Origin of the sequence: Caulobacter zeae (genome assembly GCF_002858925.1) — a bacterium.
Taxonomy (GTDB): domain Bacteria; phylum Pseudomonadota; class Alphaproteobacteria; order Caulobacterales; family Caulobacteraceae; genus Caulobacter; species Caulobacter zeae.
Window position 1 is genome coordinate 162,918 of sequence record NZ_PJRS01000022.1, and the last position, 56,783, is coordinate 219,700.

The 56,783-nt window shown below is 68.6% G+C and carries 46 protein-coding genes and 1 tRNA gene (1 of these 47 only partly in view); 20 read left to right on the plus strand and 27 right to left on the minus strand.

The genetic code is table 11. From position 1 onward, the window contains the following. Positions 1-45 precede the first annotated feature (45 nt). The 3 genes from SGCZBJ_RS12355 to SGCZBJ_RS12365 all read right to left on the minus strand — a co-directional run bounded on the left by SGCZBJ_RS12355 (position 46) and on the right by SGCZBJ_RS12365 (position 3,931). Positions 46-1,464 carry a purple acid phosphatase family protein gene (locus SGCZBJ_RS12355; RefSeq protein WP_101718298.1) on the minus strand — a complete coding sequence of 473 codons (1,419 nt, stop codon included), beginning with the start codon at positions 1,462-1,464 and terminating at the stop codon, positions 46-48. 89 nt (positions 1,465-1,553) lie between these two features. Continuing rightward, positions 1,554-2,471 carry a site-specific tyrosine recombinase XerD gene (locus SGCZBJ_RS12360; protein WP_101718299.1) on the minus strand — a complete coding sequence of 306 codons (918 nt, stop codon included), beginning with the start codon at positions 2,469-2,471 and terminating at the stop codon, positions 1,554-1,556. Then, positions 2,468-3,931, minus strand: coding sequence for a hypothetical protein (locus SGCZBJ_RS12365; protein WP_101718300.1), 1,464 nt, complete (start codon positions 3,929-3,931; stop codon positions 2,468-2,470). Before SGCZBJ_RS12365 ends, SGCZBJ_RS12360 begins: the two co-directional genes overlap by 4 nt. Before the next feature lie 230 nt (positions 3,932-4,161). On the opposite strand from SGCZBJ_RS12365, the gene SGCZBJ_RS12370 reads away from it, so the two are divergent. The 6 genes from SGCZBJ_RS12370 (at position 4,162) to SGCZBJ_RS12395 (ending at position 11,989) form a co-directional block, all read left to right on the plus strand. Next, a complete protein-coding gene (locus SGCZBJ_RS12370) occupies positions 4,162-6,600 on the plus strand; it encodes a membrane-bound PQQ-dependent dehydrogenase, glucose/quinate/shikimate family (protein WP_101718301.1) in 2,439 nt (812 codons plus the stop codon). Beyond that, a complete protein-coding gene (locus tag SGCZBJ_RS12375) occupies positions 6,597-7,853 on the plus strand; it encodes a carbohydrate porin (protein ID WP_101718302.1) in 1,257 nt (418 codons plus the stop codon). Before SGCZBJ_RS12370 ends, SGCZBJ_RS12375 begins: the two co-directional genes overlap by 4 nt. Positions 7,854-8,147: 294 nt before the next feature. Next, positions 8,148-8,723, plus strand: coding sequence for a shikimate kinase (locus tag SGCZBJ_RS12380; protein ID WP_101718303.1), 576 nt, complete (start codon positions 8,148-8,150; stop codon positions 8,721-8,723). 4 nt (positions 8,724-8,727) lie between these two features. Beyond that, positions 8,728-9,843 carry a 3-dehydroquinate synthase gene (gene aroB, locus SGCZBJ_RS12385; protein ID WP_101718304.1) on the plus strand — a complete coding sequence of 372 codons (1,116 nt, stop codon included), beginning with the start codon at positions 8,728-8,730 and terminating at the stop codon, positions 9,841-9,843. 149 nt (positions 9,844-9,992) lie between these two features. Then, positions 9,993-11,615, plus strand: a complete 1,623-nt coding sequence (locus tag SGCZBJ_RS12390) for a sensor histidine kinase (protein WP_101718305.1) — start codon at positions 9,993-9,995, stop codon at positions 11,613-11,615. 5 nt (positions 11,616-11,620) lie between these two features. Next, the gene (locus SGCZBJ_RS12395; RefSeq protein ID WP_101718306.1) at positions 11,621-11,989 is read left to right on the plus strand and encodes a response regulator; all 369 of its coding nucleotides are present in this window, start codon (positions 11,621-11,623) and stop codon (positions 11,987-11,989) included. A 164-nt stretch (positions 11,990-12,153) separates the two neighbouring features. Here the strand turns inward: SGCZBJ_RS12395 and SGCZBJ_RS12400 are convergent, their stop codons facing one another. Continuing rightward, a complete protein-coding gene (locus tag SGCZBJ_RS12400) occupies positions 12,154-15,156 on the minus strand; it encodes a TonB-dependent receptor plug domain-containing protein (RefSeq protein ID WP_165799308.1) in 3,003 nt (1,000 codons plus the stop codon). Between the two features lie 411 nt (positions 15,157-15,567). Between SGCZBJ_RS12400 and SGCZBJ_RS12405 the strand changes: the two genes are divergently transcribed. Then, positions 15,568-17,586 (plus strand): alpha/beta hydrolase family protein, encoded by a 2,019-nt coding sequence (locus tag SGCZBJ_RS12405; RefSeq protein WP_101718308.1) that lies wholly within the window; start codon positions 15,568-15,570, stop codon positions 17,584-17,586. Between the two features lie 57 nt (positions 17,587-17,643). Here the strand turns inward: SGCZBJ_RS12405 and SGCZBJ_RS12410 are convergent, their stop codons facing one another. Next, positions 17,644-18,216 (minus strand): methylated-DNA--[protein]-cysteine S-methyltransferase, encoded by a 573-nt coding sequence (locus SGCZBJ_RS12410; RefSeq protein ID WP_101718309.1) that lies wholly within the window; start codon positions 18,214-18,216, stop codon positions 17,644-17,646. Positions 18,217-18,295: 79 nt separating this feature from the next. Here SGCZBJ_RS12410 and SGCZBJ_RS12415 point away from each other — a divergent pair, with 79 nt between their 5' ends. Next, positions 18,296-19,951, plus strand: a complete 1,656-nt coding sequence (locus SGCZBJ_RS12415; protein ID WP_101718310.1) for an amidohydrolase — start codon at positions 18,296-18,298, stop codon at positions 19,949-19,951. Between the two features lie 6 nt (positions 19,952-19,957). Here the strand turns inward: SGCZBJ_RS12415 and SGCZBJ_RS12420 are convergent, their stop codons facing one another. The 3 genes from SGCZBJ_RS12420 to SGCZBJ_RS12430 are packed head-to-tail and all read right to left on the minus strand — an operon-like array spanning position 19,958 to position 22,905. Further along, positions 19,958-20,347, minus strand: coding sequence for a type II toxin-antitoxin system VapC family toxin (locus SGCZBJ_RS12420; RefSeq protein ID WP_101718311.1), 390 nt, complete (start codon positions 20,345-20,347; stop codon positions 19,958-19,960). A gap of 3 nt (positions 20,348-20,350) precedes the next feature. Further along, entirely contained in the window at positions 20,351-20,590 is a 240-nt protein-coding gene (locus tag SGCZBJ_RS12425; protein ID WP_101718485.1) for an antitoxin, read from the minus strand. A gap of 59 nt (positions 20,591-20,649) precedes the next feature. Further along, complete coding sequence (locus SGCZBJ_RS12430; RefSeq protein WP_165799309.1) at positions 20,650-22,905, minus strand: ATP-binding protein; 2,256 nt, start codon at positions 22,903-22,905, stop codon at positions 20,650-20,652. Between the two features lie 159 nt (positions 22,906-23,064). Between SGCZBJ_RS12430 and SGCZBJ_RS12435 the strand changes: the two genes are divergently transcribed. The 4 genes from SGCZBJ_RS12435 (at position 23,065) to SGCZBJ_RS12450 (ending at position 28,833) form a co-directional block, all read left to right on the plus strand. Then, entirely contained in the window at positions 23,065-25,629 is a 2,565-nt protein-coding gene (locus SGCZBJ_RS12435) for a helicase-related protein (protein ID WP_101718313.1), read from the plus strand. Beyond that, positions 25,626-25,925: an RNA-binding S4 domain-containing protein gene (locus SGCZBJ_RS12440; protein WP_101718314.1), complete on the plus strand. Its 300-nt coding sequence runs from the start codon at positions 25,626-25,628 to the stop codon at positions 25,923-25,925. The genes SGCZBJ_RS12435 and SGCZBJ_RS12440 overlap by 4 nt, the downstream gene beginning before the upstream one ends. Before the next feature lie 117 nt (positions 25,926-26,042). Further along, positions 26,043-26,882: a hypothetical protein gene (locus SGCZBJ_RS12445; protein WP_133149243.1), complete on the plus strand. Its 840-nt coding sequence runs from the start codon at positions 26,043-26,045 to the stop codon at positions 26,880-26,882. 145 nt (positions 26,883-27,027) lie between these two features. After that, positions 27,028-28,833: an FAD-dependent oxidoreductase gene (locus SGCZBJ_RS12450; RefSeq protein WP_101718316.1), complete on the plus strand. Its 1,806-nt coding sequence runs from the start codon at positions 27,028-27,030 to the stop codon at positions 28,831-28,833. Here SGCZBJ_RS12450 and SGCZBJ_RS12455 read toward each other — a convergent pair. Then, positions 28,830-30,908 carry a putative bifunctional diguanylate cyclase/phosphodiesterase gene (locus SGCZBJ_RS12455; RefSeq protein WP_101718317.1) on the minus strand — a complete coding sequence of 693 codons (2,079 nt, stop codon included), beginning with the start codon at positions 30,906-30,908 and terminating at the stop codon, positions 28,830-28,832. The genes SGCZBJ_RS12450 and SGCZBJ_RS12455 overlap by 4 nt on opposite strands. A 271-nt stretch (positions 30,909-31,179) precedes the next feature. Here SGCZBJ_RS12455 and fdxA point away from each other — a divergent pair, with 271 nt between their 5' ends. Beyond that, entirely contained in the window at positions 31,180-31,521 is a 342-nt protein-coding gene (fdxA, locus tag SGCZBJ_RS12460; RefSeq protein ID WP_058349269.1) for a ferredoxin FdxA, read from the plus strand. A gap of 316 nt (positions 31,522-31,837) precedes the next feature. Continuing rightward, the gene (locus SGCZBJ_RS12465) at positions 31,838-32,344 is read left to right on the plus strand and encodes a CarD family transcriptional regulator (protein ID WP_058349270.1); all 507 of its coding nucleotides are present in this window, start codon (positions 31,838-31,840) and stop codon (positions 32,342-32,344) included. Here SGCZBJ_RS12465 and SGCZBJ_RS12470 read toward each other — a convergent pair. Further along, positions 32,341-33,093 (minus strand): AraC-like ligand-binding domain-containing protein, encoded by a 753-nt coding sequence (locus SGCZBJ_RS12470; RefSeq protein WP_101718318.1) that lies wholly within the window; start codon positions 33,091-33,093, stop codon positions 32,341-32,343. The genes SGCZBJ_RS12465 and SGCZBJ_RS12470 overlap by 4 nt on opposite strands. Positions 33,094-33,246: 153 nt before the next feature. Here SGCZBJ_RS12470 and SGCZBJ_RS12475 point away from each other — a divergent pair, with 153 nt between their 5' ends. Further along, positions 33,247-33,663, plus strand: a complete 417-nt coding sequence (locus SGCZBJ_RS12475) for a DUF1801 domain-containing protein (RefSeq protein WP_101718319.1) — start codon at positions 33,247-33,249, stop codon at positions 33,661-33,663. An 8-nt stretch (positions 33,664-33,671) separates the two neighbouring features. Here SGCZBJ_RS12475 and SGCZBJ_RS12480 read toward each other — a convergent pair whose 3' ends face one another. After that, positions 33,672-34,994 (minus strand): PepSY-associated TM helix domain-containing protein, encoded by a 1,323-nt coding sequence (locus SGCZBJ_RS12480; RefSeq protein WP_101718320.1) that lies wholly within the window; start codon positions 34,992-34,994, stop codon positions 33,672-33,674. An 85-nt stretch (positions 34,995-35,079) separates the two neighbouring features. Further along, positions 35,080-37,185 carry a TonB-dependent siderophore receptor gene (locus tag SGCZBJ_RS12485; protein WP_101718321.1) on the minus strand — a complete coding sequence of 702 codons (2,106 nt, stop codon included), beginning with the start codon at positions 37,183-37,185 and terminating at the stop codon, positions 35,080-35,082. A 224-nt stretch (positions 37,186-37,409) separates the two neighbouring features. Between SGCZBJ_RS12485 and SGCZBJ_RS12490 the strand changes: the two genes are divergently transcribed. Further along, entirely contained in the window at positions 37,410-39,290 is a 1,881-nt protein-coding gene (locus SGCZBJ_RS12490) for a WD40/YVTN/BNR-like repeat-containing protein (RefSeq protein WP_101718322.1), read from the plus strand. After that, positions 39,287-39,673 (plus strand): beta propeller repeat protein, encoded by a 387-nt coding sequence (locus tag SGCZBJ_RS12495; RefSeq protein WP_101718323.1) that lies wholly within the window; start codon positions 39,287-39,289, stop codon positions 39,671-39,673. The genes SGCZBJ_RS12490 and SGCZBJ_RS12495 overlap by 4 nt, the downstream gene beginning before the upstream one ends. Before the next feature lie 10 nt (positions 39,674-39,683). Here the strand turns inward: SGCZBJ_RS12495 and SGCZBJ_RS12500 are convergent, their stop codons facing one another. From SGCZBJ_RS12500 to SGCZBJ_RS12510, 3 genes are all read right to left on the minus strand, one after another. Continuing rightward, the gene (locus SGCZBJ_RS12500) at positions 39,684-40,610 is read right to left on the minus strand and encodes an alpha/beta hydrolase (RefSeq protein ID WP_240621491.1); all 927 of its coding nucleotides are present in this window, start codon (positions 40,608-40,610) and stop codon (positions 39,684-39,686) included. A 67-nt stretch (positions 40,611-40,677) separates the two neighbouring features. Then, positions 40,678-41,037 (minus strand): response regulator, encoded by a 360-nt coding sequence (locus SGCZBJ_RS12505; protein WP_101718324.1) that lies wholly within the window; start codon positions 41,035-41,037, stop codon positions 40,678-40,680. Beyond that, positions 41,034-42,176, minus strand: coding sequence for a sensor histidine kinase (locus SGCZBJ_RS12510; RefSeq protein WP_338065453.1), 1,143 nt, complete (start codon positions 42,174-42,176; stop codon positions 41,034-41,036). Before SGCZBJ_RS12510 ends, SGCZBJ_RS12505 begins: the two co-directional genes overlap by 4 nt. Before the next feature lie 283 nt (positions 42,177-42,459). Here SGCZBJ_RS12510 and SGCZBJ_RS12515 point away from each other — a divergent pair. After that, a tRNA-Arg gene (locus SGCZBJ_RS12515) sits at positions 42,460-42,536 on the plus strand. Between the two features lie 164 nt (positions 42,537-42,700). Here SGCZBJ_RS12515 and SGCZBJ_RS12520 read toward each other — a convergent pair. Then, entirely contained in the window at positions 42,701-43,528 is an 828-nt protein-coding gene (locus tag SGCZBJ_RS12520) for a DNA adenine methylase (protein WP_240621492.1), read from the minus strand. A 207-nt stretch (positions 43,529-43,735) separates the two neighbouring features. Here SGCZBJ_RS12520 and SGCZBJ_RS25390 point away from each other — a divergent pair, with 207 nt between their 5' ends. Together SGCZBJ_RS25390 and SGCZBJ_RS25395 are read left to right on the plus strand one after the other, a co-directional pair. After that, positions 43,736-44,137, plus strand: coding sequence for a hypothetical protein (locus SGCZBJ_RS25390; RefSeq protein WP_133149244.1), 402 nt, complete (start codon positions 43,736-43,738; stop codon positions 44,135-44,137). A gap of 172 nt (positions 44,138-44,309) precedes the next feature. Then, positions 44,310-45,674 carry a hypothetical protein gene (locus tag SGCZBJ_RS25395; protein WP_133149245.1) on the plus strand — a complete coding sequence of 455 codons (1,365 nt, stop codon included), beginning with the start codon at positions 44,310-44,312 and terminating at the stop codon, positions 45,672-45,674. Here SGCZBJ_RS25395 and SGCZBJ_RS12525 read toward each other — a convergent pair. The 11 genes from SGCZBJ_RS12525 to SGCZBJ_RS12575 form a co-directional block, all read right to left on the minus strand. Then, positions 45,671-46,216: a hypothetical protein gene (locus SGCZBJ_RS12525; RefSeq protein WP_133149246.1), complete on the minus strand. Its 546-nt coding sequence runs from the start codon at positions 46,214-46,216 to the stop codon at positions 45,671-45,673. The genes SGCZBJ_RS25395 and SGCZBJ_RS12525 overlap by 4 nt on opposite strands. Then, entirely contained in the window at positions 46,213-46,743 is a 531-nt protein-coding gene (locus tag SGCZBJ_RS12530; RefSeq protein WP_101718328.1) for a transglycosylase SLT domain-containing protein, read from the minus strand. Before SGCZBJ_RS12530 ends, SGCZBJ_RS12525 begins: the two co-directional genes overlap by 4 nt. A 42-nt stretch (positions 46,744-46,785) precedes the next feature. Beyond that, on the minus strand, positions 46,786-47,073 hold the full coding sequence (locus tag SGCZBJ_RS12535) for a hypothetical protein (RefSeq protein WP_101718329.1): 288 nt from the start codon (positions 47,071-47,073) through the stop codon (positions 46,786-46,788). Continuing rightward, positions 47,073-47,420, minus strand: a complete 348-nt coding sequence (locus tag SGCZBJ_RS12540) for a hypothetical protein (RefSeq protein WP_133149247.1) — start codon at positions 47,418-47,420, stop codon at positions 47,073-47,075. Before SGCZBJ_RS12540 ends, SGCZBJ_RS12535 begins: the two co-directional genes overlap by 1 nt. A gap of 220 nt (positions 47,421-47,640) precedes the next feature. After that, the gene (locus SGCZBJ_RS12545; protein ID WP_101718331.1) at positions 47,641-47,964 is read right to left on the minus strand and encodes a hypothetical protein; all 324 of its coding nucleotides are present in this window, start codon (positions 47,962-47,964) and stop codon (positions 47,641-47,643) included. 17 nt (positions 47,965-47,981) lie between these two features. Then, on the minus strand, positions 47,982-52,319 hold the full coding sequence (locus tag SGCZBJ_RS12550) for a phage tail protein (RefSeq protein ID WP_133149248.1): 4,338 nt from the start codon (positions 52,317-52,319) through the stop codon (positions 47,982-47,984). Next, positions 52,301-52,747, minus strand: a complete 447-nt coding sequence (locus SGCZBJ_RS12555) for a DUF6950 family protein (RefSeq protein ID WP_101718333.1) — start codon at positions 52,745-52,747, stop codon at positions 52,301-52,303. The genes SGCZBJ_RS12550 and SGCZBJ_RS12555 overlap by 19 nt, the downstream gene beginning before the upstream one ends. Next, positions 52,744-53,406, minus strand: coding sequence for a hypothetical protein (locus SGCZBJ_RS12560; RefSeq protein ID WP_101718334.1), 663 nt, complete (start codon positions 53,404-53,406; stop codon positions 52,744-52,746). Before SGCZBJ_RS12560 ends, SGCZBJ_RS12555 begins: the two co-directional genes overlap by 4 nt. 5 nt (positions 53,407-53,411) lie before the next feature. Continuing rightward, the gene (locus SGCZBJ_RS12565) at positions 53,412-54,005 is read right to left on the minus strand and encodes a hypothetical protein (RefSeq protein WP_101718335.1); all 594 of its coding nucleotides are present in this window, start codon (positions 54,003-54,005) and stop codon (positions 53,412-53,414) included. Between the two features lie 4 nt (positions 54,006-54,009). Continuing rightward, a complete protein-coding gene (locus tag SGCZBJ_RS12570) occupies positions 54,010-56,493 on the minus strand; it encodes a tape measure protein (protein ID WP_101718336.1) in 2,484 nt (827 codons plus the stop codon). Between the two features lie 3 nt (positions 56,494-56,496). Further along, positions 56,497-56,783: the 3' portion of a hypothetical protein gene (locus tag SGCZBJ_RS12575; protein ID WP_101718337.1), read on the minus strand. The gene runs 133 nt beyond the window's last position; only the last 287 of its 420 coding nucleotides appear in the window; its start codon lies beyond the right edge, outside the window — the gene reads right to left on this strand; its stop codon occupies positions 56,497-56,499.

Genomic DNA, 56,783 nt, shown 5'->3' on the forward strand with positions numbered 1-56,783 from the left:
TTCTTAGAGCGCGTCGGAGGCAAAGTCTAAGCGGTTTCGCCGTCCCTACTTCGCGCGGCCGAGGCAAGGCGCGCCGTCCGGCCCCGTGGCGCCGTTGCAGACCCGCTGGGCCAGCATCGACTCCTTGCTCTCGACCAGGGTCTTGGCGCCGTCCTTGGCGCGCTTCAGCGTGAAGGCGTCGTAGAGCTTGCCGCTGGCGGTGTAGGCGGCGAACCCCAGCTTGTCGGCGTCGACGTCGATCACCTGGTAGAACTCGGTGTCGGCGGCGACCTTGTCGGGCTGGGTCAGGGCGCGGTCGTTCAGGGCGTACATCTTCGAGCCGACCACCGAGACCACATAGACCGGTCCCTGCGGCTGGCCTGCCTTGTGGCGGCGCGCGGCGTCGGCCTTGCCGGCCTCGCTGGTCAGGCGCGCGTAGCAGTGGTCATGGCCCTGAAGCACCAGATCGACCTTGCGGGCCTCGAACACCGGCTTCCAGGCCGCCTTCAGCTTTTCGGTGTCCTGCGGGCGGGCGCAGGTGAAGATCGGCTGGTGGAAGGTGACGACGTTCCACCGGGCCTTGCTGGCCGCCAGGGTCTGGTCAAGCCAGCGGGTCTGGGCCTCCAGCGCGCCGAGATCGAGCGCCGCGGTGCCGTCCAGGATGATGAACCGCACGCCCTGGTAGTCGACGTAGTAGGTCGTCCCCTTCACCGGCTCGGCGCCGTTGTCCGGCAGGGCGAACTGCAACGGCCAGTAGGGGCCGAGCTTGCGGCTCTCGGTCCCGTCGGCCTTGGTCACGTCGACATATTCGTGGTTGCCGGTGGCCGGCAGCTGCGGAACGATCGAGAAGTTGTAGGCACCGGCCGCCGTCCACTCGCCCCACTCGTCGTCGTGGTCGAGGTCGTCGCGCTGGGCCACCAGGTCGCCGGCGTGCAGCACCAGGGCAGGCGCGGCGGTGGACTGGAAGCCCTGGCGGATCACCCGCGAGCCGATCGGCAGGATGCCGTTCTGGGTGTCGCCCAGATAGAGGAAGCGGAACGGACGGAACGTCGCCGCGGCGGTGTGGAACTGAAGCCACTCGCTCCAGCCGTCGGCGCCCTTCACGCGGTAGACATAGGCCGTATCGGGCGACAGGCCGGTCAGCCGCGCCTGATGATAGAGCGCCGGACCGTTGGCGCTGTCGATCGCCTTGCTGGCTCCCGAAAGCGTCCTGGCGTGGAAGGCCAGGCTCGGTCCGTCGATGGCCGGGGCCAGCTGGATCTCGGCGCTCGCCTGGCGCGGATCGGTGCGCCAGGCCACGGCCATCTCGCGCGAGGGGTCCGCGCCGGCGGTCAGCACGATGCGGTCGGGCAGGCCCTTGGGCTTGAACGGCAGACCCGGCGAGCGCGGAACGGGCTGGGCGGCTTCCTGGGCCAGGACCGGCGCCGACGACAGCGCCGCGAGCGCGATCGCCGCCGCGCCGACCAGAAGTTTCCGCAGGCCCATGACTTTCCCTCCGTCGACTGACGACCCCACCGTCGCCGCCCCGCGCTACTGCCCGGGTTCCGTGACAGATTGACGAAGGTCGCCCGCCCCTAACCCTTCTTTCCCAGCGGATGCTTGGTGCGCACCACCTCGGCCAGGTGCTCGCCGGCCACGTGAGTGTAGATTTGGGTGGTGCCGATGTCGGCATGGCCTAGCAGGGTCTGGATCACCCGCAGGTCGGCCCCGCCCTCCAGCAGGTGGGTGGCGAAGGCGTGGCGCAGCACGTGGGGGCTGACCTTGTCGCGATCGATGCCGGCGGCGATGGCGGCGTCTTCCAGGAGTTGCGAGACCCGCCGCGCCGTCAGCCGCCCGCCCTTGCCGCGCGAGGGGAACAGCCACGGACTGTCCTTCTGGCCGTTTGGCAGGAATTGCAGCCTTCCCTCTATATAGGCCTTCACCGCCGCGCGCGCCGCGTCGTTCAGCGGGGCCAGCCGTTCCTTGCCGCCCTTGCCCTTGACCATCAGGAAGGCCGGATCCCGCGCCAGCGCCGACAGCGGCAGGGCCAGCAGTTCGCTGATCCGCAGGCCCGAGGCGTAGAGCAGCTCGATGATGCACGACAGCCGCAGGCCCTGGGCGCCGTCCTTGTCGGAGGCGGCCGCCAGCAGGGCGTCGATCTCGGCCCGCGACAGCACCTTGGGCAGCGGCCGGCCGGCCTTGGGCGCGACCACGCGGCGGGACGGATCGTCGCTCCGCCAGCCCTCGCCCAGGGCGAAGCGATAGAACTGCCGCACGGCCGAGCGGCGCCGCGCCGCCGTGGCCGGCGACAGGCCGCGCGCGCCCAGGTCCTGGAAATAGGCCTCGATGGTCTCGGCCTCGGCCGTATCGAGATCGTCGCTCTTGCCGCTCAAAAAGCCCCGGGCGTCCTCCAGGTCCTTCTCGTAGGCGCGCAGGGTGTTGGCTGCGGCCGCTCGCTCGACGGCCATCATCTCCAGGAAGGCCTCGACCCAGCCCTCTGCCTTTGCGCTCATTTCTTCTTCGGGGTCGGCTTGGCGGCCGGAGGGGCCGGCGGCGCGGGCAGCAGCCCCTCGACGGCCAGGGCCCGGGCGTCGGCGGCAAGGCCCGCACGGTTCAGCGCCGCGACGATGCGGGCGCGATCGGCGGCCGAGGGACCGGCCGTCCCGGCGTCGGCGGCGACCGACAAAGCAAGTACGGCGGCCTCGCCCTTGCGGCCGGCCGCGGCGGCGGTATCGAGCAGCGCCAGCCGCGCGGCCGAGGCGGTCGACTTGCCCGCCTCAAAGCCGGCGAAGGTGGCGCGGTCCTCGGGGCTCAGCGCCCCGCCCAGGGCTTGCAGCACCACGGCGGCCGGCTGGGCCGGAGACTTGGCCCCGCCATTGGCGCCCAGCTCCACCAGCCGGTCCAGCGCCTGGTCGGTCGAACCGCCCGAGGCCGCCGCCAAGGCCGCGTCGAACAGAGCCAGGTCCTGATTGCCGACGCCGGGGATGGCGTCGCCGGTCATCTTGCCCCGGATCGCCTGGGCGGTCTTGACGTCGCCGGCGGTCAGGGCCGCGCGCAGGAAGAGGCCCAGATCGGTGATCGGCGCATCGGCGGCGACCAGGGCCGCGATCAGCGGCGCGGCGGCGCGGGCGGCGGCGGCGAAGTCCGCCCCGGGCTTGGCGCCCTTCAGGAACGCCCAGTCGGAGCCTTGCGCGGCCGCCAGGTCGGCCGCCGGCGGGGCCAGCAGCGGGCGGGTGGCCGGGGTGGCGGTCGCCGAAGCCGCCTGGATGTCCAGCCCCAGCTTCTTCGACAGGGCGTAGTTGATCCCGGTGCGCAGGTTGGCGCCGCCGGTCGGCGCCGCGCCCGACAGCAGCGCCGGCATCAGCCGGGCGTAGTCGGCGTCCTTGCCCTGTTGCTGGGCGAGGTTGAAGGTCAGCTGGGCCTCGGCGGTCTGGCCGGCCCGCGCCTGGCAGAAGGCCCGCAGCCGCAGCCAGTAGCCGGTTCCGCGATCGGCGCTCAGGGCGTCGGCCACGGCGCAGGCGCGATCGTCGTCGCCGGCGATCAGGTTGGCCTCGGCCGCGGCCATGGCCAGGGCGGCGTTCTGGTCCAGGCCCGGCGTGCGGTCCATCACCCGCTTGGCGCCGGCCGCCTCGCCCAAGGCGATCAGGGCCAGGGCCCGCGTCCCGCCCATTTCCGGATCGTCGCCGACGCCCGCCGGGGCCCGCGCGCCGGTGGCCAGCACCCGCCGCGCGAAATCGGCGAAGGCCGGCGACAGCGGCTTGGCGGCCAGCTTGGGTAGGGTCTCGCGCATCAGGCCCGGCGAGGCGTCCTTCCACAGGTCGCCCGGCAGGCCGGTGTCGGCGGCGGGGTTCGAGAACAGGTCGGGCGGCGCCAGCGTGCTGACGGCCACCTCCTGGGCGTGGACGGACGCCGCGGCGGCGAGAACGGAAACGGCGGCGGCGAGCGCCAGCGGGGAACGCGGGGAGAAAGCCATGAGCCCTACTATGGCAAGGAAGCGCGGCAGGCAGAAGACGGTTGGACGGCGATTGCGCGGCGAAAGGGCGTAACCACGGTCGGCCAGAAAAGCTTGCAGGCGGCCGGGTTTGGGTTCACAGCGCCAAGCTGTTGCTTACCTAGCGTGAGCTTGAGCCCGTGGGGGGCTCCATACGTCCATCAGTTCGGACGGGAGTGGTCGAGCCGCGTCGATCATCCACGGGAGACCCCATGCCCTCCACCCTGTCCGACACCCGCAAATCCGTCAGTCCGCTGGCGCGGCTATGGCTGCTGCTACTCGGCGCGGTCATCCTGGCCGCTGGCCTGTTCTTCCTGATCGGCGGCGGCAAGCTGCTGGTTCTGGGCGGCAGCCCCTACTTCGTGCTGGCCGGCCTGGCGCTGGTCGCGGCCGGCGTGCAGATCGGCCGGGCCAAGGCGAGCGGCGCCCTGCTGTTCGGCGCGGTGTTCGCAGCCACGGTGATCTGGGCGCTCTGGGAATCGGGCGTCTCGTTCTGGCCGCTGATCTCGCGCCTTTTGGCCCTGAGCGTCGGCGCGGCCGTGGTGGCCTTCTCCTATCCGCTGATGGCGCGGGCCAGCGGCAGGCCCTCGGCGCTTGTTCCCGCCCTGGCGACCGGCGCGGTGCTGGCCCTGGGCGCGGGCGCCGGCTTCACCGCCATGTTCTTCCCGCATGCCACCGTCGCCTTCGCCGGCGCGGCGCCCGGCCTCGCCCCAGTCGACCCGGCCAAGGCCCAGAAGAACTGGGAAGCCTATGGAAACACCCCCGGCGCCAGCCGCTTCGTGGCGCTGGACCAGATCACCCGCGACAACGTGCAGGGCCTGAAGGTCGCCTGGACCTACCGCACGGGCGACGTGGCGGTCAGCGACGGCAACGGCGCCGAGGACCAGGACACCCCGCTGCAGGTCGGCGACACCGTCTACATCTGCACCCCTCACAACAACGTCATCGCCCTGGACGCCGATACCGGGCGCGAAAAGTGGAAGGCCGTGGTCGACGCCAAAGCCTCGGTCTGGATGCGCTGCCGGGGCCTGGCCTATTTCGACGCCGGCGCGCCGCTGTTGCAACCGACCGTCGCCGGCTCGACGCCCGTCCTCACGGCGGCCATCCCCGAGGGCGCGCCCTGCCGTCGCCGCATCCTGATGAACACCATCAACGCCGTGCTGATGGCCTTCGACGCCGACACCGGCAAGGCCTGCCAGGACTTCGGGACCGCCGGCCGCGTCAACCTGAAGGCCGGCCTTGGCGATGCCCCCGACCCGCAGTACCAGCTGACCGCCGCCCCGACCCTGGCCGGCACGACGATCGTCGTCGGCGGCCGCATCGCCGACAACGTCCAGGTCGACATGCCCGGCGGCGTGGTTCGCGGCTTCGACGTCATCACCGGCGCCCTGCGCTGGGCCTTCGACCCCGGCGATCCGACGATCACCGGCGCACCGCCGGCCGGCAAGACCTATGCCCGCTCGACGCCGAACGTCTGGTCGTCGATGTCGTACGATCCGGCCTCCAACACCGTGTTCATGCCGGTGGGCAGCGCCTCGGTCGACCTCTACGGCAAGACCCGCAGCGCGCTCGACCATCGCTACGGCGCCTCGATGCTGGCGCTGGACGCCACGACGGGCCGCGAGAAGTGGGTGTTCCAGACCGTCCACAACGACCTCTGGGACTTCGACGTGCCGATGCAGCCCAGCCTCATTGACTTCCCCAAGGCCGGCGGCGGAACCACCCCCGCCCTCGTCTTCGGCACCAAGGCCGGCCAGCTCTACGTGCTCGACCGCGCCACAGGCCAGCCGCTGACCAAGGTCGAGAACGTGCCGGTCAAGGCCGCCGACATCCCCGGAGAGCCCTACGCCCTGAGCCAGCCGCGCTCGACCGGCATGCCGCAGATCGGCGCCCAGACACTGAAGGAAGCCGACATGTGGGGCGCCACGCCCTTCGACCAGCTGCTGTGCCGCATCGCCTTCAAGGGCATGCGCTACGAGGGTCTCTACACCGCCCCGGGCACGGACAAGTCGCTGAGCTTCCCGGGCTCGCTGGGCGGCATGAACTGGGGCGGCCTGTCGACCGATCCCACCACCAACACCATCTTCGTCAACGACATGCGCCTTGGCCTGTGGGTGCGGATGATCGCGCAGGACACCAGCAAGGCCGCGGCCGGCGGCGGCGGCGAGGCGGTCAACACCGGCATGGGCGCCGTGCCGCTGAAGGGCACGCCCTATTCGGTCGACAAGAACCGCTTCCTGTCGGTGCTGGGTATCCCCTGCCAGGCCCCGCCCTACGGCACGATGACCGCCGTCGACATGACGACCCAGAAGATCAAGTGGCAGGTCCCGGTCGGCACGGTGCGCGACACCGGTCCGCTGGGGATCAAGATGGGCCTGCCCATGCCGATCGGCCTGCCCACCCTTGGCGGCAGCCTGGCCACGCAGGGCGGCCTCGTCTTCTTCGCCGGCACGCAGGACTACTATCTGCGCGCCTTCGACTCCGCGACGGGCAAGGAAGTGTGGAAGGCCCGCCTGCCGGTGGGCAGCCAGGGCGGCCCGATGAGCTACCGATCGCCCAAGACCGGCAAACAGTACGTGGTGATCACCGCCGGCGGCGCGCGTCAGTCGCCCGACCGCGGCGACTACGTGATCGCCTACGCGCTGAAATGAGCAGGCCGATCGAACGGCTGGGCGCCGCCGCCGGACTGGCGGCGGCCCTGGCCTGCGCCTCGCCCGCCCTCGCCGGCGAACGCACGACCCTAACCGGAGACTGGGGCGGTCTGCGCACCGACCTGGCCGGAGACGGGATCGCCTTCCGCGGCGACTATGTCTCGGAGACCTTCAGCGTGCTGGACGGCGGCCTGCGGCGCGGCGGCGGCTACACCCAGCAGATCCGGGTCGGCGCCGATTTCGACCTCGACAAGCTGGCCGGCTGGTCGGGGGGGATCCTGCACCTGACCTTCAACGACCGACGCGGCAAGGGCGTGTCGTCCGACGTGGTCGGCAACCGCCTGCCGATCCAGGAAGCCTATGGCGGCCAGTATACGCGCCTGACCGAGCTCTCCATCGAGCAGCAGCTGGACGGCGGCCGGCTGGACCTACGGGCCGGCTTCTTCGCCATGGGCAACGACCTGGGCGGCATGGCCATCGGCTGCAACCTGGTCAACGCCGCCTTCTGCGCCCACCCGCTGTCGATGTCGGGCGACAGCGGCTGGTACAACTATCCCAACGCCCGCTGGGGCGTCGCCGCGCGCTACGCCGTGCGGCCAGACCTCTTCGTGCGCACCGGCGTCTACCAGGTGAACCCGGCCCTCAACGACAAGCGAAACGCCTGGCGTCCGTTCGCCTCCGGCTCCACCGGCGTCATGCTGCCGCTGGAGGTCGAGTACGATCGCGGGACCAACGGCGGCCTGCCGGGCCACTACAAGCTCGGCGCCTATTACGACAGCTCGCGCGTCACCCGTCAGGGCGAGACCGGAACGGTGAAGGGCCGCTACGGCGTCTACCTGCTGGCCGACCAGATGGTCTGGCGCGAGGGAAGCGGAAATCGGGGCCTGTCGCTGTTTGGCCAGTTCACCAGCAATCCCAAGGCCTCGGCCCCGATCACCCGCTGGTACGAGGCCGGCCTGGTGAAGACCGGAACCTTCCCCGGCCGCGACGCCGACACCATCGCGCTGGGCCTGATCCACGCCCGGCTCAATCCGCGCCTGCGGCAGGCCTATGCCGACACCGCCGCCTCGCCGGTCGACTACGCAGCTCTGCCGGCCGGCGAGACCGCAATCGAGTTGAGCTATGGCTGGCAGGCCAATCGCTGGCTGACCGTCCGTCCCGACGTGCAGTACGTCATAGACCCTGGCGCCTTCGGCTATCGCGACACCCCAAACGCCCTGGCCGTGGGCGCGCAGGTGAAGGCGCAGTTCTGAGGGGCGAGACCGTTGGGACGCATGTGGATCCAACCGCCCCAACCTCCCGTCATTCCCGCCCTTGTGGCGGGAAACCCTGGCTCCGCTCGCAGGTGCGGCGCAAGCGGACTGCCTGGCAGTCCGCCCCATCCTCCCTTGCGGCCGACAGAGAGGTTCCCGCCACAAGGGCGGGAATGACGGGATTGAAGGAAAGGCCGTGAATGCCCCCTCCCCAAAACTAACGCCCGCCCCAGGAATAACCGCAGTCCCAAGCGTGGCGGCGGGGGCGCGGGTCGTGTATCGGGGGAGCCGACCATGACCGCCGAACTCGCTCCGCCCCGCTATCCAGACCTCCGTGACCGGACCATCGTGCTGGTCGGGCTGATGGGCGTGGGCAAGTCCAGCGTCGGCCGGCGCCTGGCCAACACGCTGGACCTGCCGTTCCGCGACGCCGACAACGAGGTCGAACGCGCCGCCGGCCGCTCGATCCCCGAGATCTTCGCCGAGATGGGCGAAGAGGCCTTCCGCGACGGCGAGCGCCGGGTCATCGCCCGCCTGCTGGACGAGCCGCCGCATGTGCTGGCCACCGGCGGCGGGGCCTTCGTCAACGCCGAGACCCGCGCCCTGATCAAGGACAAGGCCATCGCCGTCTGGCTGAAAGCCGATCTGGAACTGCTGGCCCGCCGCGTCGGCCGCAAGGACGGTCGCCCGCTGCTGAAGAACCGCGACCCGATGGACGTCCTGCGCGAGCAGGCCGTGACCCGCTACCCCGCCTATGGCGAGGCCCACCTGACCGTCGAGACCGGCGACACGCCCCACATGGTGGCCGTCGAAGCCGTCATCGCCGCCCTGCAGGGCCGCCTCGCCGCCGCGTCCGCTACCGGAGAGTAAAACCGTGATCCGCACCGTTCCCGTGGGCCTGGGCGACCGCGCCTATGACGTCGTCATCGGTACGGGCCTGATCGACAAGGCCGGCGAGCACGTCCTGCCGTTCCTGTCCAAGCGCAAGCGCTGCGCCGTGGTCACCGACGCCAATGTCGGCGAACACCATGTGGAGCGCCTGTCGGTGTCGCTGGAAAAGGCCGGCGCCGCGGTCGACGTCATCGTGCTGCCGCCGGGCGAGGAGACCAAGAGCTTCGAGGGCCTGGCCCACCTGTCGGACCAGCTGCTGGCGCTGAACCTGGAGCGCGGCGACATGATCGTGGCCTTCGGCGGCGGCGTGATCGGCGATCTGGCCGGCTTCGCCGCGGCGATCTACAAGCGCGGCGTCGACTTCATCCAGATCCCGACCACCCTGCTTGCCCAGGTCGACAGCTCGGTCGGCGGCAAGACCGCCATCGACACCCCCCGCGGCAAGAACCTGATCGGCGCCTTCCACCAGCCGCGCCTGGTTCTGGCCGACCTCGACGTGCTGGCCACCCTGCCCGCCCGCGAGCTGGCCTGCGGCTATGCCGAGGTCATCAAGTACGGCCTGCTGGGCGACTTCGAGTTCTTCGAGTGGCTGGAGAAAAACGTCCACGCCGTGCTCGAGCGCGACACGCAAGCCCTGGTCCGCGCCGTCGGCCGCAGCGTCGAGATGAAGGCCGAGATCGTCGCCGAGGACGAGAAGGAGGCCGGTCGCCGCGCGCTCCTCAACCTGGGCCACACCTTCGGCCACGCGATCGAGGCCGAGATGGGTTTCGGCGATGCGCTCAAGCACGGCGAGGCCGTGGGCGTGGGCATGGCCCAGGCCTTCCGCTTCTCGGCCTCGCAAGGCCTGTGCTCGGCCCAGGACGCCGTCCGCGCCGTGGCCGCCATCAAGGCCGCCGGCCTGCCGACCACCCTGGCCGACGTCCGCAGCCAGCCCTTCGGCGCCGACGCCCTGATCGCCCACATGGGTCAGGACAAGAAGGCCGAGGGCGGCGCCCTGACCTTCGTGCTGGTGCGCAGGATCGGCGAGGCTTTCGTCGCCAAGGGCGTCGATCCTGCCCCGCTGCGCGCCTTCCTGCTGACCGAGGGCGCGGCGGGCTGAAGCCTGCCGCGAGACGCGCGTTTCTGCTCGTCCGCAATCGCGCTTTCCCAAAGGCCAAGCTTGTTTACGTTCGAGCGGAACCGCTGCGGTTCCGGCGCGTTGAGGACGACGCGCCGGAGTGTCGGCGCAGGGGTCCAGGGGGAGCCTAGGTGACCGTTTTGGAGGCCGACGCAGTGTCAGCGACGGAGGAGGTTGCCAATCTCCGCCGGCGGCTGGCCGAAGCGCAGGCTGCTCACGCCGACGAGGTCCGTCGCAACGAGGCGTTCAGCCGCATCGCCGCGGCCATCGGCGCGCACCAGAGCCTGGGCGAGACCGTCCAGGCGGTGATCGACGGCGGCGTCGAGCTGATCGGCGCCCAGTTCGGAGCCTTCTTCTACAACGTCACCGACGAGGCCGGAGAGAGCTACATGCTCTATGGCCTCGCCGGCGCGCCGCCCGAGGCGTTCGCCAACTTTCCCATGCCGCGCAAGACGGCGATCTTCGCCCCCACCTTCGACGGCGTGGGCGTGGTCCGTTCGGACGACATCCTGGCCGATCCGCGCTATGGCCAGAACGCGCCGCGCCGGGGCATGCCCGAGGGACACCTGCCTGTGCGCAGCTACCTGGCGGCTCCTGTGACCACGGTCGATGACGTGGTGCTGGGCGGCTTGTTCTTCGGCCATCGCGACACCGGGAAGTTCGACGCTCGCGCCGAAACCCTGATCATCGGCCTGGCCGCCCAGGCCGCCGTCGCCATCGAGCGTAGCCGCGCGGGCGAAGCCGGACACCGCGAACTGACTGAGCGTCGCCGCACCGAGGAGCGCCTGAAGTTCGCCCTCGATTCCGGCCGCCTGGGCTCGTGGGAGCTCGATGTCGGAACCCGCGCCTACGACGCTTCGGACATCTGCAAGTCGAACTACGGCCGCACCGCCGACCAGGACTTCGGCTTCGACGACCTCGTCGCCACCATCCACACCAGCGACCGTGAGCGAATGCTGGCGGCCATGGACGAGGCCATCCGCACCGGCGGCGACTACGACATCGAGTACCGCGTGGTGATCCCCAGCGGCGAGACGCGCTGGGTGCACGCCCGCGGCCGCGCGGCCGTGCGCGATGAAACACCGGTGATCGGCGGCGGGGTGCGGCGCATGGCCGGCGTGTCGCTGGACGTCACCGAGCGCAAGCGCGCCGAGGAGCGCCAGCGCCTGCTGCTCAACGAGCTCAATCACCGCGTCAAGAACACCCTGGTCACCGTCCAGTCGATGGCCGCCCAGACCCTGCGCGCCGCCGATGGCCTGGAGGCCTTCCGCGAAGCCTTCGAGGCCCGGCTGATCGCCCTGTCCCAGACCCATAACCTGCTGACCGAGCAGAACTGGGAGAGCGCCAGCCTGCGCGAGATCGTCGACGCCGAACTGGAGGCCTTCGCCGGCCGCGAGCGGCTGGACTTCGATTACGCCCGCGACCTGCGCCTCAACCCTAAGGCCACTGTCGCCATCGGCATGGCCGTGCACGAACTGGCCACCAACGCCGCCAAGTACGGCGCCCTGTCGACGCCCGAGGGACGGGTGACGGTGGCGTGGTCCGTCGAACCGCTCGAAGCCCCTGTCCGCCTGGTCCTGACCTGGACCGAGCGCGACGGCCCGCGCGTAACCCCGCCGAGCCGCCGCGGCTTCGGCGCCCGCCTTCTGGAGAAGGGCCTCGCCGGAGAGTTGTCCGGCGTGGTCCGTCTCGCCTATGATCAATCCGGCCTGGTCTGCGCCATGACGCTGCCCCTCGCCGCCCTGGAGCCGTGAAACAGATGAAGACCCTCGCCGCCCTGAAGGTACTGGTGGTCGAAGACGAAGCCCTCGTCTCGATGCTGGTCGAGGACATGCTCGGCGATCTCGGCTGCGAGGTCGTGGGCCCGGCCGCCGAGATCGAGGAGGCCCTGCGCCTGGCCGGCTCGGCCGAGATCGACGCAGCCCTGCTCGACGTCAACCTGGGCGGACGCCCGATCTTCCCGGTCGCCGACGCCCTGAAGGCGCGCGGCGTGCCCTTCGCCTTCGCCAGCGGCTACGGCGAGGCGGGCCTGACCGAGCCGCACAAGGGCTCGGCGGTGCTGCAGAAGCCGTTCCGCGAGGCCGACCTGCGCCGCGTGCTCGAAGGCCTGGCCGCCCAGGTCGTCTGACGCTGCGGGCTTCGCGCCCGCTCCATCCTCGGATCATCGACAGCCGCTTCGGACGCCCGGGGCGGCTGTTTTCGCTTGGCCGCCCGCCCAGCCAAGCGGCCAAAGAAAAAGGGCGGCGAGGTTGCCCTCGCCGCCCTTCCCAGCCCCCTAGAGGGTTGGTTTTCCTACCACTTCTTGTTGATGTTCACGAACATACGACGGCCGAGGATGTCGTAGGACGAGGCCAGACGCATGTTCGAGAAGCGGCTCGCCGACGACGACGAGTAGAACGGCGGCTGCTCGTCGAACACGTTGTTGATGCCGGCGGTCACGGTGATGTCGTCGAACTTGCGACGGACCGAGACGTCGTGCGTGGCGTTGAACTCGATGTGACGCTTCACGTAGGCGGTCTGGTCACGGTACGTGATGATGTCCGTGCCATAGCCGCTGTAGCTGTCGTCGACGTCCGAGGTCTTGCCGACCATCTGGGTGGCCCAGGTGACGGTCCAATCGCCTTGGTTATACGAGACGCCCGTTCGGCCAGCGAAGTCCGGATAGGCCGTGAAGCCTTGGTTCTTCACCGGATCCGCGCCGTTGCTCAGCTGGGTGTACCAGTCGAGGGTCCAGGTGAACTGGCCCGAAACGGTCAGGGTGCCGTGCGGCAGCTCGTGACGGTACACCGCGCTCAGGTCGAGGGCGTTGTTCCACTGCTTGGCCACGTTCAGGTACGCGTCCGACACGGTCAGCACGGCGCCGAAGGTCGCCGACGAGGTGTCGGTGTTGCGGGTGATCAGGCTGCAGTACGGGCTGGTCGGGAAGTCAGGCGCATCCAGGCACGAGTCCAGGATGTTGGCGGCGCCGTAGCGCTGCACCTGGTTGTTGACCGTCAGCTCCGAGTAGTCGAGCGAGACGTTCAGGTCGATGAAGCTCGGCGAGAAGACGATGCCGATCGACTTGTTGTCCGACTCTTCGGCTTCCAGGTAACCAACGCCGCCCTTGGCGAAGATGGTGTAGGAGCCGGCGCCGCCGTGGGTCGAGTTGCCCGCGATGCCCAGGGCCGCGCAGTTGGCGCGCTGACGGTCGGTCACGCCGGCCGTGGTCGCGTACTGGTAGCAGGGGTCGCTGGTCTGGGCCAGGAAGCTGGACGACGAACCGAGGTACAGTTCGTACAGCGCCGGAGCGCGGAACGAGGTGCCCTTGTTGGCGCGCAGGGCCCAGGTGGAGTTGATGTTCCACTTCAGGCCGGCCTTGTAGGTGCTGCTCGAGCCGTACGACTTGTAGTCCGAGTAGCGCGCCGAGTAGTTCAGCGTCAGCTTGTCGATCAGCGGCAGGTCCTTCAGCAGCGGAACTTCAAGTTCGCCGAAGAGCTCCTTCACTTCGTCCGAGCCGTGGGTTTCAGCCGAGGCGGCCGAACCGTTGTAGTTGCTGTTGCGGCTGTTGTAGCCCGGGACGTCGTCCAGCTTTTCCTTGCGGAGCTGGAAGCCGACGGCCGCGCCCACCGGACCGGCCGGCAGGGTGAACAGGTCGCCGCTGATCGAGCCTTCCACGTACTGGTAGACGTACTCGGTGTGGCCTTGCTCGTAGCCGTTCAGGAAGGCGTACTCTTCCGGCGTCAGGTAGCTACCGCCGACCGTCGAGACCTTGGCCAGGTTGATGTTGGTCGGGCAGGTCGCGTTCGGCATGTTGGCCGAGATCGTCACGAGCGCTTGGTTGCATCGGGCGGCGCCCGACACGGCCAGCATGCGGTCGTTGTAGATGAAGTCCTGGCCGTAGTCGCCCGACGACTTCGAGTACTGGCCGTAGATGTCCCAGTCCCAGTTGCCGAGGATCGGCAGCGATTCCGGCAGCACGCCGCGAGCGCCGAGGACGACGCGGGCGTAGTCGACGGTCTGGTCGCGGGTGACCGGCAGCACGAAGATCGGCGAGAACGACGAGGCCGCCAGGGCCGCGCCGGTCGGACCGACGTAGCTCGGGTTGTTGGCGATGTTGAAGGGGTTGGTCGGGTTGTTCGCGTTGATCGTCGGACCCAGCTGGCGGATGCTGCGCTGTTCCGATTCACGACGGTTCAGCAGCAGTTCGCCGTAGAGTTCCGTCTTTTCGGTCAGGTCGAAGCCGCCCGTGACGAACACCGACTTGCGGGTAACCGGCGACACGGCGTGGCGGTAGCCCTGCAGCGGCGAGTCGGTGGTCTGCAGCGCCTGGTTGGCGCGGGCGAAGGCAAGCGGGCTCGAGCAGTTGCCCGTCGTGCTGCTGCCGCAGTAGATCGTGTAGGCCGATTGCGTGCCGGCCAGGTCCGGACGGACGTCGGCCGAAACGGTAGCCAGGCTGCCGTTGACGCGGCGGAAGCCGTTCAGGTCCCAGCCGTTCGAGACGGCGGCGGCGTCCGGGATGTAGCGGGCGGTGCCGCGGATGTAGATGCCGGTCAGGGTGTTCAGGCACTTGTACGAACCGTCGGGCATGACGAGGTCGCGACGGGCGCCGGTCACCGGATCGAAGGTGTAGTCCTGCGGGCAGTTCAGGTAGTCGCGGTCTTTGAAGCGCAGGCCGTTCGACTGGTAGTACTCGGCCGAAGCGTTCACGTAGCCGCGGCTGAAGGTCCAGCCCTTCGAGATGTTGGCGCGGTAGACTTCACCGCCCTTGCTGAACGGCACGTTGGCGTTGACGTTGAATTCGCCGTCGTCGCTGTTGCGCTTCGTCATGATGTTCACGACGCCGGCGATGGCGTCCGAACCATAGATCGACGAGGCGCCGCCGGTCAGGATTTCGGTGCGGTCGACGACCGAGCTCGGAATGACGTTCAGGTCGAACGGGCCGACCGTGCCGCCGATGCCGGCGGGACCGGCGCGACGGCCGTTGATCAGCGTCAGGCTGCGCTGGGCGCCCAGGCCGCGCAGCGACAGGGTGTTGGCGCCGTTGCCGCCGGTGGTGACGAAGCCGGTGAAGTTGTTGTTGATCTGCTGGCTGGTGGCGCCGAGGATCGAGCTCTGCAGGATCGAGGCGGTGTCGATCTGGCCTTGCAGTTCGGCGCTTTCGCTGGTGATCACGGTCACGGGCGAGGCGCTGTTGAATTCCGAGCGCTTGATGCGCGAACCGGTGACGACCAGTTCTTCAACTTCGTTGGCCGCGGCTTCTTCCTTCGGAGCCGGCTTGGCCGTCTGGGCCGAAGCGGCCGACACGACGCCAAGCATCGCGATACCCGCGATAACCGTCGTCGCGAGCAGATTTCTCTTATCAAACGTCATCAATGAAATTCCCCCGCGGGCTGCCCCGCACTGCATTTCGCCAGCGGCACATCCCATACCGCCGGCGCGGCGAAACGTAACAGGTTTGCGACCCACCTCAACGCACTTGGCCAAATTGTGACGCGGATGTCCGAGATCGTAGCAAATACGACACAGTTTTGCCCACAGGGCGGCGGAAGCGACCTCCAAGAACGATGATCCTTGGATGAAACTGCTGGGCGCTCTAAGCAACGACGGGGGTGGAGGGGAAGGCGGGGACGCTGCAATCATCAACCCCACGCTGCGCGCACATCTTGTGCGCGCTCATGCAGATTCGGGGGAATCCTGTTGCTTTCCAAGCGTTTGATAAGCTCTACCTTGGCCGTCCTGCTGGCGACTTCGGCCGTGTTGGTCGGCCCGGCGGCGGCGCTCGCCGCGCCCGCGCCGGCGCCCGCCGACGCCCCGAGCGCGAAAGATCTTACCCGTTACGCGCTGATATCGAATGTCGTCCTCTCGCCCGACGGCAAGCACATCGCCGCACTCACCTCGGGCGACGGGGCGAAGATCAACATCACCGTCTGGAAGACCGACGCCCTCGACAAACCGCCGACGATCATCGGTTCGACCAGCATGGTCTTCAAGGGCGTCAGCTTCGTGAAGAACGACCGCCTGCGCGTGGCGGTGATGCAGCCGCTGACCGTCCGCAGCTGGAAGGGCCACGTCCGGAAAACCTACTTCACCGACCTGGAAGGCAAGTCCTGGACGACTCCGCTGACAGACACCGCTGAGGCCAAGACCGACGAGGAGGCCATCAAGCGCGCCCGCGGCGGCAATCCCGTGTTCGTCAGCGCCCTGCCGCGCGATCCCAAGAACGTCCTGATGATCGACCAGCGCACCGGCAGCGAGGGCGACGTCAACAAGGTCAACATCTACACCAACTCGGTCGAACGGATCGACCGCATGGCGGGCCGATACGAAGGCTTCCTGACCGATGGCAAGGGCGACATCCGCGGCCGGATCGACACCGGCTTCGAGGACGGCAAGGCCTATGCCGTCCAGCAGATCAAGAACCCGACCACCGGCGCATGGGAAGACCACTTCCGGTCCTACGCCCGCGACCGGAACTTCACGACGCTCGAAGGCTTCAGCAGCGATCCGAACATCGCCTACGTGTCGATAGTCAAGACCAACGGCAAGCGCGGCGTGTACGTCTACGACATCACCGCCAAGCAGGTCCTCGAACCGCTGTTCGAACACAAGCTGTTCGACGCCAATGGCGTGATCCTCGATAACAACGGCGAACTGCTGGGCGTGAACTACGACGACGCCCGCGGCAGCATCTACTGGGTCGACGAAGGCATCGGCGCGCGCTTCAAGTCCGCCCGCACGGCCTTGGGCGTCAAGATGGAGCCGCTGGCCTGGACCGACCCCGACACCGAGGTGAAGACCCGGTTCAACGTCTCCACCGACTTCGACATCTCGGTCGTGGACGCGTCCGAGGACCGCAGTGTCGTGATCATCGAGAAGTCGGGGCCAAAGCTGCCGCCCGAGTACTACCTGCTCGACAAGTCCGGCAAGCTGACCCTGCTGGGCAGCTCACGCCCGTGGATCAAGACAGCCGGCCTGGGCCAGACCAGGCTGGTGCAGTACATGGCCCGTGACGGCCTGCCCGTTCCCGGCCTGCTGACCACCCCGCCGGCGAGTTTCGGCGCCGGTCCGCATCCGACCATCATCCTCCCCCATGGCGGCCCCTGGGCCCGCGACCACCTCGGCTGGGACGTTTCCGGTTGGGTCCAGTACTTCGCCTCGCGCGGCTATGTCGTGCTGCAACCCCAGTTCCGGGGCTCGCAAGGCTGGGGCGAAAAGCTCTGGCGCGCCGGCGACAAGGAGTGGGGCGGCAAGATGCAGGACGACAAGGACGACGGCGCGAAGTGGCTGATCGACCAGAAGCTGGCCGATCCAGGCCGCATCGCCATGTTCGGCTATTCCTACGGCGGCTACGCGGCCCTGGCCGCGGCGATCCGGCCCAACGGTCTCTACCAGTGCTCGGTCTCGGGCGCCGGCGGCAGCCTGGCCGAAATGAAGAAGGCCACCAGCAACAGCCGCTTCCTGCGCGAACGCCAGGCGCCGTCCGTGGACGGCCTGGACGCCGTCCAGAACGCCGGCGACGCCAAGATCCCGGTCTTCCTCTACCACGGCGACCGGGACGACAACGTGGACATCAAGGACTCGCTGCGGTTCATCAACGGCCTGAAGAACGCCGGCAAACCCTACAAGTGGCTTGAGATCAAGGACATGGGTCACGGCTATGCGACCATGACCCCCGAGATGATGGAGACCCAACTGGTCGAGATCGACAAGTTCTTCCAGAACGAGTGCAAGCCTGGCGGCCTCTGAGCCGCGATGGCGAAAACGGGAGGGGCGGCTCGAACGAGCCGCCCTTTTTCGTCGCGTTCAGCGTCCCTTTGGCGGGGCGACCGAGAAATCCATGTCGAACAGGGTCGGAACGTCCGTGACCCGGGCCCGTTCGATGGTCAGCAGCCGGGCCTTGGTGGCCGCGCCCCCGTCGGCGCTGAAGCCGCCCATCTTGCCGTCGGTGCCCAGCACCCGGTGGCAGGGCACCACGATCGGCCAGGGGTTCTCGCCCAGCGCCTTGCCCACCGCCCGCATCGCGCCCGGCTCGCCCATGGCCTTGGCTACCTGGCCGTAGGTCGAGGTCTCGCCGGGGCGGATGGCGCGGGCGATCTCGTAGACCCGGCGGTTGAACGGCTGCACCACGGTGAGGTCCAGCGCCACGTCGGAAAGGTCGTCGCGCCCTCCGGCCAGCAGGTCGATGATGCGGTCGGCCGCCTCGTCCACCTCGGGCGGCGGCGCGGTCTCGACGGCGTCGGGATAGCGCTTGCGCAGCCGCGCCCAGGCCGCGCCCGGCGCGGTTTCGGGCAGTTGCACGCCGAGCAGCCCGCCCGCGCCCCACGCCAGGCCGCAGCGGCCGATCGCCGTCTCGAAAAGCATGAAGCCCTGTCCCATCGTCCGATAGATTAACACCGCTGTTGCGGGACGCGAGGGCCGCCCTCTACCTTTCCACGCCGAAGTTCGGAGATAGCCCTTGCGCCGCACCGCCCTGCTCGCCCCCGTCCTCACGCTGGCCCTCGCGGCCAGTCCGGCCTTGGCCGGCGACATCCTGGTCCACGGCGGGCCGATCCACACCGGCGTCGCCGGCGCCCCGCCCGCCGAGGCGGTGTTGATCCGCGACAAGGCCATCGCCTTCGTCGGACCGCTGGCCGCCGCTCGCGCCAAGGCCGCCAAGGACGTCCGCGACATCGACCTGAAGGGCGGCGCGGCCTATCCCGGCTTCGTCGACGCCCACGCCCACCTGACCGGCATCGGCCTGCGCGAGCTGACCCTCAATCTCGACAAGACCGACTCCGTCGAGGCCCTGGTCGCCGCCGTCGCCGCCTACGCCCAGGCCCATCCGGGCGACGCGCCGATCTACGGTCGCGGCTGGATCGAGACCCACTGGCCCGAGAAGCGCTTTCCCACCCGCGCCGACCTCGACCGCGCCGCGCCGGGCCGCATCGTCGTTCTGGGCCGCGCCGACGGCCACGCCGTGGTCGCCTCCAGCGCCGCCCTGGCCAAGGCCGGCCTGACCCGCGACACCAAGGCCCCGGCCGGCGGCCAGATCCTCAAGGACGAGACGGGCGAGCCCACCGGCATGCTGGTCGACCACGCCCAGAGCCTGGTCGAGGGGGTCATCCCGCCGCCCTCCCCCGCCCTAAAGCGCCAGGCGCTGGAAACGGCCGGCAAGCTCTACGCCGGCCGCGGCTGGACGGGCCTTGGCAATATGAGCGTCGAGGCCGCCGACCTGGACCAGCTACGCCAACTGGCCGCCGAGGGCCGCTTTTCCCTGCGCGTCGACAACTACATGGACCCGTCCGGCGCGGCCGAGGTGCTGAAGACCGGCCCCAGCGCCGATCCGACCGGCCTGATCCGCCTGCGCGGGATCAAGCTCTACATGGACGGCGCCTTGGGCTCGCGCGGCGCGGCCCTGCTGGCGCCCTACAGCGACGCCGAGGGGCTGGGCCTCGTCCTCACCGAGCACGACCAGGGCCTGGCCCTGATGAAGAAGGCCAAGGCCGTGAACGCCCAGGTCGCCATGCACGCCATCGGCGACCGCGGCAACCGCATGGTGCTGGACTGGTTCGGCGAGACGCTCGGCCAGAAGGACGAGGGACCCGACACTGGCCGCCGTTGGCGCATCGAGCACGCCCAGGTCGTCGACGCCGCCGACCTGCCGCGCTTTTCCAAGCTGGGCGTGGTGGCCTCAATGCAGCCCAGCCACGCCATCGGCGACCTCTATTTCGCGCCCGCGCGCCTGGGCAAGGACCGCCTGAAGGGCGCCTATGCCTGGGCCGACTTGCTGAAGAGCGGCGCGATCGTGGCCGCCGGCTCCGACGCCCCCGTCGAGGTCGGCGATCCGCGCATCGAGTTCTACGCCGCCGTCGCCCGCAAGAGCCTGACCGGCTTCTCCAACGCCGACTGGCATCCCGAAGAGGCCGTAACCCGCCAGCAGGCCCTGCGCATGCTGACCTGGGCCCCGGCCTGGGCCGCCTTCGCCGACCAGCAGCGCGGCACGCTGGAGCCCGGCAAGGCCGCCGACCTCACCGCCTTCGACCGCGACCTGATGACCGTTCCGGAAGCCGAGATCCTGAAGGCCCAGCCGATCCTGACGGTGGTCGACGGCAAGGTGGCGTTCGAGCGGTAGGGGAAGCTACCAGGCCAGCAGCGCCAGGCCCGGGACATCCTGGAAGTCGGCTGGGTTGCAGGTGACGAGGGTCGCGCGATGGGTCAGCGCCTGGGCCGCGATCATCCGGTCGAGGATATTGCGACGGGAGTAGCCGGTCGCCTGCACGATCGCCCGATAGGCGTCGGCCGCCTCGGCGTCGAAATCCAGCACCGGCAGGATGTCGAGCATGGCGTCCAGCCGAGCCCGCCGCGCGGCCGTGTCGGCAAGCTCGCGATAGACGCCGCCTTCGAGCTCGACACGCGAGACGATAGACAGCAGCACCGCGCCGTCCAAAGCCGCGATCTTGGTTGAAACCACGGGATCGCCATCGCGCAGGTGGATCGCCACGTTGGTGTCGAGAATGAAGGTCGCCACGCCTCAGAGCCCCGGGCGCTCGGGCAGGTCCTCGTCGTCGCGGACTTCCACCGCGCTCGGCTTGGGTAGCTCGGCCAGCCGTGCGACCAGATCCTGGACCGTGCCGCGCGTTGGATAGATCGTCAGCACGTCGCCAGAGCGCACCAGGGTGAGCTCGGTCTCCTCCGCGAACGCCACCTCCTTGGGCAGGCGCACGGCCTGGCTGTTGCCGCTACGAAAGGTTCGAGTGCTGGACCTCGTCATCCGCGCCCCCAAGTATGCACTTGTATATACGCCCGAAGGAGGCCCGTTTCCAGGCGTCCCTAAGCCGCGTCCGCCTTCGGGCTCGTCGCCCCTTCGATCGCCGCCAGAAGGTCGGGGAGGTTCAGCGGCTTGGCGATGAAGCCGGTCATGCCGGCGGCGAAATAGGTCTCGACCTGGTGGGGCATGGCGTTGGCGGTCACCGCGATGATCGGCACGGCCGCCAGGCCGTGCGCGGCCTCGAACGCGCGGACGCCCTGGGTGGCAGCCAGGCCGTTCAGCTCGGGCATCTGGATGTCCATCAGGATTAGGTCGATCGCCGGATCGGCCTCGTAGGCGGCGATCGCCTGGCGACCATCGGCGACCAGGGTCAGCTCGACCTCGAACGGCGCCAGCAGGGCCTGGAGGACCGTCTGGTTCACCGGGTTGTCCTCGGCCGCCAGGATGCGCAGCGCGCCCTGCGGGGTCGGCAGGGCGACTGCCGAGACGAGCTCCGTCGCCGCCTCCTGGACCCGCGGAACCAGCGGCAGGTCGACGCCGAAGGTCGCCCCCTCGCCCTCGCGGCTCTCCAGCCACAATTCGCCGCCCATCCGCTCGGCCAGGCTGCGCGAGATGGTCAGGCCAAGCCCGGTGCCGCCATGGCGGCGGGTCGCCGAGGCGTCGGCCTGGGTAAAGGCCCTGAAGATCCGCTCGCGGTCGGCCTCCGACACCCCCTCGCCGGTATCGGCCACGATGAAGCGCAGGCCCGCCTCGCGCCGCTCGACCGACACGGCCACGCCGCCCTGGTCGGTGAACTTCACCGCATTGACCACCAGGTTGCCGAGGATCTGTCGAAGCCGGGGCGCGTCGCCCAGCCACGCGCCCATCGCCCCTTCGTCGACCGCCAGGGTCAGCGCGAGGTCCTTCTCGGCGGCCAGCGGCGCGTACGGCGCCAGGGCCAGCCTCACGGTCTCCTCCAGGTCGAACGCGGCCTCGTTCAGCTCCATCCGGCCCGCCTCGATCTTGGACAGGTCGAGGACGTCGTTGAGGATCTCCAGCAGGGCCGCGCCGGAGGCGCCGATGATCTCCAGCCGTTCGCGCTGGTCGTCGTCCAGGGCCTCGCGCGACATCACCTGGGTCATGCCCAGGATGCCGTTCAGCGGCGTGCGGATCTCGTGGCTCATATTGGCCAGGAACTCGCTCTTGGCGCGGCTGGCCCCTTCGGCCAGTCGCCGGGCCTCGATCTCGCGCTCGGTCACCGTCACGTGCTCGGTGATGTCGGTGATGATCAGCAGGAAGCCGCCGTCCTCGGCCGGCGTCAGCTTCAGCGACTGGAAGCGGCCGTCGGGCGAGCTGAAGGTGTCGGGCGACACCCACTCGCCCACCTGGTCGTCGACGGCGTCGAGCACCGCCTTGGCCGCCTGCCGGGCCTTGGCGTCCATCGCCGTGCGCTCGGCGATCTCGCCAAGGCTCATGCCCTGGGCCAGGGTCAGGCCATAGGGTCGGGCGAAGTCGGCCAGGGTGGCGTTCCACACCTGCAAGAGGTTGTTGCGGTCGAAATAGCCCAGGCCGATCGGCGCCCGGTTCAGCGCCGAGCGCAGGGTGGCGAAGGCCGAGCGATGGGCCAGGCGGTGGGTCAGCAGCATGCCGCAGCCGGCCAGGACGATCATCGAGACCATGGCGATCACCGACCGCGCCAGCTCGCCGCGCGTGAACCGGCCAGCGGCCTCGAGGTCGGCGACCGGCAGCAGGGTGACCGCGCCCATGCCCACGAAATGCAGGCCGCAGACGGCGGTCGCCAGCAGCAGGATCGACGCCGCCCGCCCGCGCAGGCCGCTCTCGCGCCGCAGGTCGACGAAGGCCAGGGCGGAAAGCCCGGCGGCGATCAGGATCGCGGCGACCACCAGGTCGGCCCGCCAGATCATCAGGGCCGGCAGGCGCATGGCCGAGACGCCGACGAAGTGCATGGCCGCGATGCTGCCACCGCAAAGCGCTCCGCCGGCCAGCCGTCGCGCCCGCCCGGTCGCGGTCATGGCCAGGCCCGCCCCGCCCGCCAGACCGGTCAGGGCCACCACGAACGACAGGGCCGTCATCGGCTCGTCGAAGCTGAGCCGCAGCCCCGGCTGGAAGCCCAGCATGGCGATGAAGTGGGTGGCCCAGACGCCGCTGCCCAGCACCAGGCCGGTCAGCAGGATCCATGCAATGCGGGCCGGCCCCGCCGCCGTCGCGCCGCGGTGATAGGCGTGCACGCCCACGGCCATCGACGCCAGGCAGACGAGCAGCGCCCAGATCACCAGCGTCGGGTCGTGCTGATCCAAACACCGAAGCGTGGCGAACATGGGTCCTTGGCCGGGATAAGCGCGAGCGGGAGGAACTCTGCTGTCCTCATAGCCGGTCACGCCGTCCAGCATGGTTTACGACCCGGGCGGCGGATCGTCGCATCCAAAGTCAAGCCACCGCTTGCCTCGCCTCGATTCCCGCCCCACTTTCGGAGGGTCATGAGCGACCGTTCCACCGGCCTCGCCCCGTCGCGGCTCACCGCGGTCCTGGGGCCCACCAACACCGGCAAGACCCACCTGGCCGTCGAGCGGATGCTCGGCCACGGCTCGGGCATGATCGGCCTGCCGCTGCGCCTCTTGGCGCGCGAGATCTACGACCGCATCGTCAAGCTGCGCGGCAAGGCGGCCGTCGCCCTGATCACCGGCGAGGAGAAGATCGTCCCGCCGCGCGCGGCCTATTTCGTCTGCACGGTCGAGGCCATGCCGCTGGGCCGCGAGGTCGATTTCGTGGCCATCGACGAGATCCAGCTTTGCGCCGATCCCGAGCGCGGCCACATCTTCACCCACCGCCTGCTGCACGCCCGCGGCCGGTTCGAGACCATGCTGCTGGGCGCCGCCACCATGGCCCCGCTAGTCCGCCGCCTGCTGCCCGACGCCGAGATCGTCGGCCGCGAGCGGTTCTCCAACCTGTCCTACGCCGGCTCCAAGAAGCTGACCCGCCTGCCCCGGCGCACGGCGATCGTCGCCTTCTCCACCGACGCGGTCTACGCCATCGCCGAGCTGATCCGCCGCCAGCGGGGCGGCGCGGCCGTGGTCATGGGCAGCTTGAGCCCCCGCACGCGCAACGCCCAGGTCGCCCTCTACCAGAGCGGCGAGGTCGACTTCCTGGTCGCCACCGACGCCATCGGCATGGGCCTGAACATGGACGTCGACCATGTGGCCTTCGCCGGCCTGCGCAAGTTCGACGGCCGCCGCACCCGCTGGCTGCACCCGCAGGAGGTGGGCCAGATCGCCGGCCGCGCCGGCCGCTACACCCGCGACGGCACGTTCGGGGTGACCGGCGACTGCGAGGAGATGGACGAAGACCTGGTCCAGGCCGTCGAGGAGCACAGCTTCCAGCCGATCCTGGCGGCCGAGTGGCGCAACGCCCGGCTCGATTTCGGCTCGTTGCAGGGCCTGCTGCGCTCGCTGTCGGAGCCGCCGAACCGCACGGGCCTGACCCTGTCGCAGGAGGCGCTGGACGAGCGGACCCTGCGCAAGCTGGCGGCCCACGAAGACGTCGTCGCCCGCTGCAAGACCGACCGCTCGGCCCTGCTGAAGCTGTGGGACGTCTGCCAGACGCCCGACTTCCGCAAGACCACCGACGACGATCACCAGCGGATGGTCCGCACCCTGTTCGACGACCTGACCACGGGCCGCAAGCGCCTGCCGGAAGACTGGATCAACGGCCAGTTCAAGGCGCTGGACCGCACCGACGGTGAGATCGACAGCCTGGCCGCGCGCCTCTCGGGCGTGCGCACCCTGTCCTACATCGCCAACCGTCCCGACTGGCTGGCCAATCCCGTCCACTGGCAGGGCCGCACCCGCGAGCTGGAAGACAAGATCAGCGACACCCTGCACGAAAAGCTGATGGCCCGGTTCATCGACCGCCGCACCAGCGTGCTGATGAAGCAGTTGGGCGAGCGCGAGGTGCTGCTGGCCGGCGTCGCCCAGGACGGCGAGGTCAGCGTCGAGGGCCAGATCGTCGGCCGGCTGACCGGCGTCACCTTCATCCCCGAAAAGGCCTCGACCCCGCTGGAGGAGCGCGCCCTGCGCAACGCCGCCCAGCGCGCCGTCGGACCCGAGATCGCCCGCCGCCTGGGCCAGATGGCCGCCGAGCCCGACGAGGCCTTCGCCCTGACGCCGGACGGCGCGATCCTGTGGCGCGGCGAGGCGGCAGGCGCCGTGCGCTCGGGCGGCGACCTCTTGTCGCCTCGCGCCCGGCTGCTGGGCGAGCTTGGCCCTGTCCCCGCCCGCGAGCGGGCCGAGCGCCGGCTCGACGCCTTCCTGGCCTCCGAGGTCGACCGCCATCTGTCTTCGCTGCGCAAGCTTCAGGCCGCCCTGGCCGGCGGCGAGCTGCGCGGCCTGCCGCGCGGCGTCGCCCACCGCCTGCTCGAAGCCGGCGGCGTGCTCGACAAGCGCCCCCTCGATCCCGAACTGAAGGCGCTGAGCCAGGCCGAGCGCCGGGCGCTCAAGAGTCTCGGCGTGCGCATCGGCGCCTTCTCGCTCTATTCCCCCGGCGTGCTGAAGTCCGAGGCCATCGCCTGCGCCCGGGCGCTGGATCCCGGTGGCTGGCGCGGTCCGCTGGTCGGGCTTTGCCCCCTGCCCTCGCCGCCGCCCTCGCCCCGCGCCCTGGCCGCCAGCGGCCTGCGCGTCGCCGGCAGGCACCTGGTCCAGGTCGAGACCCTGGAAAAGCTCGACGCCCTGCTGCGCGCCGAGCAGCGCCCCGGCGGCGTGGTGCTGACCCCGGCGGCGCTGGAGGCCCTGGGCTGGACGGCGGCCGAGGCCTCCTCGATCCTGCGCTCGCTCGACTACACCCCGGCCGTGCGCGCCAAGCCCGACGCGCCGATCATCTGGAAACGCCGCGGCGCCCAGCGGCTGGAGTCCAAGCCCGTCAAGGCGCGCCCGGACTCGCCGTTCGCCGCCCTGGCCAAGCTGACCGAGCCGCCGCCCCCGCCCGCGCGCCGCAGGAAGCCCCGCCGCCGCAAGCCGGCCGCCGCCGGGGCCGAAAAGGCCGCCTCATGAGCGACGAGGCTCACCACAACGACGACCATTGCCGCGCCGACGTCTGGCTGTGGCGCGCCCGCTTCTTCAAGACCCGCTCGATGGCCGCCCGCTTCGTCGACGAGGGCCGCATCCGCCTGACCCGCGCCGGCGCCCCCGACAGCCGCATCGACAAGCCCTCGCGTTCGCTCAAGGCCGGCGACGTGCTGGTCTTCGCCATCGGCGGCCGGCTGGTGAACGTGCGCATCCTCGACTGCGGGGAACGCCGGGGCCCTGCCACGGAGGCGCGCGGGCTGTACGAGGCGCTGGAGGGGTAGCGTGGACCTTGCTCCCTCTCCCATAGGGAGAGAGCTCACGAGCAGGCCGCTTTCCCCATGGACGTCTCCGCGCCAATCGCTACCCTGGGGCGAGTTGCATCCTGGGGGAGTATCTGCGTGGCGTTGTTCCGTCCGGCCCTGGCCGTCAGCCTGGCCATTCTGCTTTCCGGCGTCGCGCACGCCCAGCCCTCCGCCGGGACCGCCGCCGCCACCAGCAAGGCTCCGGCCAAGCCTGTCGCGCCCATCCAGGCCTACGACCTGCCGCAGATCGAGGCCTTCGGGAACGCCATCTACCGCCAGGACATCGCCGCCTGGCTGGCCAGCGACGCCCTGACCGCCAAGGTCAAGGACCTGCAGGGCGCCGGCCTCAAGGGCTGGCTGGTGCAGGACGACGGCAAGACCGCCAAGGTCCGCTTCCTGCGCGACAAGGGAAACGGGTTGGAGGTCGGCTACGACGTCGTCGTCGACGGCAAGGGCGCAGGCCCGGTCACCGAGCCGGCCGACCGCAAGCTGACCGACGACGAGCGTCTGGCCTTCTCGGCCCGCCAGGCCGCGGCGGCCGCCCAGCCCGCCGCCTGCCGCGCCGGCTACAACGCCGCCATGGTCAAGAACCCCGACGGCGACGGCTGGATCGTCTGGCTGCTGGCCCCAGCCCCGGCCGCCGGCGCCATTCCGGTCGGCGGCCATTACCGGATCTTCGTCGCCGCCGACGGCAAGACGGTCAGGCGCGTCGACGCCCTGTCGGCCTCGTGCCTCTTGATCGAGAAACCCAAGGCCGCCGACGGCAGGCCGGCCGTGGCCTTCGCCAGCCACATCGTCTCGCCCACCCCGGTCGAGACCCACGTGTTCCTCAGCACCCTCTACAAGCTGCCGCTGGCCGTCGGCGCCAACGGCGGCAAGGACGCCTGGCTCGTCGACAAGGGCAAGATCGGCAAGCTCGACATGAGCAAGAAGTAGGGCCGGCGGCCAGCCGGATTACAACCCTGCGACACACTGCAACGCGCCGTTTACGGCGCCGGTTGTGCGGCGTGGAGCTTCACCATAACGACGGTTAGTAACGCTGCTCTTTCGCGCGGTCGCATCCGGCCGCCCTGGGGGCTGCATGATCGATCGTCGCCTGTTGCTCGGGGGAGCGCTGTCGCTCGCCTCGACCTCTCTCGCCGGCTGCTATCAAGGCAAGATCGCCACCGCAGCGGACGGCCCGCGCCGTCTCTACGAGCACGAAGGCCAGGCGATCTCGGCCGACGTCGTCGTCTACGGCGCGACCCCGGCCGGCGTCATGGCGGCCCTGGAGGTCGCGGAGTCCCGCGCCTCGGTGGTGATCGTCGGCGGCTGGCGCGAGGCCCATGTCGGCGGGATGATGAGCGGCGGCCTGGGCTGGACCGACTTCCTGGACGCCAAGGCCTTCGGCGGCGCGGCCCTGCGCACGATCAAGGCGGTGTCGCGCGGCGGCGGCGAGGCGGGCAACCGCTTCAGCTTCAAGCCCAGCGCGGCCGAGGCCTATTTCGAGTACATGCTGGCCCTCAAGCAGATCTCGGTCGTCTATTCGCGCGGCGTCGTCGCCGTGGCCAAGGCAGACCGCCGCATCACCGGCTTCGAGACCGCCGACGGCCTGCGCGTCAAGGGCCGGGTGTTCATCGACGCCTCCTACGAGGGCGACCTGCTGGCCGCCGCGGGCGTCGGCTTCCAGGTCGGTCGCGAGGCCGCCTCCTCCCTGAACAACCTGGGCGGCTATCGCGGCGCGACCCGCGAGGGCGAGACCAGCACGCACCAGTTCCAGATCCGCGGCCGGCCGATCGTCGTCGACCCGTTCCTGCGCCAGGGCGATCCGGCCAGCGGCCTGCTGCGCGGCGTGGCGCCGGGCGACCAGAAGCCGATCGGCGCGCCCGACAAGGCCGTGCAGGCCTATAATTTCCGCCTGACCATGAGCAACAAGCCCGGGCTGCGCATCGACCTGCCGTCGACGCCGCCGCCCGGCTACGAACGCGCCGACTACGAGGTGCTGTTCCGCTACGTGGCCGCCATCGGCCAGGCCGGTCTCAAGCACGGCGCAGACTGGTCTTTCACCGACGACCTGATCTACGCCAACGACCTGGGCGACGGCTATTTCGACGTCAACGCCCGCGGCGGCTTCTCGACCGACCCCGTTCTGCTCAGCTGGGCCTACCCCACCGCCGGCTACGCCGAGCGCGAGGTGATCTGGAAAAGGCACGAGAACTTCATCCGCGGCTTCTTCTACGCCCTGGCCTGGGAGAAGGACGAGCGCCTGCCCGCCTCGCTTCAGCAGGAAGTCCGCCAGTGGGGCCTGGCCAAGGACCACTATTCGCGCCCGCACGCCAACGACTCGGCCGGCTGGCCCTATCAGCTATATGTCCGCGAGGCCCGCCGCCTCGACAACGGCGCCATGTGGTCGGCGGCCGACCTCGACAAGGACGGCGCCCCGCGCCTGTCGCGCGCCGTGGCCCTGGCCTCCTACCGGCAGGACAGCCACCTGGTGCAGCGCATCGCCGTGAAGGGCCAGCACGGCTGGACGATCTGGAACGAGGGCAATTTCGAGCAGAACTCCGGCGGCCGCGACCAGCGCTCGATCCTGCCGCTAGACATCATGCTGCCGCACCGCGACCAGGCCACCAACCTCCTGGCGCCCTTCGCCGTGGCGGCCTCGCACCAGGCCTTCTCGGCCATCCGCATGGAGATGACGTCGATGACGCTGGGCCAGGCGGCCGGCGCGGCGGCGGCCATGCTGTGCGCTCCGACCCGCCAGGCCGACGTGCAGGACGTCGACTACCGCACGCTGCGCGAGATCCTGGTCGCCGACGGGGTGGTGCTCGACGAACGCAACGCCATCGGCATGGCCGAGCTGCGCGGCGAGCAGTTGATGCGCAGGATAAAGCGCCGCCTGGGCTAGCCGACGAACCCGTCGACGAAGCCCGGCACCTTTTCCGGCGGCATCGGGCGGCTGAAGTGGTAGCCCTGCACCTGGTCGCAGCCATAGGCGGCCAGGGCTTCCAGCTGCTCGCGGTCCTCGACGCCCTCGGCGACCACCTTCATGCCCATGGAGTCGCCCAGGGTGATCACCGCCTTGACGATGGCGGCGTCCTCGGCGTTCTGGACGAAGCCCTTGTCGATCTTCAGGCGGTCGATCGGGAACTGCCGCAGGTTGGCCAGGCTGGCGTAGCCGGTGCCGAAGTCGTCCAGCGCGATCATCACCCCCGCCGCGTGCAGCTTGCGCACCGTGTCGCTGACCACGTCCGAGGCCCAGCCCATATAGACCGTCTCGGTGACCTCGATGGTCAGGCGGTCGCACGGCACGCCCCAGCGCGCCAGGCGCTCCTGCACCTCCTCGGCCAGACGGCCGGAGCGGAACTGCGCGGCCGAGATGTTGACCGCCACCCGCCCGAACTCGACCCCGGCGTCCAGCCAGGCCCGCATCTGCTTAAGCGCCGTCTCGAAGGCCACGTCGCCCAGCTTCAGCGAAAGATCCTGGTCCTCGAAGGCGGCCATGAACCGGTCGGGCGTCAGCACGCCCTGCTCGGGGTGGGCCCAGCGCATCAGCGCCTCGAAGCCGGCCACCGAGCCGCTCTCCAGGTCGATCACCGGCTGGTAGTAGAGGATGAACTCGTCGGCCTCGATCGCCGCGCGCACGTCGCGCAGCAGCTCCAGCCGCTGCTCCAGGGCCGAGCGCATCGACGGCTCGAACAGGATCGAGCGGTTTCGCCCCTCGTCCTTGGCCCGATAGAGGGCGATGTCGGCGTTCTTGAAGATGTGGTGCGGGTCGGCGTCAGGGTCGCCGTGCAGGGCCGCCCCGATGCTGGCGCTGACCGAGAAGCTGCGGCCGCCGTGCTGGATCGGCTGGCGCAGCAGGTCCTGCAGCGACTTGATCGGCCGCAGCATGTCGCCCTCGCCGTGCAGGCCGCGCAGGATCACCGCGAACTCGTCGCCGCCCAGGCGGGCCACCGTGTCGCCCGAGCGGAAGGCGTGGCGCAGCACGTCGGCGAGGCGCCGCAGCAAGGCGTCTCCGGCGTCGTGGCCGAGGGTGTCGTTGATGTCCTTGAAGTGATCGACGTCGATCATGATCAGGCCGAAGACCTCGCCGACCATCTCCGAGGCGTCGACCGCCTCCTGGAACTTGCGCTGGAAATAGGCGCGGTTGGGCAGGCCCGTCAGCGGATCGCGGAAGGCCAGGTTCTCGACCGCTTCGGTCTGCCGGCGGCGGTCGGTGATGTCCTTGAACAGGTTGACCAGCCGCTCGGGCTTGCCGTCGGCGCCCAGGAAGCGCTTGCCGACCGAGCGCACCCAGGTCTCGACCCCGTCGTCGCGATTGAGGCGGAACTCGAACACGGCGGCCTCGCCGTCGCGGCGGGCGCGCATGATCTGGGCCATGCGCTCGCGGTCGTCCTCGTGAACGATCTCCAGCGGATCGCGGTCGAACAGGCACCACTTCTCGAGCTCGAGGCAGGTGCCCGAGACATAGACCTCGCCGGTCTTCAGATCGACCTCGCGCACCATCAGGTCGTCGAGCTCCAGCGCCAGCTTCAGGCGCTGCTCGTTGCGCTCGGCCCGCAGCGCGGTCTGGGCGTAGCCGGTGACGTCGCGCGCGGTGACCATGACGGCGAAGATCACGCCCTCGTCGCTGCGGCAGGCGGCGAACTCGCTGCGCCAGATGCGCTGGCCGTCGTGGCCGGCCTGGGCGCGATAGCGCGAGAACGGCTCGCCCGTGGCCAGGCAGCGCTCCAGGCTCTCGACGTCCTCCAGATTCATCAGGCAGCGGGCGAACGGCTCGCCGGGTTGCAGGCTGGGGGTCAGGTCCTCGTCGCGCCACTCGGGGCTGACGGCGACCAGCCGGCCGCTGCGGTCGATCAGGGCCGCGGCGAACGGGGCGTGCGCGACGAAGGCCTCGAACGAGGCCATTCGAAGCCGCAGCTGCGCGTGGATGTCATCGGCCGCCATGGACGGCGCGGGCTTCAGGGCCATGGAGAGCATTCTGTTGTCGGCTTCCCGACGTTGTTCTTGGACGCGTCCTCAACCGCACACTGAAACGCTCTTCCATAAGAAAAGGTATCTTTCGACGAACGCCGTTGTGCATCGTCGGAAAGCCGACGCTGCGCCGATCAGCGACGATTTTGCCTGTCGTCCTGCGGGCGCCATGAGAAATCCTGCGGGCCTTGCGCGCCGCGCCGCATTGACATTCGGCGCCGTCGCTCCGAAAACGCGGCCGCGTTACGTCCGTCCCAAGAAAGCCGCCCGAGTTCCGATGACCTACATCGTCACCGACGCCTGCATCCGCTGCAAGTTCATGGACTGCGTCGAGGTGTGCCCGGTGGATTGCTTCTACGAGGGCGAGAACACCCTCGTGATCAATCCGGACGAATGCATCGACTGCGGCGTCTGCGAGCCGGAATGCCCGGTCGACGCCATCAAGCCGGACACCGAGGACGACGCCGACGGCAAGTGGCTGCGGATCAACTCCGAATACGCCAAGGTCTGGCCGAACATCACCGTGAAGGGCGAGCCGCCGGCAGACCGCGCCGACTTCGAGCGCGAGACCGGCAAGTTCGAGAAGTACTTCAGCGAAAAGCCCGGCAAGGGCTCCTGATCCCCGCAAAATACGGCGTTTGGCGGTCGGTTTAGGGCCGCCATACCCCAGCTTGGGGTCGCAAGCCTTTCATGAGGCTGATTTTTATGATATTGTCGCCCTCGACGTGACGGGTGCGGCCTCGCACCTGCATGTCTCGTGGAAGACGACAGCCGTTCCAACGGCTCGCCCGATCGAAGGCGAAGGGTGACTTAAGAGACACTCCAAATCCTGATCCGACTTGGCCCCGCCTCTCCGACGGACGGGTTGCTATCGCCTTTTGGAATGTTTGGAAACGGCGTTTTGGGCGCAAGCCCAATTTTATGAGGACGAACGAATGAGCAAGAGCGGTCTGGAATTCTCGGTCGGCGATCACGTCGTCTATCCCGCCCACGGCGTGGGGACGATCCAGGGCATCGAGACCCAGGAAGTGGCCGGGATGTCGCTCGAGGTTTACGTCATCACCTTCGACCATGAGAAGATGACCCTTCGCGTCCCAACCAAGAAAGCCAAGGTCGCCGGCCTGCGCCCGCTGGCCGAAGGCGACGTCGTCAGCCAGGCCCTGACCACCCTGAAGGGCCGCGCCCGCGTGAAGCGCACCATGTGGTCGCGTCGCGCCCAGGAATACGAAGCCAAGATCAACTCGGGCGACCTGGTGTCGATCGCCGAGGTGGTCCGCGACCTGCACCGCGCCGAGAACCAGCCGGAACAGTCCTATTCGGAGCGCCAGCTCTATGAATCGGCCCTGGACCGCATGGCTCGCGAAGTCGCCGCCATCGAGCGCATCGACCGCGAAGCCGCCATCGGCATCCTGACCAAGTCGCTGGTCAAGACGGCCGCCTAAGGCTTCCTGAGCCTACGACGTTTTCGAAGACGCCCCCGGTTCCGCCGGGGGCGTTTTTCGTTGGAGTCTATGCGCCGGCGGATGGCGCGGAACTGGCTCCTACGCAGTTCGGCGCGAGTCGCGGCCCGGCTCTGGGTGTTGGCCCGCACGACGCCGGCCAGCAGGGCGGCCGTGGAGCGGCTCCACGCCAGCCCCTGCTCCACCGTCAGCTCGGGACCTCGCAGCCACATCTCGTCCAGGTGCTCGCGCACGGGGACGCCGGCCTCGCTGTCGCGGCGCAGCACCAGCCCGTGGACGTCGCCGACGTCCGCCAGCAGCGGCGAGAGCAGATCGCGCGCGACGATGGCCGACAGGTTGTCGATCCCGTCCGTACGCAGGGCGGCTGGGCGGGACAGGTCCAGCATGCAGATGTCGCCCGGCCGGACCGCCTGCTCGGCGCCGTCCAGGGTCAGGATGAAGCCGTGGCTGCGATAGTATTGGACGTGGAACTGGTCGACGCTCGACCGCGCGATGAGCTGGGGGCTTCGGACCATGATCGACGCCGGTCCGTGCGACATGCCCAGCTTGATCGGGCCGTAGTCGTAGAGGGCGAAGCCCATGGCGTAACCAACGCGCCCATCTGGCGACGGCGCGTCCAGCTCGAACATCAGCGCCAGCAGCTCACGGCAGGCGGCGAAACTGTCGGCATAGTCGGCGCCGATATTGGCGGCCAGGTGCGGCAGACGATCAGGCTGGACGTCGTGCGGCATGCTCCGCCCCCCCCGTGGCCAAGCTGTGGGTTCGAACCTTCTAGCGCGATCCGGCCGCGGGGACTTTCGACCAGGCGTCTCAATCTGCGCCGGCCGGGACCTTGGCGCCGAGCGCCATCCCGCCCACTCTGGCCCCATCATCCGGAGCCCGCCATGGCCGCAGAGCCCAAGACCCGCCCCACGGACGCCAGCGTCGACGAGTTCCTGGCCGCCTCGCCGAGCGTCCGCCAGGCGGACGCGGCGATCGTCCGCGACCTGCTGGCCGAGATCGCCGGCGCGCCCGCGGTGATGTGGGGCCCCTCGATCGTCGGCTTCGGATCCTATTCGACCGGCGGCCCCAAGCCGATGGACTGGCCGCTGCTCGGCTTCTCGCCGCGCAAGACCGAGCTGGTGCTCTATTTCGCCTCCGACTTCCCCGAGCGCGAGGCGCTGCTGGCGAAACTGGGCAAGCACCGCTCGGCCGTGTCCTGCGTCTACGTCAAGCGACTGGCCGACATCGACCTGGCCGTCCTGCGCCAGCTCGCGCAGGCCTCGGCCGCCTGGACGCGCAGCGGCCATACGAGCTGCTGAGCCCCCCCTTAAGCCGGCTTCCTCCGCAGCACGCGGGCCCGGCGCTTCTTCAGCCAGATGACCACGCCGGTGACGCTGAGCGCGGCGACGACCAGGCCCGTCAGCGAGATCAGGATGCGGCCCGGGATCCCCAGGATCCGGCCCGAGTGCAGCGGGAACTGGGCCTGGACGAAAATGTCGGCCGCCGTGCCCTTCCACGGCAGGCGCTCGCCCAGGTAACGGCCGTCGGCGCCGTCGTAATAGAGGTAGGGCGGGCCCACGCCGCCGGCCCCGTGATCGTCGCCCACCTTGTGGAAGGCCACGCCGTAGATGCCGTAGTGGGCCGAGTAGAAGGCGCCCCCCACCGGTGCGGTGAAGCCCCGCGCCTTGGCGTCGGCCTGGGCCTTGGCGATGATCGTCTCGTAGGTCTGCCTGGGCAGGATCGGGTTGTCGTGGCTGGTCGGAACCCGGGTGTCGAACGGCGTCGGCGAGACCTTCGAGATCTTCGACATCACCGGATAGAACACCTCGCTGTAGAGGTTCAGCGAGAAGGCCGTGAAGGCCACCACGAACAGCACGCCCCACAGCCACAGGCCGAACGCCCGGTGGATGTCGAAATTGATCCGATAGGCGCTGGCCTTGGTCTTGATCTGCCAGGCCGGCTTCCAGCGGCTCCAGAAGCTCTTGGCCGGCTTGCGGCCGCTGGCCGAGCCCGGCGGCAGGGTCAGGTAGAAGCCGACGAAGCAGTCCAGCGTCCACAGGACCGCGATCACGCCCAGCAGCCAGATCCCCCAGCGGTCGATGCCCCAGAACTCGGGAATGTGCAGGGTGTAGTGCAGCACGTAGAGGAACGAGACGAATGTCTCGGTCTTGATCGGCCAGACCGCGCCCCACTCGCGCCGGCCCTGCTCGACGCCCGTCGCCGGATCGACGAACACCTGGTTGTAGCCCAGCTCGTAGTGCTTGCCGGTCTTGGGGTCCTGGCGGGCGTCGACGCCGATGGCTAGGGTCTCGCCCGGCTCGGCGACCAGCGGGAAATACGAGACGATCACCCGCGGATCGCGCGCCTCGACCTGCTTGACGATGTCCAGGGTGGGCAGGGCCGGACCATCGGTCTTGGCGTGCATCAGGTGCGGGTTGAGCACGTCGTCCAGCTCGTGGTCCCACGAGATCACCGCGCCGGTGACGCCCGAGATGAACAGGAACCCGGCCATGATCAGACCCACCCAGCGGTGGATGAAGGTCAGGGTCGGCCGCACGGCCGCGCGTACGGCCTGCGCCGCGCCCGCGGCCCGGCGCACCGGCGGCGAGACGGGCGGCGCGTAGGGCGTATCGAGATTGCGCGCGTCCATGTCGGCCGCCTCCAGTCGATCGGAACCGAACGAAGCCGGCGCGACGGGCGCACCGGCTCCTCAAGGGTGTTTCTAGGAATGATTCTTAGAAGCGATAGTCAAGACGCACCGAGGCGTTACGCGGCGCGGCGTAGTAGGCCTGCCCCCACATGACGCTGTTCAGGTAGGACTCGTCGAACAGGTTGCGGACGTTGAGCGTGACCTTGATGTTGTCGGTCAGGTCGGCGCTGCCCATCAGGTCGACCACGGCATAGGCCTTCTGGGTGACCACGAAGGTGTCCAGGCCCGAGATCTCGTCCTGCCAGCGCAGCGAGGCGCCGACCTTGGCGTTGCGCCATTTGGGGAAGCTGTAGGTGGTCGAGACCTTCAGGCTCTTGCGCGGCAGGAAGGTGCGGGCGTCCTCGCCGTCCTTGTCCTCGAGCGACAGCTGGGTCCAGCCGGCGCTGAGCTGCCAGCGGTCGGTGACCATGCCGCTGACCTCCAGCTCGTAGCCCTTCGAGGTGGTGTCGACGCCCGTGTAGTAGGTGAAGCCCGCGGGGCCGGGATCGCCCGCGCCGAACGTGCCGGCGGCGGTCGCCAGGTTCTGCTGTTCCACCTTGAACACCGCGGCGCTGGCGTAGAGCTTGCCGCCGAACCACTCGCTCTTCAGGCCCGCCTCGAAGCTTTCGCCCTGCACCGGATCGAGCTTGCGGTTGCTCGCGTCGACCTCGGCCTGCGGATTGAAGATGTCGGTGTAGCTGCCGTACAGCGACACGTGCGGCGTCAGGTCGAAGACGAGGCCGGCATAGGGGCTGGTCTTGGACACCGTGCGGCCCTGGTCGACGCCGTAGGACGTGCCCGACGTCTTCTGCTCGACGGCGTTGAAGCCGACCACGCCCTTCAGGCGATCGGTGAAGTTCAGGTGCGCGGCGCCGAACACGCGGGTCAGGCGGTCCTTGATCTGGGCGGCCGAGTAGAGGTCGGTGTAGACCGTCGGCTCGGCGACGCTGCCCCAGTCATAGACCGACGGGTAGGCCGGATAGGTCGCGCCCGACGAGGCGAAGTCCTCGCGCGTCTGCTCGGCGTAGCTGGCGCCGAACACCAGCTGATGGCTGCGGCCGAACAGCGAGACCGGACCGTTGAAGGTCAGGTCCGCAAGGTCCTGCTTGGACTCCGACGGGTAGTGGCCGACGAAGCCGCCGATGCCCAGGCCCGTGGTCTTGTCCGGATAGCCCGAAGCGTAAAGCAGCTTGGCGTTCTGCTCGACGTCCTTGTGGGTGTAGGTGGCCTTGGCGACCCAGGCGTTGTCAAACAGGTAGCTCGCCTCGACGAAGGCGGTCTTGTCGTTGACGTCCCAGTAGGACCAGTCGGCCGAGGTGCTGGCCGAGCGCTTCCAGGGGATGCGCGAGCCGTCCGAGAAGCTCAGCGGCAGGGCGCCCCACAGCACGCCGGTGGCAAGGTTGTCCTGCTGCGAATAGCCGCCGGTGACGTTCAGCTTCGGCGTCACGTCCCACGACAGCACGCCATAATAGACGTTCCGGTTAACCTTGTAGTGGTCGAGATAGGAGTCGCGGTCCTGGTTGGCGTAGATCAGCCGGCCCGACAGCGTGCCCGAGGCGTTCAGCGAGCCGGAGACGTCGGCCTCCAGGCGCTTGTCGTTCCACGAACCGTATTGAGCCGCCGCCGAGGCCTGGAAGCCGGCGATCGGGCGCTTGCGGATGTAGTTGACGGTGGCCGACGGATTACCGACGCCGGTGGTCAGGCCGTTGACGCCGCGCACCACGTCGACCCGGTCGAACAGGATGGTGTCGATCTCGCCATACTGGATGCCCCAGTTCAGCGGCAGACCCACGCCGTCGACCTGGAAGTTGGTCACGTCGAAGCCGCGGGCGTTGAAATAGGTGCGGTCGGTCTCGACCCGCTCGACATTGATCCCCACCACGCGGTCCAGCAGGTCGGTGACGCTGGTCAGGCCGAAGTCGCGGATCTGCTGCTGGCCGACGATGGTCATCGACTGCGGCGTCTCGCGCAGGCTGAGGTCCAGGCCGGTCGCGCCGGTGGAGCGGGCGCGGGCCCCGGTCACCACCACCCCGTCCACGTTGCTGTCCGCCGTCGCTTCGGCCGCCGGCGCCTCGTCGGCATGGGCGGCGGCCGCCAGGACCGCCGGGCTCAGCGCGGCGGCCAGGAGAAGGGCGCGGAAGGTGCAGGGCATTGGGCTCTCGCGATAACGATAATGACTCGCAAAAGCGAATAGGCGCAGCCGTCGCCGCCTGTCAAACGCCGCCGAAACGGCGTAGCGAATTGAGCTGGGGTTGCGTCTTTTCGGCCACGGCACGCTAAGGTCGAGCTTGGTTAGCGCTACCAATTGGGGCTAGCGAAGCGTGTCGGCCGCATGCCAAACCTTGCTGGAACAGTACGCTTGAGCTCAGGGACGACATGATTTCCAACGCTCCGACACGCCGCGCGACCCTTACCGGCCTTCTGCTCGCGACCAGCCTGACAGCGCTGCCTTTCGGGGCGACGGCCGCCACGCGCGCCCTGCCCTACCGCTGGCGCAACGTCCGGGTCGGCGGCGGCGGCTTCGTGCCCAACGTCGTGTTCAGCCGCGTCGAGCGGAGCCTGGCCTATCTGCGCTCCGACATGGGCGGGGCCTATCGCTGGCAGGCCTCGCAGGAGCGCTGGATCCCGCTGCTCGACGACCAGGCCCAGGGCAGCTGGCAGGGCGTCGAAAGCGTCGCGCCCGATCCCGTCGACCCGAACGTCGTCTACCTGGCCTGCGGCATGGGCCGTCCCGACCCAGCCGCCATCCTGCGCTCGGAAAACCGCGGGACCGACTGGACCGTCATTGCCGTCCCCTTCCGCATGGGCGGCAACGAAGACGGCCGGGGCCTGGGCGAGCGCTTGGCCATCGACCCCAACGACACCAGGACCCTGTATTTCGCCTCGCGCCACGACGGCCTGCAGGTCAGCCGCGACCGGGGCGCGAACTGGACCAAGTCGGCCAGCTTCCCCCTGCCGGGCCTGGGCCTCAACACCCGCCCCGCCCCCACGCACGGCGGTCTTTCGTTCGTGGTCTTCGATCCCCGCAGCGGCGAGCCGGGCAAAGGCTCCCGGACGATCTTCGTCGGCGTCGCAGACCCGTCCGAACATCACCTTTGGCGCAGCGACGACGGCGGGACCAGCTGGAAGCCGCTCCCCGCCCCGCACGCCTATCTGGCCTGCAAGGCGGCGCTGGACCAGGAGGGCCGGCTCTACGTCACCTATTCCAGCGGCATCGGCCCGTCGAATGTGGCGGACGGCGCGGTCTGGCGGCTGGACACGGCCACCAACGCCTGGACCGAAATCACGCCGGCCAAGCCCCTGCCCCAGCGCGGCGGCGGCTTCATGGGCGTGGCGGTCGACGGCGACGGCGCGGTGGCGGTGACCAGTCTCAACCGCTGGACCCCGCATGATGCGCTGTGGCGCTCCACCGATCACGGGGCGACCTGGACCGACCTCTATCCCGACGCCCGCCGCGACGTGACGACGACGCCGTTCCTCTACTGGGGCGAGCCGCAGGCCGACTTCGGCTGGTGGATGGCGGGCCTGGCCATCGACCCGTTCGACCCCGACTTCGCCTGCTACACCACCGGCGCGACCATCTACGCCACCCGCGACTTCACCAAGGCCGCCGCGGGGCGCCCGACCACCTGGTTCCCGTGGGTCGAGGGCATCGAGCAGACGGCGATCATCACCCTGACCAGCCTGCCGGAGGGCCCGCAACTGCTCAGCGGTTTCGGCGACATCTCCGGCTTCGTGCACGACGACCTGTCCGTCTCGCCGACCGACCAGTTCACCACCCCGGTGTTCGGCAACACCAACTTCATCGACTACGCCGGCGGCAAGCCGTCGGTGGTCGTCCGCAGCGGCACGCCCCACCAGCGCCACGGCGGCCCGACCCTGGCCTGGTCCGGCGACCACGGCCGCACCTGGGCGCCGATGACCGCCCCGCGCATCGCGGATGCTCCGCCGCCGCCCGGCCAGGGCCGGCGCGGGCCCGACCCGCACGACGACGCCGCCATCGTCGTCAACGCCGACGGCTCGGCGTTCATGGTCATGACCGCCCAGGCCCAGGTCACCCGCGACCGGGGCGCGACCTGGACCGCCTGCCAGGGCCTGCCGCCCTGGGTCCGCCCCGTGCCCGACCGCGTCGCCCCCCAGCGCTTCACCGCCATCGACACCCAGACCGCAAGCGTTTCGTCAGCACCGACGCCGGCGCCAGCTTCGCCGAGGCCCCAACCCGCGGCCTGCCGGCCGACCTCGCCGCCGACCAGGTGACCTGGCGCGAGATCCCCTGGCCGCTGAAGGCCGTTCCCGGCCAGGCCGGCCACCTGTGGTTCGTCTCGACGCAGGGCCTCTACCGCTCCACCGACGGCGGCGCTCGTTTCACCCGGATCGACGGCGGCGTGCAGGTGGACCAGCTCGACCTGGGCGCCCCGCCGCCTGGCAAGGCCCATCCGGCCCTCTTCGCCATCGGCCGCAAGGACGGGGTCAGGGCCATCTGGCGCTCGGACGACGAGGGGAAAAGCTGGGTCCGCGTCAACGACGGCCGCCACGAGTACGGCCGCCGCTTCCGCTGCCTGGCCGCCGACATGCGGGTGTACGGACGCGTCTATGTGGGCACGGACGGGCGCGGGATCGTCTACGGCGAGCCAAGTTAGACAAACCTCCCTATGGGAGAAGGCGCCGACTGATCCAGGCGTCGACCGCCTGGGTGTAGGCCCCCGGCAGGCCCAGCGAGCGGTTGATGTCGGCGTGGCTCAGCGCCTGGGGCAGGACCGGCGTCGTCACCCCCGCCCTCGCGGTCAGGGCGGCGAAGGCGTCGGCCTCGTCGCACGGCCGATCGGGCCGCTGGGACGAACAGACCAGCAGCATCGGCACGGCCACCCGGGTCCACTGGTCCATCGGCGAGACCCTGGCCCACGCGGCCGGATCGCCGCCGAACGCCTCGTCGTAGAAGCCCGGATGGCGTCGCTGCATGACGGTCGAGACCTTCATCGCCGCCGAGTCCAGCACCACCGTGCCCGCCCACGGCCGGCCGACCATGTCGGGCTTCGACGACAGCAGGGCGGCCAGATGAGCCCCGGCCGAGTGGCCCATCAGCACGATCTTGCGCGGATCGCCGCCCCACTCGCCCGCCCGCGCCTGCACCAGTCGCATCGCCGCCGCCACGTCCTGCGCCTGCCCTTCGGCCATGGCCTCGGGCAGCAGGCGGTAGTTGACGCTGACGAACACGTAGCCCTTGGGCAGCCAGTGCTTCAGCTTGTTCTCGATCGAGCCGGTATTGGCCTTGTCGCCGATCTTCCAGGCCCCGCCATGGACCATGACGATCACCGGCGCGTCGCGCGCACCCGGCGGAACATAGACGTCGATCGCCTGCTTGGCCGAAGGGCCGTAGGCGGCCTCCACCTTGCGCGCCCCCGGCGCCATGGCCTGAAGGTCCAGCGGCCGCGCCTCCTCGCCTTGCCGGGCTTGCAGACGCTGGGCCATCCGCTCGCGCAGGCGCTCACGCACGGGACCGGCCTCGCCCGCCGAAGCGGCGGCAAGTCCGCCGATCAGGGCGACGGCGGCGAGACAGGTCTGGAGGGTTCTGGGCACGGTCGGGCTCCGGCGAAGGGGTCGCAGAAGCAAACGGCGCTCGGGCGGATTTCCGGCGCGCGGCCCGTCAGGCCGCGTGGCCGAACCCGTGCACGGCGTCGCGCAGGTGGCCGAAATTGATCGGCTTGGACAGCACGGTCACATCTTCGAAGCCCTTGCGCGGCAAGGCCCCGTAGCCGGTGGCGAAGACGAACGGCACGCCCTTGGCCCGCAGGGCCTCGGCGACCGGAAACACCATCTCGCCGCCGATGTTGATGTCGAGCACGGCCCCGTCCAGCGGCGGCTTGCCGTCGCCCAGATAGGCCAGGGCCTCGCCCACCGCGCCGAACGAGCCGGAGACCTCGCAGCCGAGATCGGTCAGCAGGTCCTCGACCATCATGGCCACCAGGGCCTCGTCCTCGACGATCATGATCCGACGCCCGCTCATGCCGCCGCCAGCCTTTGCGACAGGGGCGCGCGGAAGGTGAAGGTCAGGCCTTCGGGCGCGAAGTCCAGCACCGCCGCGCCGCCCAGGTCGCGCGACAGGCCCCGGCGGATCAGCCGCGAGCCGAAGCCCTCGTCCTTGGGTTCTGGGGGCGCCACCGGCGGGCCGCCGCGCTCGCGCCATTCCAGGGCGAAGGTGGGATGCGGCCCGCCCGCGTCCTCGATGCGCCAGGAGACCGAAACCGCGCCGGTCGGAACCGACAGGGCCCCGTACTTGGCGGCGTTGACGATCAGTTCGTGCAGGGTCATGTGCACGGCCACGGCCGCCTCGGGCGTGATCTCGATCGGCGGCCCCTCGACCACGAAGCGGCCGTCCTCCAGCCCGCCGAACGGGCGCATTGCCGCGGCCAGGATCTCGCGCAGCTGGGCCTTGCCCCAGGCCTGCTTGGTCAGAAGCTCGTGGGCCTGCGACAGGGCCAGCAGGCGCGACTCGAACGACTCGTTGAAAGCCTGCGGCGAGGCGGCCGTGCGCAGGGTCTGGCTGGCGATCGACTGCACCGAGGCCAGGGTGTTCTTCACCCGGTGGTCCAGCTCGCGCATCAGGAAGGTGCGCCGCTCCAGCTCCTTGTTCAGCGAGGCGTGCAGCCGGCCGCTCTCCAGGGCCGCGGCGGTGGCGCGGGCCATCACCTGCAGCTTGGCCACGATCTCCGGCGGCGGCGTATGCTCCTTGGCCCAGTAGGCGCCCAGGGCCGCGATCGGGTCGCGGGTGCGCACCGGCGTCATCACCAGGCTCTTGACGAAGGTCGGCCGGTAGGCGTCGTGCGGGATGCGGTCGTCCTGGTAGATGTCGGGGATCACCACCGTCTGGCGGTTCAGCATCGACCAGCCCGAGATGCAGGCGGTCAGCGGGAAGCGCTTGCCCTTCCACAGCGGGCCGATCGCGTCCTCGTCTAGGTACCAGCAGCAGTCGTTGTCGCGCAGCACGAAGGCCACGCCGTCGGCGCCCGAAATTCGGCGCGCGGAAGAGCGCACCACCGCGGCCACCTCGTCGATGGTCCGGGTGGCCGAGAGCTCTTCGATCGTTTCGACCAGGGTCAGAAGGGCGGAATCGTCTTCGCCGTCCGACAGGTCGTGCTCGGCCATATCCAACATACGAAAAGACGCTCGCGGATCCACTGGAACGCGAGCCTAGCACGCGCGGGGGAGACAACAACAAGAGGCGTGACGACGCACGCATCTACTCACGGTTGCCGGGAAGGTTAACAGAGTCTTCCGGGCGACGCACAGTCGAACCAGATCAAGGCTTTGAAGCGGCGCCATGCGACATTTCCATCACGCGCCCTTGCGACAATCCGCCGCGCCGTCGCCACGCTCAGGCTTCGCACCCGGCGCAACATGCGCTATGCACCCTCTCCGCCGCGCACGCGGCCCGGTAGCTCAGCAGGATAGAGCAGCGCTTTCCTAAAGCGAAGGTCAGGGGTTCGAGTCCCTTCCGGGCCGCCATGCGGGGCCTTATCCCGCAAGGGTTTGCGGGATAAGATCCGGTGCGTGAGCCCTAGCGAAAATCGGAACAAAACCGGTCAGGACCGAAGGTCCGGGACCCAAACCCCCGGAATAGTCCCGGAGGATGTTCCAGGTTCGTTCACGCCAGTTTGCCCGGTACGGCGTCAAATTAGCGCCTGCTGACGCTCCAGAGCACGCGGCACGCCCTTCGTTCCGATCAGCAGTTCCTTCGCCGGTGCAGCCGTGCCGCCCCCGCCCACCGAGTAGACGGTGTCGACCGCCTCGATCTCAGCCCAGGCGAACGCGGTTCGCATCTCTCGGACGTCATTGATCGAGAGTAGGAACTTGCCCTGGATCCCCACCAGCACGTCGGCCAGGCGCTGGAAGTCGGCTCGGCTGAACAGTTCGTTTCCATAGTCGTCTTCGCTGCCCCAGTAAGGCGGGTCGAGATAGAAGAGCGTGCCCCGACGGTCGTACCTCGGGATGAACTCTGACCAGTCCAGGTTCTCAATCACGACGCCAGCGAGACGATCGTGGATACGCTGTAGGCGCGGCTCCAGCCGGCGAAGGTCGAAGTTGTGGGGCTTGATCGGATCGACGCCGAAGCTGCGCCCCTTGACCTTGCCGCCAAAGGCCAGGGTCTGGAGATAAAGGAACCTGGCCGCCCGCTCGATGTCCGTCAGGTCGTGCGCTGTGGCCGCCTTCAAACGATCGAACTCGAGGCGCATCGCAGGCCGCCAGCGGAGCTCCCGCAGCAGCGCTGCCGGGTGGGCCCGCAGCACCCTGAACAGGTTCACCACATCGCCCGACACGTCGTTGATGACCTCGACGCCGGGCCTGACCGCCCGACGCAGGAACACGCCCCCCATGCCGGTGAAGGGCTCGCAGTAGGCTTCATGCGGCGTCGCCGCCAGGATCTGGCAGATCCGCTTAGCCAGGTGGCGCTTGCCGCCGATCCACGCCGCAGCAGGCTCGGCCGGGACGACGGGCACAGCTGGCGGGACTAGAACATTTTGAGAACATTTCATTTGAGAAGGCTCCGAGTGGCGAGTATGAGTCCGCGCCCCGGGATGGGGCGGACAGGCCGTCGGCGATCGACGGCGGCACGTGACGGGGGAGCTACCCGTCGGTTCGGCGCGTTGACGCGCGCCTGACCCCGCCCTTTCGGCCGGGGAATGGAATTGTCAGCGGAGGCGATCGTGGGCGGACCGAGCCCGAACCGCGTCAGCCCGCCGGCGTCGCCGCTGGCGGCTCTGACGGTGACGGAGATGCACGCCAAGCGCTGGACGGTGCGCAGCCGCTGCAGGCGGTGCGGCTTGACCTTGAAGGTTCACCTACCGTCCGTGATCCGCGTGCTCGGGCCCGACGCCGTCCTTTGGGGACGCACCTTCCGATGCCAGCGGGTCGATGACGGCTTCGCCTGCGCCGGCGACACCGGCTACACCGCCCAGACCATTCGCCATGGATCTTGGGTAGGGCTTCGAGCCGCAACCGCCCGTGAGATCCAGCTAGCCCATGCAAACCGCGCCACCGCCGCCTACGACGCCTACCGGGGCCGTGAGCCAACAGGCTTCGACGGAAAGCCTAGCGGATCGACCTAGGGTGGCGCCAGAACCCGATTCGTCAGTTATAATCAACTCCAGGCCGATGCTTCGACCACGACAAGGCGACATTCCGCTAGAGCACGAAAAGAATTATCGGAGTATCGCAGCCCCACCATCGACAACAATAGGCGATCAACAGAAACTGGCGCTTCTGGAGAAATATATCAGAATGAAGACGATAGCCACAGTAAACACTTACCTACCATCTATTGATGGATATATCGAATATTCGTCGGATGAATCCCTTAGAGACTTCGACATTATAATTTTTAATCCGACTCTACCGTATGAAGAGCGCGTCAATTTCTCTGGTGGCGGATCTTGCGTGAGCATAGAAGGCTGGAGGCGGCTATCATCCGCCATGAACCACTGGTCTAGTGAAATATCTCACGCCCTCAGCGCCGGAAAAACAATATTTGTCCTACTTGCAAAGAAGACTATAGATGAAGGCGCCACACACGTAACAACTCCATCAAAAGGAAATAGACAATACAGCACGACGCAATTTAATAATTATCAATCTATACCGATAGATTTGAAAATTAAAAATGCCACTGGAAAGATTTTTAGCCCCGTAGATAGCATCCTTAAGCCTCTTTATGAGGAACTGAAGCACATTTCTTCATATAGAGTAATAATCGAACAAGCAGTCGGAAAGAAGGCGTTCGCCGCCAAAGATGGCTCCTCTGTAGGTGCGATAATAGAATTCGGCCCAAAGAAGGGCCACATCGTACTTATACCGAATATAGAATTGGAATCGTTCGAGGATGACGATGATGGCGAGTGGACAGAAGAGTCTGTTCAAAAATCAATAAGGCTCGTTAATCAGATAATTGCACTGGACAAAAACTTAAGAGAAACCGGCGGAAAAAGCCCAGCGCCTGAATGGCTCAGCGATGTAAAAAAGTCGAAAGCGCTAATATCTCTTGAGGACGACAGGAAATCTCTCACTGAACAAATCAACGCTTTAAATAACTCCATCGCTTCAATTGACGCGGAAATATCGAATATTAATGATATTTCCGACCTTCTCTTCGAAAATGGCCCCCGGTTGGAGGCAGCAATAGAAAGGTGCCTTATCTCGTTGGGGTACACGGTCGAAAATTTTCGCAAGGGTGATTTCGAGATCGACCACCTCATCACGTCACCGTCGGGATTTCGAATGATAGGAGAATCCGAGGGCAAGGACAGCAGCGCGATTGATATATCGAAATTCAGACAGCTGGAGAACAATATAAACGAAGATTTTCAGCAGGATGACGTGATAGTTCCGGCGAAGGGCATACTTTTTGGAAATGGCTTCCGGTTAACGAAGCCTGAGTCTCGCCCCGAACAGTTTACTCAAAAATGCCTCACCAATGCCGCCAGATTAGGAACAGCGCTAGTCCGAACCGCTGACCTTTTCCGTATTTCAACGCACCTCCTCGATAAGCCTGATGACGAAAAATTTAAGGCGAGCTGCAGATCGGCCATAGAGACCACGGCTGGAGGGGTAGTTGATTTCCCGCCGCCTTCCATATCTGAGATAGATTAGCGCCCGAGGCCGAGCGCAGCCTGGCGGGGATACCATCCACGCCAGGCCTTCACTTCTGCAACGCAGGCGTTGAAGGCGGCGGCGTTGACGAGATCGTTCGCGGCGAGGTCAGAGAGGACCAGGCCGGTATCGGCGTCGACGGATCCACCGGCGGCGGGGGGAACGACGGACAGACCAGCGCCGGCCGCGTCGCGCAGGCGGACATAGCCGTCAGGGACAACGCAGCGGCGATCAGCTTCAGCCGTGACATAGGCAGGCACCTTTTCTTTCAGTTGAGCGGTAAGAGCGGCGATGCGGCCTTGGGCGGCCGCCAGTTCGCCCGCGACGTCGGCCGAGATCTCGACGCCGCCTTTTTCGACCTTGGCCACGACCTTGGCGGCCTTGGCCGCGCGCCTGACCTCGGCGGCCTTTGCGGCCTCGATGCCGTCGCCTCGGCCAACCAGGTAGCCGCCGGCGACCAGGCCAAGCGCGACGAAGCTGGCCTGCACCAAGCCAGCCGCCCAGCGGACGCCTACGGGGATGGAAGCGACCGGCCCGGTCACGCGACTTGCTCCCAGGCGTTGCCGGTCATCAAGCCCTTGGACCGCTTGGCGACGATCTTGGAGCAGACCTCGGCCCGCGTGATCTTGCCGTCGCGGTTGAAGTCCAGGCCCGCGTTCTGGATGTAGAGCTTGGGCCGCTTCGCATCGGCCTTGTCGAAGACCACGTAGTCGTCGGTTCGGCCGATCATCCCGGGCCAGAGGATCGCGCCGTAGACGTCGCCCAGATTCTTCAGCCTGAAGGCCCACGGCTTGAAGTAGCGGTGGACCACCGTCAGCTGTTCCTCGGCCGTCATGGCCGCGAGGGTGGTCGTGGTCGTGCCCAGGGCGGCCGCCGTCGACGGCATGAACTGGATCAGGCCGGTCGCCCCACTGCCGGCGGCGTTGCGGATGTCCGGCCGGAAGGTCTCGGCGGTCTCGAAGGCCATGCAGGCCATCAGGTCGCTGGGATCGATCCCCAGCTGGGCGGCGATCTGAAGAACGCGCAGCCGAAAGGCCGCGCTCACCTTGGCGCCCCAAGCGAGTTTCATTGTCTGTCTCCGATGTATGGAAAGGCGAACCGGGTTCGCGGATCAGGGCCGAGGCGGCGCCTGACGATGAAGGTTGATGAGCATGACGCTCGCGGCCACGCCCGCGCCGACAAGCACCATGGCTTCCCGGGCGGTGGCGTGGCCGTGGCCGCCGGCGATCGAGAGCACCGACAGGGCGCAGACCACCGAGAAGGCCAGCAGGGAGGCCCAGACCCTGGCCGGCGCGCTGCACCAGCTGTCGAAGGCGGGCTTGAGCATGTAGGCGCGCAGGGCCAGGCAAACGCTGGCCACCGAGCCCCCCAGGACGGCGACGATGTCTTCCCCCGTCATCAGCCGCCTCCCAGCCTATCGGCCTGACCTTCGGCCCATCGCAGGGCCTTGGGAAACAGCAGCGGCAGAAGCTCCCAGCCAAAGACGCCGAAGGCGAAGGCGATGAGGCCCGCGTCCTGGAGCGTGGGCCAGGGGATCAGTGCGACCAGGCGGCCGGCGAAGACGGCGGTCAGGATCAGGCCCGAGGCCGCGGCGCCGGCGAGGTTGGCCAGGACCAGCAGGCCGTCACGAAAGGTGATTGTCGCGCCGGACCTCAGTCGAATGGCGAAGAGATAGAGCCCGTAGAGGCACGCCCCGCCCACGGCCATGCAGTATCGCCCGAATAGTTCGGGGTCTTTCCAGGGCATATCCCCCTCCTATGGTGAAAAACGGCGGAACAAGCTGCGCCGCTCAGCGTTAGTTGGAGGTGTCATCCCCTTTGACACCTGAAGCCCTGGCCGCCAGCCCCCAGGCGGCCAGGGCTTCTTCACGTCACGGCGGCGTGCCGTTGGCGTATTGCAGAACGAAATCCTGCGACCAGCGCGCGCCAGTACGCACAGCCGCCAGGGGTGTCGTGATCCGCACCACTCAAGCCTCCTCTGTCGGGCTATCGGCCGCGTCCGCCAACGCTAGCTGCGGTGCCACGTCGGCGGCCCAGACGCTGATGACGGCGTCGATCTGGCGCGCGAGGACGTCGGCGTTCACGGACAGGCGGCCCGACGGCCAGGTCACAACCGCAGCCTTCAGCGCCCCTGACAGGGCCGGCAGGGTGTAGGACCCGCCCTCAAAGATGGGCCGGGCGGCGCCGTAGCGCAGGGCGACGGCTTGCGCCGCCTCCAGCGCCTGGGCTGCGGCGCGCCGCGCCAGTTCGGCCGCAAGGTCCTCTTGCGGCACGGTCGATAGATCGGTCATCCGATTGTTCCTTGTTGTCAGGGAGTGCGCTGCACGCGCAGCTCGGCGTGAATGCCGTTGCCGGTGATGGTCGGTCCGCTGTTGCGCCACATGCGCAGCGCGTAGCGGACAGTTCCATTGAGGGTCCGCTCAGGCAGTCGCATGAATGCGTCCATCGGCTCGCTCGACTGGATGTCGAGAAGCCCACCGCCGCTGTCTTCGATGGTCAGCAGGCCTGACGCGCGCACGGCCGTCGACCCGCCGGCGGTCGTCTGCTCGACGATTTCCCAGCCGCCCGACCAGGTGCCGGTCGTCGACAGGGCGCCGGCCATTTCCTGTGTGATCAGGAACTTGGCCTCGACGAGATCGCTGGCCGCGACGCCCGACAGGTCGAGCTGAACCGCGAGCGCATGCGTGCCGGTGTTCGGCGCCAGGTTGGACTGCTGCCCATACCGGCCGGTGACGGCATCGGGATTGCCCGCCCCCGTGCCCAGCTCGGCCGTGCCGTAGTAGACCTTGCCGTCCGTCGCGAGCGCGAAGTGGCCGTTGACCTTGGTCATGCTGACCACGCTGGTGGCGCTGGGCCCGAACCACCAGACCAGGTCACTCGACGATCCAAAGCCTGGCCCGAGCGTCAGACGCTTGCCCGCTACGTCGATGGAGACCGGAGCGCCGAAGAACACTTCGCCGCCGACGATCTTCAACACGTCGATCACGACCCCGCCAACCGTGTTGGCCAGCGAAATCGCCTTGGCGACCATGCGGATCAGCGAACCGCCCTCGTCGGCGACGACCTCGACCTTGGCCTCTTCCGATCCGCTGGACGCCGTCAGCTTAAGCCAGGCCACGACGCGCCCCTGAACGGTCGTCATCGCCGATTGCAGCAACCCGGTCGCGGCGCGCAGGCCGCCGAAGCTGGCCGTGGTCGAGGCGTCATAGGTGCTGATCGCCTGGTTCGCGTCGGCCAGGCTTTGGGCGATGGCCTGGCTCTTGGCCACCTGCACTTCGCCAGTCGGGCTGGTGAAGCGGGCGTCGGTCGTCGTCTGGTACGACGCGAACGAGGCCGACAAGGTCGAGTACGCCGTCAGCGCCGTGGAGGCGTCGGCCTGGGCGGCGCGAACAGCGGCGTCAACCGGATAGACGTCAGCCACCTGGATATCGATCGTCTTGGCCGAACGACCGCTGGCGTAGCCGTCCCAGGTGGCCATGGCATAGAAGGTCACGACGACTGGCGAAGGCACGGCGACCTTCTTGGTGAACCGTCGATACCCCGGGCCGCCCGCGCCGATCACACCGCCGTTGTCGGGGTCGACGCCGCAGTCGATCCGTCCGATCTCGCCGCCGGGATACGAGGCCAGGAGGCCGCAGCCGCGCCAGTCGCCCGACGTGACCATGGCCTGGAACTCCAGGATCCAATCACCCGGCGTCAGGACGACGCTCTGCACGATCCCATACATCTGGGTCGCCGCCGTCGACCAGCGGGGGGCGTAGCGGCCTCCTGGTGCGGGTTGGCGTGTGGCGGCCGCGCCGTTGAGGTACTCGCTCCAGCCGTCGGGAATGCCCGCCGCCGCCGTGTACGCCCCGAACCGAGCGTTCGCGACGACGGAGTCTCCCTGCTGCATGGAGACGCCGACGCGGTTGGTCAGCACGGCCAGGCTGCCGTCGGTCGCAGCTTGCGCCAACTCCAGGCTCGCTGTGCGCGCCAGGCTGTCTTTGGCGGTCGACAGGTCGTTGAACGGTAGGGCGACCGCGCCCTGATTGACCATCACGTATGAGAAGGTCGAGTTCAGGTGGCCGTTGGGCACGGCGTAGCAGATCTGGAACCCATCGGGGACCTGACCCGCCACGGTCGCCGGTACCGTGACGCCCTTGAGTTCGGCGCGCTTGGTCCAGCTCATCACGCCGGTGTCGAGGAACACCTCCGCGCTGTTGCCCAGCTGAATACCAGCGCGCGTCCAGGTGAAGAACACGAACGCTCGGGCAGAACCGAAGCTGCCGCCCGGGTCGCCTTGCAGGCCCAAGCTCCACACGTCGCCAGGACTGGTCCCGTGGATCTCCGAAAGCAGGACCCGCGTGGCGCCGCTGGTGTTCGCCACCGCACCAAAGTACGGGCCGTATCGCGGATCGTTGCCGACCACGAAGCCTCCCGACGGCGCGGTCCAGTAGCGCAGGGCCTGAGGATCGGCGGCATTGCCGTTCCTAAGCGCGTTGGCGACCACGCGGCGGCTGGCCTCGAGGTCGCCGATACGGGCCACCGCCGCGGCGTTCTGGGCCGTACGCAGGGCGACCTCGTCGGTCAGTCGCGCATCCGCGCCGTCCGCCTGGACCTCGACGTCGGCCAGGCGCTGGATCACGCCGGTTCCTGGCGTCTGAAGCAGAGCCAGGGCCTGGCCCGACGCTATCGACGCGGCCTGCGTGGCAGCATCGACGGCGGCGATAGCCGGCTGCACCGACGCGCCGGCGTCAGCGATGATCTGGGCCGGGGTCTTGCCCTCGACCGTCCCCGCGTCGACGCCACCGACTTCGACTTCGCCCAAGTCGGTCCCGGTCCCCCCGTTCTCGACCCCGGTGGCCGTGATGTATCGCAGTCGGACCTGGTATCTGGCTCCAGCCTCCACCCCGGTGACAACCAGTCGGACCGCCTTCGCGGAGAAGGTCTGGGACTGCCAATCTCCATAGGTCACAGGAGTGGTAGCGAAGATCCGCCGATAGTCGACGACGATCGAAACAGCCTCATAGAGATCCGCTTCGCCTTCCACGACGATCGCGGGAAGCGCGCCATCCGAGCCAGCCAGTTGGCCTGCCACGACTTCGAATGCCCCCTCCCCCGGCAGAGGAACAACCGCCGGGTTATAGGAGGTGAGCTGTCGGGGGATGGGTGGGTCGTTCACCTGGCCAAGCGCATAGCTGTGCTTGGCGTCGGTCTCGGTCCGCATCGTCCAGCCGACGGTCTTGGTCGACATTTCCCGGGTGCGCTTCAGCAGCCGGATCTTCTGCCCATTGAGCCCGGTTTCAGGGGCCTGGATCAGGGCGCAGGATCCCGGCGGCACCCAGCGGAGCCAGGGCTTCAGCATCAGCACGATGCTGTTCAGCTCACGGGCGTCCTCGATCGCGTATCGGCAAAGCTGGCCGACTTGGGTGGCTTCCTGCACGAGCGGCAGGCCGAGCTCGATCGACCGCTCCTCGCCGTCCGCTTCGACGTAGGCGGCCACCTGGACCGGCGCGTCTGGGGTCACAACCTCCCAATCCAGCGCCTCCTCGGTGTAGGAGGGCCAGACGGTGTTGATCGCCTCGTCTGCCGCCACTTGCGCCGGCACCGTCGCGGTTCCGACGATGTCGTCATCCGTAACCGTGACGAGGCTCGCCGACGGCGCATTGACCATGCAAGAGATCTGCGAGCCGCCCAGGATCGGCGTCGCCGCCCCGGCCTGCAGGATCGCTTTCAGAACTTCCCAGGTGTTGTCGGTGCTGGTGACGCAGCCGCCCATGGTCCAGCCGTTGGCGTCGCAGACGTTGGCCAGATGTACGAAGGCGGCAATGTCGATCTCCTCGGCGGTGGCGCCGAGGCCGAGGATCAGCACCCCGCCCGAAAGGCGGCCGATGATCCAGGTTAGACCGTGAAGGCCAGGGTTGGCCGACCACTCCCAGGTGGCTTCGTCGTCGATGCGATGGGGGCCGTTCCCACCAGGGTAGGTGCTGTCCTTCCGAGGGTCGTAGACCTTGACCCAACGCCCCACCATGCGCGGCGAGGGCACGCCCGAGGCGAAGCGCTCGGGGTCATACTCTAGTGCCCAGAGGGTGGCCGCGTAGCCAGACAGCTTGTGCGCCGCCGTCCATTCCGAGGGCATCCCGCCATGATTGGACGGCGTATCCTTGGAGCCGACCGCCGTCCAGCGCATCCAGCCCTCAGTGGCGAGCCCCAGCTGGCGCTTCTGCCACATCCGATTGAGGTAGTAGCCGGAAGCGCCCTCGCCGCTGTCAGCGGTGAACGAGACCGTCACGCCCTCGCACTGGAACGCCTCGAAGCCCTGGATCGGCCCGGCCCCGCTGTAGACAGTGGCGAAGTTCAGGTACTTGTTGCCCGACCCCGCCGACTGGTTGAAGACGATGTTCCCGCCGATCGCGCAGCGACCCATGCCGTAGGGCACGCCGGCGCGAGGATCGGCCTGCCACTGCACGGTCGATCCTTGGTCGCGGATCTTCGGCGTCATCGCCTCGGTCGCCTTGACGACCGCATAGGCCTCGACGGCCAGGGTGGCGGCGGCGGCGACGTTGGCGGCCGTGGCGGCGGCGCTGACCGACATGCCGATCGCGCTTGCGACCTGGAACACGGTTTGGCCGACCCACGCGGCGACGGCTAGGGCTGCTTGAGGCACGGCGGTGCGCTCCACAGGATCTGGATGTCGGAAGGTTCCGGACGGGCAATGCGGCAAAGCCCGTCCACGTTCGAGAAGGCAAGGACGTGGTTCTGATCCATCACCACGCCCAGGGCGGGCCAGTCCTCGCCGCTGGGCAAAGCGACGATGTCGCTGGGCAAGGCGTAGGCCCAGCCGAGACGCATGAGGCCCAGATCGTCCACGGCCGCTTCGATCGAGGCGAACCCGGTTCGCCTGATCGCGCGACGGGCGCCAAGGGCGGTGCTGTAGAGGCCGCCGCGTAGTAGGCGCGGCGCATAGCCCATGCCAAGCGCCGCGAAGGCGGCCAGGCGCACGCAATCGTAATGGCCCCAGGCGAAGGCGTGACCCTCGAACGCGGCGCGCGTGGCCTCGGCGACCTGAACGCGGAGATCCAGAGGATGGGTCACTTCGTCACCCCGAAATAGGTGGAACCGTAGAGCCGCGCATAGGCGGCGGCCTGGGCGGCGCTCAGCGAACTGGTGGGGGTCGTCGAGCCCCAGGGGATCGTCCGGCTGACGTTCTGCATGAACTGCATACCCATCTCGCCGGGCTTGCAGCGCTGGTGCGTACCGTGGTTCAGCCGCACCCCTTCCCGGGGCCGCAGGAACCGGCCAAACCGGCTCAGCACCGTGACGGTCAGGGACCGGACCCCCTTATCGACGGTGTTCGTCGGAACGTCGCTCTGCCCGATCATCAGCGGGATCGCATCGCCAATCGGGCGCCCCGTGATGGGATCCAGCACTACCTCCCAGATCCGCACGCGCCGCTTGCCGGCGGCCGACAGAGCGGCGGTGACGGTGTTGACCAAGGCCGGGGGCGGGAAGAGCACGAACGATGTCGAGGGCACTTCAGAGGTCACGCCATCGCTGATCGGGCCGACAGCGCCAAGCACGCCGTAATTGCCGTCGACGGGGGTGAACTCGGCGGCCTGACCGTCGACCGGAAAGCTGAAGGGCGAGTGCTCGCTAAGCCGCAGCGGTCCCGTCGGAAGGTCCCACTGAAGGCAATAGGGCATCATCACCGCCGAGCGTTTCAGCGCGGCGGCCGTCGTGGGCGCGAGGCTCATGGCGGTTACTGGATCTCGGTAATCGTGAAGCTGACGCCGGTGTGTCTCAACCGGACCAGCGACCATTCGACGTTACCCGTCTCCAGCTTTCCCTGGATCTGGGGGTCGGCGAAGTTGAGGGCGGCGCCATCGGGAGGCCTGACCCGAACCATGGGACTGATGGGCAGGAGCGCCTTGCCGTTGGCGTCGACCAGGGCGTCTGCGCTGGTGCAGTAGAGGAAGCCTTCGCCCGCGACCTCGAAGCTGAAGAACGCGAAGCCAGGAACCGTCGAGCCGGGGGTAAGCCCCCTAACAGCCAACCTGGCTCCGGTCTGGCCCGCTCCATCGACAACCGCAGTCGCCGGGATCTGGGCGACGTCGGCCTGCGGCCAACTCAACGAGATTAGCCCGCCCTCGGTCTTGTGCCTGACCTGGGCGGCGCAGAACCGGCGGGCGTCGACCGGGTTCAATTCGGGGATCGTGACCTTCACTCCCCACTTGCCCGGCCGAAGGATCGTCTGGACCTTGCCGACCACGATCGGCTCCATGTCGGCGTTGGCGTCGACATAGAAGGGCTCGACCTGAGCCGTCTTGGGCAGGCGTGGAAGTTGGAAAGCCATCTACCTACCTCCAGCCCAGCCGGGCCTTGGCCTGCTGCGCCAGCCGGGCCTGGGTGAGCGCCAGGCCGCCTTGCGCGCCTCGGGTCGCCGCCCGGTTTTCACTGGCGTCGATCTGGTCGTTGATCTGCGCCAGCAGATCCTCGGTCATCACCGCGCCGCGCAGATCGAACACCGGCCCGCCGCCGCGCAGGAACGACCCGCCCGCCAGAGCCGCCGGTGACGAACCCAGGATCCCACCGCCTGCGAAACCGCCGATGCGGCCCGAGTTGATCGCTTCGAGCAGCGCGCGATGCTTTCGCGTGGCGGCGGCGTTGACGATGAACTCGCCGTCGCTGAACCGCGCGAGCTTGCCCTTGCCGTTGCTGGCCAGGATGCTGTCGGAGGTTCCCGTTCCCGGCCCCTGGAGAAGACCGCCACCGGCGAAGCCGCCGAGGTAGCCGCCGTCCTTGAAGCCGAAGAGCGCCATCGCCGCCTTGGCGATCCCGCCCCCCGCCTTCTTGGAAAACGCCTCCGCGAGGCCCTTGGCAGCCCCCTTGAGAAGCGACTGCCGCAGTTGCTCGCCGAAATAGGCAAGCAGCCCCTTCGCGCCGCCCCTGAAGGCCGCATCGAGCGCGCCGTAGGTCGCATCATAGATGCGATCGAACTGCTGCTGGCGCATGGCCTCCAGGGCGTTCGCCAGGTCGGCCACGCGGTCTTCGCTGCTGACCAGACCCCGCTCGTTCGAAACCACATCGACCGGGCGGCCGACGTCGCTGTTGATGTCGAAGAAGGTGCTGGGATCGACGGTCGCGGGATCGATCTCCCATCCCTGGATCCCGCCCTTGTCCTTGCCCTTACCCTTGGGCTTGCCCGCCGGTGGAGCCGTGGCCGCCTGAAGCGCCTTGGCCTCGTCAACGAACTCCTTCAGGTCGGCGTTGCCGAGATCGACGATCGCCTTCTCAAGCTCGATCATCCTGGCCTTGGCGGCCTTGATCGAGTCAGCAAGTTCCTGGTCGCTCTTGCCGCCCGTGTACCAATTGGCGATCTCGCCCGCGAAGAACCGCTTTGCCCGGCCCATTTGGTCTTGCAGCGAGCCGTGGTCGCCAAAGCCGAAATCCCGGCCGAACGCCTCTCGGCGCTGCTGGGGCAAGCGTCGCTCGTTGTTCTGGATCTGGGTCGAGAGGTTTGCCCGCTCGCCGAGCAGCTTATTGATCGCCGCGGCCTTCTGCGCGGCGGCCAGCTCCCAGAGCTTGGCGGCCGCCTTGCCGACCTCCCCGGCGAAGGCCGTGATGCCCGGCACCGCCCCGGCGGCCTCCTTGCCCACGCTGGCCAGCTTGCCCGGCGTCGGATCGAGGAGCGCCCTGGCGTCGGCCAGCGAACTCTTCAGGTCGTCCGTCGTCGCCTGGAGCCCCGCCACATCGCGCTGGGCGACGGCGGCTTCACCAGCGACGCTGGCGATCGCGATGCCCACGGCGGTGATCGCCAGACCGACGGGCCCGCCGAAGGCCGTCAGGATCGCCGCGCCAGCGCCGCGTCCCGCCACCGCCGCCTTGGTGGCGTTGGCGACGAAGCCGACGCCTAGCGCCACGCCCAGGACGGCGATCGCCGGGATCAGCACGTCGATGTTGTCGGCCAGCGTCTTGATCGCCGCCGCCATGGTGGCGCTCGCGCCCGAGGCTTGGTCGCCCTCGCCGACGTACTTGACCAGGGCGTTGCGCAGCTGGGTGAGCGCCTGCGCCGTAGTCAGGCTCGACTTGGCCGCCCGCTCCTCCAGCTGGGCCGAGCCCCGCAGGAAGGCCGCGAAGAACTCCTGCGACGAGACCTTACCGGCCAGCACCTCGGCCCGCAGTTTGGCGACCGAGCCGCTGAAGCGATCGGCCCCGGCCGCGACGGCCTGCAGGATCGGGAAAGCACCCTCGTTGATGCTGTTGAACTCCTCGGCCCGCACCGTGCCGGCCTGGAGCGCTTGGCTCAGCTGGAGCAGCGCGCCCGAAGCGGCCGCAGGATCGCCGCCCTGGATCCGCAGGGCGTTGGTCACGCCGTCGGTGAACCGCAGCAGGTCATTCTGGCTCGCGCCGAGCGTCTTGGCCGCCTGCGCGGCCCGGCCATAGAGCGTGCCCAGCGTCTCCAGTTCGACGCCGTTCTTCTGCGCCGAGGCGAACAGTGCCTCTTGGACCTGCGCCAGCGCCGCGCCCTCGACGCCGGCCACCTTCAGCGAGTTGGTGAACCGGGTGTAGGTGTCGGCGATCTCGGCGACCTCGCGGGCGCTCATCGCCGCGCCGAACGCCGAAGCCACGCCCGCCAGACCAGCCCGCAACTTGTCGGGGTTGAGGCTGCTGGCCAGGTTGTCGTTGGCCGCCTTGAAGTTCCGCGAGAACTTCCAAGCGCGGTCCTCCATCTTCTTGGAGCCGCCGTCGACAACGCCGATGGCCTTGGTCCACTGCTTTTCCAGGCTGCGAATGTCGGCCGAGACTTGCAGCAGCAGAGCGTCGGCGTCCTTGCGAGCCATGCTTCACCCCTTGGGATAGATTTTGTTCAGGGCCTTGCGAGCGCCGGCCGCCAGGTCGCGCTTCGTCGGCCTCTTCCAGGCGCGGTAAGTCGGGAAGAAGCTCGGGCTGGCCTCGACGTGGGTTCCGTCGCGAGCGCGGTGGCCGTGCTCGATGTTGCCGCCGATGAACTTGCCGTCGGCGTCGCGGGCGTCGGCCGTGATCCGGTAGCTCAATGGTCGGTCCGGGTTTTCGTAGGCGCGGATGCTGTCGCGGAACTTGCCCGGGTCATCCGATTGGGGATCGACGGGGG

Coding starts and splice junctions, on each gene's coding strand:
- SGCZBJ_RS12400 (WP_165799308.1), bottom strand. CDS start 15,156: ATGCTTGGCGTCGTGTCGGCCGCTTCGGCCCAGACGGCCAAGCCGGCT.
- SGCZBJ_RS12425 (WP_101718485.1), bottom strand. CDS start 20,590: ATGACGAGGTCCAGCACTCGAACCTTTCGTAGCGGCAACAGCCAGGCC.
- SGCZBJ_RS25395 (WP_133149245.1), top strand. CDS start 44,310: ATGAAGACGATAGCCACAGTAAACACTTACCTACCATCTATTGATGGA.
- SGCZBJ_RS12450 (WP_101718316.1), top strand. CDS start 27,028: ATGATCGATCGTCGCCTGTTGCTCGGGGGAGCGCTGTCGCTCGCCTCG.
- SGCZBJ_RS12565 (WP_101718335.1), bottom strand. CDS start 54,005: ATGGCTTTCCAACTTCCACGCCTGCCCAAGACGGCTCAGGTCGAGCCC.
- SGCZBJ_RS12365 (WP_101718300.1), bottom strand. CDS start 3,931: ATGGCTTTCTCCCCGCGTTCCCCGCTGGCGCTCGCCGCCGCCGTTTCC.
- SGCZBJ_RS12540 (WP_133149247.1), bottom strand. CDS start 47,420: ATGCCCTGGAAAGACCCCGAACTATTCGGGCGATACTGCATGGCCGTG.
- SGCZBJ_RS12570 (WP_101718336.1), bottom strand. CDS start 56,493: ATGGCTCGCAAGGACGCCGACGCTCTGCTGCTGCAAGTCTCGGCCGAC.
- SGCZBJ_RS12475 (WP_101718319.1), top strand. CDS start 33,247: ATGGCCGCAGAGCCCAAGACCCGCCCCACGGACGCCAGCGTCGACGAG.
- SGCZBJ_RS12535 (WP_101718329.1), bottom strand. CDS start 47,073: ATGACGGGGGAAGACATCGTCGCCGTCCTGGGGGGCTCGGTGGCCAGC.
- SGCZBJ_RS12545 (WP_101718331.1), bottom strand. CDS start 47,964: ATGACCGATCTATCGACCGTGCCGCAAGAGGACCTTGCGGCCGAACTG.
- SGCZBJ_RS12505 (WP_101718324.1), bottom strand. CDS start 41,037: ATGAGCGGGCGTCGGATCATGATCGTCGAGGACGAGGCCCTGGTGGCC.
- SGCZBJ_RS12370 (WP_101718301.1), top strand. CDS start 4,162: ATGCCCTCCACCCTGTCCGACACCCGCAAATCCGTCAGTCCGCTGGCG.
- SGCZBJ_RS12435 (WP_101718313.1), top strand. CDS start 23,065: ATGAGCGACCGTTCCACCGGCCTCGCCCCGTCGCGGCTCACCGCGGTC.
- SGCZBJ_RS12510 (WP_338065453.1), bottom strand. CDS start 42,176: ATGGCCGAGCACGACCTGTCGGACGGCGAAGACGATTCCGCCCTTCTG.
- SGCZBJ_RS12440 (WP_101718314.1), top strand. CDS start 25,626: ATGAGCGACGAGGCTCACCACAACGACGACCATTGCCGCGCCGACGTC.
- SGCZBJ_RS12375 (WP_101718302.1), top strand. CDS start 6,597: ATGAGCAGGCCGATCGAACGGCTGGGCGCCGCCGCCGGACTGGCGGCG.
- SGCZBJ_RS12455 (WP_101718317.1), bottom strand. CDS start 30,908: ATGCTCTCCATGGCCCTGAAGCCCGCGCCGTCCATGGCGGCCGATGAC.
- SGCZBJ_RS12410 (WP_101718309.1), bottom strand. CDS start 18,216: ATGGGACAGGGCTTCATGCTTTTCGAGACGGCGATCGGCCGCTGCGGC.
- SGCZBJ_RS12465 (WP_058349270.1), top strand. CDS start 31,838: ATGAGCAAGAGCGGTCTGGAATTCTCGGTCGGCGATCACGTCGTCTAT.
- SGCZBJ_RS12430 (WP_165799309.1), bottom strand. CDS start 22,905: ATGTTCGCCACGCTTCGGTGTTTGGATCAGCACGACCCGACGCTGGTG.
- SGCZBJ_RS12470 (WP_101718318.1), bottom strand. CDS start 33,093: ATGCCGCACGACGTCCAGCCTGATCGTCTGCCGCACCTGGCCGCCAAT.
- SGCZBJ_RS12480 (WP_101718320.1), bottom strand. CDS start 34,994: ATGGACGCGCGCAATCTCGATACGCCCTACGCGCCGCCCGTCTCGCCG.
- SGCZBJ_RS12485 (WP_101718321.1), bottom strand. CDS start 37,185: ATGCCCTGCACCTTCCGCGCCCTTCTCCTGGCCGCCGCGCTGAGCCCG.
- SGCZBJ_RS12530 (WP_101718328.1), bottom strand. CDS start 46,743: ATGAAACTCGCTTGGGGCGCCAAGGTGAGCGCGGCCTTTCGGCTGCGC.
- SGCZBJ_RS12560 (WP_101718334.1), bottom strand. CDS start 53,406: ATGAGCCTCGCGCCCACGACGGCCGCCGCGCTGAAACGCTCGGCGGTG.
- SGCZBJ_RS12380 (WP_101718303.1), top strand. CDS start 8,148: ATGACCGCCGAACTCGCTCCGCCCCGCTATCCAGACCTCCGTGACCGG.
- fdxA (WP_058349269.1), top strand. CDS start 31,180: ATGACCTACATCGTCACCGACGCCTGCATCCGCTGCAAGTTCATGGAC.
- SGCZBJ_RS12395 (WP_101718306.1), top strand. CDS start 11,621: ATGAAGACCCTCGCCGCCCTGAAGGTACTGGTGGTCGAAGACGAAGCC.
- SGCZBJ_RS12490 (WP_101718322.1), top strand. CDS start 37,410: ATGATTTCCAACGCTCCGACACGCCGCGCGACCCTTACCGGCCTTCTG.
- SGCZBJ_RS12355 (WP_101718298.1), bottom strand. CDS start 1,464: ATGGGCCTGCGGAAACTTCTGGTCGGCGCGGCGGCGATCGCGCTCGCG.
- SGCZBJ_RS12360 (WP_101718299.1), bottom strand. CDS start 2,471: ATGAGCGCAAAGGCAGAGGGCTGGGTCGAGGCCTTCCTGGAGATGATG.